The organism is Stenotrophomonas sp. PS02298 (assembly GCF_029959445.1).
Lineage (GTDB): Bacteria > Pseudomonadota > Gammaproteobacteria > Xanthomonadales > Xanthomonadaceae > Stenotrophomonas.
In genome coordinates, this window is the sequence record NZ_JASCOR010000016.1 from 1 (window position 1) to 45,900 (window position 45,900).

General features: G+C 64.8%; 49 protein-coding genes and 2 pseudogenes. 39 read left to right on the forward strand and 12 right to left on the reverse strand.

Features of this window, described 5'->3' with window-relative positions; genetic code table 11:
• From QMX78_RS04290 to QMX78_RS04305, 4 genes are all read left to right on the forward strand, one after another.
• On the forward strand, nucleotides 1–182 hold a 182-nt coding region (locus tag QMX78_RS04290; protein WP_282266888.1), incomplete at its 5' end, for a hypothetical protein.
• Between the two features lie 36 nt (nucleotides 183–218).
• A complete protein-coding gene (locus tag QMX78_RS04295; protein ID WP_019396530.1) occupies nucleotides 219–1,043 on the forward strand; it encodes a DUF932 domain-containing protein in 825 nt (274 codons plus the stop codon).
• Between the two features lie 78 nt (nucleotides 1,044–1,121).
• Nucleotides 1,122–3,167: a ParB/RepB/Spo0J family partition protein gene (locus QMX78_RS04300; RefSeq protein ID WP_019396531.1), complete on the forward strand. Its 2,046-nt coding sequence runs from the start codon at nucleotides 1,122–1,124 to the stop codon at nucleotides 3,165–3,167.
• A 62-nt stretch (nucleotides 3,168–3,229) separates the two neighbouring features.
• Nucleotides 3,230–3,439 carry a hypothetical protein gene (locus QMX78_RS04305; RefSeq protein ID WP_025986880.1) on the forward strand — a complete coding sequence of 70 codons (210 nt, stop codon included), beginning with the start codon at nucleotides 3,230–3,232 and terminating at the stop codon, nucleotides 3,437–3,439.
• A gap of 173 nt (nucleotides 3,440–3,612) precedes the next feature.
• Here the strand turns inward: QMX78_RS04305 and QMX78_RS04310 are convergent.
• The 8 genes and pseudogenes from QMX78_RS04310 to QMX78_RS04345 all read right to left on the reverse strand — a co-directional run.
• Nucleotides 3,613–4,038, reverse strand: a pseudogene (locus tag QMX78_RS04310) (N-acetyltransferase); the annotation flags it as partial.
• 5 nt (nucleotides 4,039–4,043) lie between these two features.
• Complete coding sequence (chrA, locus tag QMX78_RS04315; RefSeq protein ID WP_019396533.1) at nucleotides 4,044–5,273, reverse strand: chromate efflux transporter; 1,230 nt, start codon at nucleotides 5,271–5,273, stop codon at nucleotides 4,044–4,046.
• Complete coding sequence (locus QMX78_RS04320) at nucleotides 5,270–5,572, reverse strand: PadR family transcriptional regulator (RefSeq protein ID WP_003107234.1); 303 nt, start codon at nucleotides 5,570–5,572, stop codon at nucleotides 5,270–5,272. The genes chrA and QMX78_RS04320 overlap by 4 nt, the downstream gene beginning before the upstream one ends.
• A 99-nt stretch (nucleotides 5,573–5,671) precedes the next feature.
• On the reverse strand, nucleotides 5,672–6,094 hold the full coding sequence (gene arsC / locus QMX78_RS04325) for an arsenate reductase (glutaredoxin) (RefSeq protein ID WP_019396534.1): 423 nt from the start codon (nucleotides 6,092–6,094) through the stop codon (nucleotides 5,672–5,674).
• 17 nt (nucleotides 6,095–6,111) lie between these two features.
• On the reverse strand, nucleotides 6,112–7,197 hold the full coding sequence (gene arsB / locus QMX78_RS04330; protein WP_025986881.1) for an ACR3 family arsenite efflux transporter: 1,086 nt from the start codon (nucleotides 7,195–7,197) through the stop codon (nucleotides 6,112–6,114).
• 10 nt (nucleotides 7,198–7,207) lie between these two features.
• Nucleotides 7,208–7,705: an arsenate reductase ArsC gene (locus QMX78_RS04335; RefSeq protein ID WP_013721777.1), complete on the reverse strand. Its 498-nt coding sequence runs from the start codon at nucleotides 7,703–7,705 to the stop codon at nucleotides 7,208–7,210.
• Nucleotides 7,706–7,717: 12 nt separating this feature from the next.
• Nucleotides 7,718–8,188 (reverse strand): ArsI/CadI family heavy metal resistance metalloenzyme, encoded by a 471-nt coding sequence (locus QMX78_RS04340; RefSeq protein WP_003107243.1) that lies wholly within the window; start codon nucleotides 8,186–8,188, stop codon nucleotides 7,718–7,720.
• A gap of 13 nt (nucleotides 8,189–8,201) precedes the next feature.
• The gene (locus tag QMX78_RS04345) at nucleotides 8,202–8,531 is read right to left on the reverse strand and encodes a helix-turn-helix domain-containing protein (RefSeq protein WP_003116799.1); all 330 of its coding nucleotides are present in this window, start codon (nucleotides 8,529–8,531) and stop codon (nucleotides 8,202–8,204) included.
• Between the two features lie 785 nt (nucleotides 8,532–9,316).
• On the opposite strand from QMX78_RS04345, the gene QMX78_RS04350 reads away from it, so the two are divergent.
• The gene (locus tag QMX78_RS04350; RefSeq protein WP_019396536.1) at nucleotides 9,317–9,631 is read left to right on the forward strand and encodes a DUF736 domain-containing protein; all 315 of its coding nucleotides are present in this window, start codon (nucleotides 9,317–9,319) and stop codon (nucleotides 9,629–9,631) included.
• Nucleotides 9,632–9,694: 63 nt separating this feature from the next.
• Here the strand turns inward: QMX78_RS04350 and QMX78_RS04355 are convergent, their stop codons facing one another.
• Nucleotides 9,695–9,982, reverse strand: coding sequence for a helix-turn-helix transcriptional regulator (locus QMX78_RS04355; RefSeq protein WP_033864733.1), 288 nt, complete (start codon nucleotides 9,980–9,982; stop codon nucleotides 9,695–9,697).
• Between the two features lie 242 nt (nucleotides 9,983–10,224).
• On the opposite strand from QMX78_RS04355, the gene QMX78_RS04360 reads away from it, so the two are divergent.
• The 12 genes from QMX78_RS04360 to QMX78_RS04415 all read left to right on the forward strand — a co-directional run bounded on the left by QMX78_RS04360 (nucleotide 10,225) and on the right by QMX78_RS04415 (nucleotide 21,288).
• Nucleotides 10,225–10,575 carry a DUF2958 domain-containing protein gene (locus tag QMX78_RS04360; protein WP_019396538.1) on the forward strand — a complete coding sequence of 117 codons (351 nt, stop codon included), beginning with the start codon at nucleotides 10,225–10,227 and terminating at the stop codon, nucleotides 10,573–10,575.
• A 308-nt stretch (nucleotides 10,576–10,883) separates the two neighbouring features.
• Nucleotides 10,884–11,639, forward strand: a complete 756-nt coding sequence (locus tag QMX78_RS04365; protein ID WP_019396539.1) for a DUF2285 domain-containing protein — start codon at nucleotides 10,884–10,886, stop codon at nucleotides 11,637–11,639.
• A 110-nt stretch (nucleotides 11,640–11,749) separates the two neighbouring features.
• On the forward strand, nucleotides 11,750–12,031 hold the full coding sequence (locus QMX78_RS04370) for a helix-turn-helix domain-containing protein (protein ID WP_013721771.1): 282 nt from the start codon (nucleotides 11,750–11,752) through the stop codon (nucleotides 12,029–12,031).
• 26 nt (nucleotides 12,032–12,057) lie between these two features.
• A complete protein-coding gene (locus QMX78_RS04375; RefSeq protein WP_282266918.1) occupies nucleotides 12,058–12,915 on the forward strand; it encodes a replication initiator protein A in 858 nt (285 codons plus the stop codon).
• 253 nt (nucleotides 12,916–13,168) lie between these two features.
• Nucleotides 13,169–13,807, forward strand: coding sequence for a ParA family partition ATPase (gene parA, locus QMX78_RS04380; RefSeq protein WP_121428825.1), 639 nt, complete (start codon nucleotides 13,169–13,171; stop codon nucleotides 13,805–13,807).
• Nucleotides 13,804–14,076, forward strand: a complete 273-nt coding sequence (locus QMX78_RS04385) for a chromosome partitioning protein ParB (RefSeq protein ID WP_121428838.1) — start codon at nucleotides 13,804–13,806, stop codon at nucleotides 14,074–14,076. The genes parA and QMX78_RS04385 overlap by 4 nt, the downstream gene beginning before the upstream one ends.
• Nucleotides 14,073–14,606 (forward strand): DUF2840 domain-containing protein, encoded by a 534-nt coding sequence (locus QMX78_RS04390; RefSeq protein ID WP_121428823.1) that lies wholly within the window; start codon nucleotides 14,073–14,075, stop codon nucleotides 14,604–14,606. The genes QMX78_RS04385 and QMX78_RS04390 overlap by 4 nt, the downstream gene beginning before the upstream one ends.
• Nucleotides 14,603–15,199: a S26 family signal peptidase gene (locus QMX78_RS04395; RefSeq protein ID WP_115272150.1), complete on the forward strand. Its 597-nt coding sequence runs from the start codon at nucleotides 14,603–14,605 to the stop codon at nucleotides 15,197–15,199. The genes QMX78_RS04390 and QMX78_RS04395 overlap by 4 nt, the downstream gene beginning before the upstream one ends.
• A 448-nt stretch (nucleotides 15,200–15,647) precedes the next feature.
• A complete protein-coding gene (locus tag QMX78_RS04400; protein WP_123787496.1) occupies nucleotides 15,648–17,633 on the forward strand; it encodes a relaxase/mobilization nuclease and DUF3363 domain-containing protein in 1,986 nt (661 codons plus the stop codon).
• Nucleotides 17,634–17,848: 215 nt separating this feature from the next.
• Entirely contained in the window at nucleotides 17,849–19,192 is a 1,344-nt protein-coding gene (locus tag QMX78_RS04405; RefSeq protein ID WP_123787497.1) for a ferric reductase-like transmembrane domain-containing protein, read from the forward strand.
• A gap of 14 nt (nucleotides 19,193–19,206) precedes the next feature.
• On the forward strand, nucleotides 19,207–19,872 hold the full coding sequence (locus tag QMX78_RS04410) for a response regulator transcription factor (protein ID WP_012204578.1): 666 nt from the start codon (nucleotides 19,207–19,209) through the stop codon (nucleotides 19,870–19,872).
• 60 nt (nucleotides 19,873–19,932) lie between these two features.
• Nucleotides 19,933–21,288: a histidine kinase dimerization/phospho-acceptor domain-containing protein gene (locus tag QMX78_RS04415; RefSeq protein ID WP_238922727.1), complete on the forward strand. Its 1,356-nt coding sequence runs from the start codon at nucleotides 19,933–19,935 to the stop codon at nucleotides 21,286–21,288.
• A gap of 13 nt (nucleotides 21,289–21,301) precedes the next feature.
• On the opposite strand, the gene QMX78_RS04420 is transcribed toward QMX78_RS04415, so the two are convergent.
• Nucleotides 21,302–22,009, reverse strand: coding sequence for a VIT family protein (locus tag QMX78_RS04420; RefSeq protein WP_123787498.1), 708 nt, complete (start codon nucleotides 22,007–22,009; stop codon nucleotides 21,302–21,304).
• Between the two features lie 41 nt (nucleotides 22,010–22,050).
• Nucleotides 22,051–22,602: a cytochrome b gene (locus QMX78_RS04425; protein ID WP_123787499.1), complete on the reverse strand. Its 552-nt coding sequence runs from the start codon at nucleotides 22,600–22,602 to the stop codon at nucleotides 22,051–22,053.
• A 310-nt stretch (nucleotides 22,603–22,912) separates the two neighbouring features.
• Here QMX78_RS04425 and QMX78_RS04430 point away from each other — a divergent pair, with 310 nt between their 5' ends.
• From QMX78_RS04430 to QMX78_RS04535, 22 genes and pseudogenes are all read left to right on the forward strand, one after another.
• Nucleotides 22,913–24,136 (forward strand): efflux RND transporter periplasmic adaptor subunit, encoded by a 1,224-nt coding sequence (locus QMX78_RS04430; protein WP_123787500.1) that lies wholly within the window; start codon nucleotides 22,913–22,915, stop codon nucleotides 24,134–24,136.
• 13 nt (nucleotides 24,137–24,149) lie between these two features.
• A complete protein-coding gene (locus QMX78_RS04435; RefSeq protein ID WP_235105032.1) occupies nucleotides 24,150–27,245 on the forward strand; it encodes a CusA/CzcA family heavy metal efflux RND transporter in 3,096 nt (1,031 codons plus the stop codon).
• Complete coding sequence (locus QMX78_RS04440) at nucleotides 27,242–27,562, forward strand: DUF3240 family protein (RefSeq protein ID WP_003056157.1); 321 nt, start codon at nucleotides 27,242–27,244, stop codon at nucleotides 27,560–27,562. Before QMX78_RS04435 ends, QMX78_RS04440 begins: the two co-directional genes overlap by 4 nt.
• Nucleotides 27,559–28,857 carry a TolC family protein gene (locus tag QMX78_RS04445; protein ID WP_235105033.1) on the forward strand — a complete coding sequence of 433 codons (1,299 nt, stop codon included), beginning with the start codon at nucleotides 27,559–27,561 and terminating at the stop codon, nucleotides 28,855–28,857. Before QMX78_RS04440 ends, QMX78_RS04445 begins: the two co-directional genes overlap by 4 nt.
• Nucleotides 28,844–29,626: a phosphatase PAP2 family protein gene (locus QMX78_RS04450; protein ID WP_043376327.1), complete on the forward strand. Its 783-nt coding sequence runs from the start codon at nucleotides 28,844–28,846 to the stop codon at nucleotides 29,624–29,626. Before QMX78_RS04445 ends, QMX78_RS04450 begins: the two co-directional genes overlap by 14 nt.
• 26 nt (nucleotides 29,627–29,652) lie before the next feature.
• Nucleotides 29,653–31,296 (forward strand): annotated as a pseudogene (locus tag QMX78_RS04455) (phosphoethanolamine--lipid A transferase).
• Between the two features lie 48 nt (nucleotides 31,297–31,344).
• Nucleotides 31,345–31,731 carry a diacylglycerol kinase gene (locus QMX78_RS04460; RefSeq protein WP_235105035.1) on the forward strand — a complete coding sequence of 129 codons (387 nt, stop codon included), beginning with the start codon at nucleotides 31,345–31,347 and terminating at the stop codon, nucleotides 31,729–31,731.
• 42 nt (nucleotides 31,732–31,773) lie between these two features.
• Nucleotides 31,774–32,688, forward strand: a complete 915-nt coding sequence (locus QMX78_RS04465) for a LysR substrate-binding domain-containing protein (protein ID WP_282266959.1) — start codon at nucleotides 31,774–31,776, stop codon at nucleotides 32,686–32,688.
• A 26-nt stretch (nucleotides 32,689–32,714) separates the two neighbouring features.
• On the forward strand, nucleotides 32,715–32,939 hold the full coding sequence (locus QMX78_RS04470) for an EexN family lipoprotein (RefSeq protein WP_123787502.1): 225 nt from the start codon (nucleotides 32,715–32,717) through the stop codon (nucleotides 32,937–32,939).
• 217 nt (nucleotides 32,940–33,156) lie between these two features.
• The gene (locus tag QMX78_RS04475) at nucleotides 33,157–35,160 is read left to right on the forward strand and encodes a conjugal transfer protein TraG (RefSeq protein ID WP_282266963.1); all 2,004 of its coding nucleotides are present in this window, start codon (nucleotides 33,157–33,159) and stop codon (nucleotides 35,158–35,160) included.
• Entirely contained in the window at nucleotides 35,157–35,621 is a 465-nt protein-coding gene (locus QMX78_RS04480) for a CopG family transcriptional regulator (RefSeq protein ID WP_123787504.1), read from the forward strand. Before QMX78_RS04475 ends, QMX78_RS04480 begins: the two co-directional genes overlap by 4 nt.
• Nucleotides 35,618–36,634 (forward strand): P-type conjugative transfer ATPase TrbB, encoded by a 1,017-nt coding sequence (gene trbB / locus QMX78_RS04485; RefSeq protein ID WP_235105038.1) that lies wholly within the window; start codon nucleotides 35,618–35,620, stop codon nucleotides 36,632–36,634. Before QMX78_RS04480 ends, trbB begins: the two co-directional genes overlap by 4 nt.
• Nucleotides 36,631–37,023: a TrbC/VirB2 family protein gene (locus tag QMX78_RS04490; RefSeq protein ID WP_123787506.1), complete on the forward strand. Its 393-nt coding sequence runs from the start codon at nucleotides 36,631–36,633 to the stop codon at nucleotides 37,021–37,023. Before trbB ends, QMX78_RS04490 begins: the two co-directional genes overlap by 4 nt.
• Nucleotides 37,020–37,292: a VirB3 family type IV secretion system protein gene (locus QMX78_RS04495; RefSeq protein ID WP_123787507.1), complete on the forward strand. Its 273-nt coding sequence runs from the start codon at nucleotides 37,020–37,022 to the stop codon at nucleotides 37,290–37,292. The genes QMX78_RS04490 and QMX78_RS04495 overlap by 4 nt, the downstream gene beginning before the upstream one ends.
• A gap of 12 nt (nucleotides 37,293–37,304) precedes the next feature.
• Nucleotides 37,305–39,776, forward strand: coding sequence for a conjugal transfer protein TrbE (trbE, locus tag QMX78_RS04500; protein ID WP_033955072.1), 2,472 nt, complete (start codon nucleotides 37,305–37,307; stop codon nucleotides 39,774–39,776).
• On the forward strand, nucleotides 39,773–40,498 hold the full coding sequence (trbJ, locus tag QMX78_RS04505; protein ID WP_033955075.1) for a P-type conjugative transfer protein TrbJ: 726 nt from the start codon (nucleotides 39,773–39,775) through the stop codon (nucleotides 40,496–40,498). The genes trbE and trbJ overlap by 4 nt, the downstream gene beginning before the upstream one ends.
• 11 nt (nucleotides 40,499–40,509) lie before the next feature.
• Complete coding sequence (locus QMX78_RS04510; protein ID WP_025986883.1) at nucleotides 40,510–40,809, forward strand: hypothetical protein; 300 nt, start codon at nucleotides 40,510–40,512, stop codon at nucleotides 40,807–40,809.
• On the forward strand, nucleotides 40,806–42,164 hold the full coding sequence (trbL, locus tag QMX78_RS04515) for a P-type conjugative transfer protein TrbL (RefSeq protein WP_019396558.1): 1,359 nt from the start codon (nucleotides 40,806–40,808) through the stop codon (nucleotides 42,162–42,164). The genes QMX78_RS04510 and trbL overlap by 4 nt, the downstream gene beginning before the upstream one ends.
• Nucleotides 42,165–42,176: 12 nt before the next feature.
• The gene (gene trbF, locus QMX78_RS04520; protein ID WP_019396559.1) at nucleotides 42,177–42,881 is read left to right on the forward strand and encodes a conjugal transfer protein TrbF; all 705 of its coding nucleotides are present in this window, start codon (nucleotides 42,177–42,179) and stop codon (nucleotides 42,879–42,881) included.
• Nucleotides 42,878–43,879: a P-type conjugative transfer protein TrbG gene (gene trbG, locus QMX78_RS04525; protein WP_282266981.1), complete on the forward strand. Its 1,002-nt coding sequence runs from the start codon at nucleotides 42,878–42,880 to the stop codon at nucleotides 43,877–43,879. The genes trbF and trbG overlap by 4 nt, the downstream gene beginning before the upstream one ends.
• Nucleotides 43,880–43,881: 2 nt before the next feature.
• A complete protein-coding gene (locus QMX78_RS04530) occupies nucleotides 43,882–45,144 on the forward strand; it encodes a TrbI/VirB10 family protein (RefSeq protein WP_019396561.1) in 1,263 nt (420 codons plus the stop codon).
• Entirely contained in the window at nucleotides 45,141–45,386 is a 246-nt protein-coding gene (locus tag QMX78_RS04535; protein WP_019396562.1) for a DUF2274 domain-containing protein, read from the forward strand. Before QMX78_RS04530 ends, QMX78_RS04535 begins: the two co-directional genes overlap by 4 nt.
• A 305-nt stretch (nucleotides 45,387–45,691) precedes the next feature.
• Here QMX78_RS04535 and QMX78_RS04540 read toward each other — a convergent pair.
• Nucleotides 45,692–45,900: hypothetical protein (locus QMX78_RS04540; protein WP_282266986.1), on the reverse strand; the 209-nt coding region annotated here is incomplete at its 5' end.

Sequence of the window (45,900 nt, forward strand, 5' to 3'; positions counted from 1 at the left end):
CTGCGGGCCGCACCAACCCTGCGCTTGCCTCCTTGACGGCACCCGTTCGCGCGCTCCTGACCGTCGCGGGCGATGAACTCAGGAAAGACGGTGGCAACAGGGCCAACCGGGTTCCTCGTGCCGACCGCACCGAACAGCCGAAAGGCTGGGCTCCGAATCTTGGAATCCGGTGTGCGGTGTGAACAGCAAACCCTCTTTTCTTTGTCAGGAGAAATGCCATGCAACTTGCATCCCGCTTCGCTTCCCGTTCCCCGGTGCTGCGTTCGGAACGTCCCTTGTCCGATGACCAAATCCGGGCCGTGGCCCCGTCCATCTTCGCCGAGGCACCGCACGAAAGCCGTTCCGAGCGGTACAGCTACATCCCCACCGCCACCGTGCTGCAAGAACTGCGCGGGGAAGGCTTCGAGCCTTTCATGGTGACGCAGACCCGCGTGCGCCACGACGACCGCCGCGACTACACCAAGCACATGATCCGGCTGCGCCACGCGAGCCAGATCAACGGCCGCGAGGCCAACGAAATCATTCTGCTGAACTCCCATGACGGCACCAGCAGCTACCAGATGCTGGCCGGGATGTTCCGCTTCGTTTGCAGCAATGGCCTTGTCTGCGGCGACACCGTGGCGGACGTGCGCGTACCCCACAAGGGCGACGTAGCCGGGCACGTCATCGAAGGCGCTTACGAAGTCCTGCACGGCTTCGACCGGGCGCAGGAATCGCGCGATGCCATGCGCGCCATCACGCTGGACGCCGGGGAATCGGAAGTGTTCGCCCGCGCTGCGCTCGCGTTGAAGTACGACGAGGACAAGCCCGCGCCCATCACGGAATCGCAAATCCTGATGCCGCGCCGCCATGACGACGACCGCCGCGACCTGTGGAGCGTGTTCAACCGCACGCAGGAGAACTTGACCAAAGGTGGTCTGTCCGCCCGCGCCGCGAATGGCCGCCGCCAGACCACCCGGCCCGTGCAGGGCATCGACCAAAGCGTGCGCCTGAATCGCGCCCTGTGGCTGCTGGCCGATGGCCTGCGCCAGTTGAAAGCCTGAATCCCCACGCGGCAGGGGCAGGCAGCAGCCCTTGCCGCTTTTCTCGCTGCTGCATCCCAACCGCTAGGAGAAATCACCATGAACGCCGTACTCAAAACCGAAACCATCGCCATCGAAGCCGCCGCACCGCTGGAAGTGGCCGACCCCGCCAAGAACCTGATCTTGGTTCCCCTCTCGCAGTTGCTGCCGCGCCGTTCCAAGCGCAACGTGCGGACGACCCCGCGCCAGTCCATCCCCGAACTGGCCGCGAGCATTGCCCGCATCGGGCTGCTGCAAAACCTGATCGTCATCCTCGCCGCCGATGGCGAGCAATACGAAGTCGTCGCAGGCGACCGCCGCCTGACCGCCTTGAAGCTGCTGGCGAAGAAGAAGCGCATCCCCGCCGACTACGAAGTGCCGTGCCTGCTGGTGGCCGATGCGTCCGCCCGCACCGTCAGCCTCGCGGAGAACTTGCAGCGCGAGAACATGCACCCCGCCGACCAGTTCGCGGCCTTCGCCGCGCTGGTCAAGGAAGGCCGACCCATCGAGGACATTGCCGCCGACTTCGGCGTGTCCCCGCTGGTGGTGCAGCGCCGCTTGAAGCTGGCGAACGTCTCGCCGCGCCTGATGGCCGATTACCGGGCCGGTGGCGTGACGCTGGAACAGTTGATGGCCTTGACCATCACCGACGACCACGCTGCGCAGGAAGCCGCGTTCTATGGTGCGCCGGAATGGCAACGCAGCCCGTCCAAGCTGCGCGAGCGCCTGACCGAACGCGAAATCGACGCCACGCACGCGCTGGTGCGTTTCGTCGGGCTGGACACCTACCGGCAAGCAGGCGGCGGCATCCGCCGCGACCTGTTCGCAGAAGGCGATGCCGGAACCTACCTCACCGATACCGGAGTGCTGGAAACGCTGGTGCGCGCCAAGCTGGAAACGCTGACCGAGGACGTGCGCGCCGAGGGCTGGGCATGGGTGGAGGCCGTGCCGCATCTTGCCTACGAGGAACGGCAGGCTTTCCAGAACGCCCCACGCCATCGCCGCGAGCCGACCACCCGCGAGGCCCGCCGCATCGCCTCGCTGGAAACCCGCCTCGAAAAGATCGACGCCGAACTGGAAGACGCCTGCCAAGGTGAAAACAGCGAGGACGAGGCCAAGGCTGAGAAGCTGGAACAGCGGCGCGATCAGGTGGTCGGGGAACTGCAAGACGCGGAGGACGCCTTACAAGGCTATGCGCCCGAGGTGCGCGACGTGGCCGGTGCCATCGTCACCATCGACCGCAACGGCGAGGCCGTCATTCATCGCGGCCTGCTGCGCGAAGCCGAAGCCAAGGCGCTGCGCACGCTCGACAAGCTACGGCGCGGTTTCGGCAGCACCGACAGTGAAGCCGCCAACAACGAGCGCGAGGACGACGACGCGCCCAAGGCCGTGAGCCTGTCCGACCGGCTGGCGCATCGGTTGAGCGCCCACCGCACGGCCGCGCTGCAAATCGAAATGGCCCGGCATCCGCAAGTCGCGCTGGCCGCGCTGGTGCATTGCATGGTGCAGACCGTCTTGCAGCCCGACGCCTGCGGCGATGGCCTGCCGCTGGGCGTGCGCCTCACGGCGCAAGATCGGCTGGAAGGCATGGCCCCGGACTGGCCGGAATCGCCCGCCGCCGTGGCGCTGCGCGAACTGCAACAGGTGGCCGGTGAAGCCTTGCCGGAGGACAGCGCCGAATTGTTCGCCGCGCTGCTGGCGAAGTCGCAAAACGAACTGGTCAAGCTGCTGGCCGTATGCGTCGCTTCCACGGTGGACGTGGTGACGCCCCGCGCCATGACGCACCAGCCCGGCGAGGAACTGGCGCAGGCCGTGGGCCTGGATATGGCCGCATGGTGGAAGCCGACCGCAGAAGGCTACTTCAAGCATGTTTCCAAGGCCGCGATTCTGGATGTCGTGGGCGAGTACGCACCCGAGCAGGTCAACCGGCTGGCGAAGCTCAAGAAGGCCGACATTGCCAGCGAAGCGGAACGGCTGGCCGATGGCACGGGCTGGATGCCCGCCATCTTCAAGGCCGCAGGCGCGCAGGACGCCGTGCAGGAGGCCGACCCAGAGCAGGATGCCGACGCTGTGGCGGATGAACCTGCCGAGGCGCTGGCCGCTTGACCCGCGCCAATGGCAAGCGCCCCGACTCCGACCGGGGCGCTTCGCTGGAAGGGGAACCACCCATAACCCACACTACGACCAGCCGCCCACGCATGGCGGCGACCTATGCCCCCGGCACGGTACGCACCCGCCGCTGGCATGATGAAGGCGACGTGCGCGGCTATCGTCCGCCTGCGGGCTGGACGGCCCGCACCGACCTCACCGACATTCACCCCATCGCGGGCCGCGCCTTGTCGTGTGCCATGTGGTGGATCATCGAAACGAAGGAATAACCGCGATCAGCACCGCACTCAGGGCGTTCCGTCCTGTGCGCGGTGAATGCGCATCCGGGCGCAGCAGTGGCCGCACCCGGTATTCAAGGCCAACAGCCGAATCAGAACGCCGCCGCCTTCGCGCTGGCTCAGGCGGCGGCGTTGAACTAGCCGGGCGGCACGCCCGGCAGTTACAGGCCCGCATGGGCCTGGAAACCAAAGCGCGCGTAATACGCGGGATCTCCCAGCAGAACGCAGCCTGCGGCCCGCATAGCCCGCAGTTCGGTCAGTGCCTGTTCCATCAAGCGCGAACCAATGCCTTGCCCCTGCCTTGGCGGCATGACTGAAATCGGCCTCAAACCATACCAGCCCTCGGCCTTCCGGCCTTGGGCGTCGGAGATCGTGACGGGGGACAGTGCGACGTAGCCGATGATCTGTCCACGTTCCTCGGCCACGATGGAAAGCGTCAGTTCCCGGGCTACACGCAAGGCACGCACGATGAACTGCTCGGTATGGCTGGTGTGCGGCGCATCGGCGAAGGCGGCGGTCGTGACCGCTTCGATGGCGGCAATGTCGTCGGCGGTTTCGTGTCGGAGCTGGATGGTCAGGGTGTGCCACATGAGATTCAGACGCCCATCGCCATGACCCAGCCCACCAGCCCGGCTAACAGCACCACGAGCGCCGGCGGCACGCGCCCCACCGTCAGCAGTCCGAACGAGAGCAGCGCCAGCCCAAAATCCGCCTTGCTGTGGATGGCACTCGTCCATACCGGGTCATAGAGGGCGGACACCAGAATACCGACCACGCCGGCGTTGATGCCGGCCATGGCCGTCTGGATGCCCGCGCGGTGGCGCAGCCCTTCCCAGAACGGCAGTGCACCGACCAGCATGAAAAAAGCGGGGAGGAAGATCGTGCCCAGGAGTGCCAGCCCGCCGATCCAGCCATGCAGCGGTCCGTGGGCGACCGCGCCGAGGTAGGCCGAGAAAGTGAACAGCGGCCCCGGCACGGCCTGCGCCGCACCGTAGCCGGCCAGGAAGTCGGCATTGCTCACGACGCCGCTGGGCACCACCGAGGCCTGCAGCAGCGGCAGCACAACGTGTCCACCGCCGAAGACCAGTGCACCGGAGCGGTACACTCCTTCCAGCAGGGCTATCGTGGACGAGTCCGTGGCTGCCGCCCACAGGGGCAGCCCGACGAGCGGTGCGGCAAACAGCAGCAGCGCCACGATGCCCAGCTTGCGCGAGACGGGGTAGCTGTGGGCGTGGCCGTCGCCGGGTTGCGCGATCTTCAATGTCCACCAGCCCAGCAGCCCTGCCACCGCGATGGCGGCAAGCTGTCCCGCGGCCGAGGGCAGGACCATGGTCAGCAGCGCCGCCAGAATGGCCAGCGCGGCGCGCGGCCGGTCCGGGCACAACGACTTGGCCATCCCCCAGACCGCTTGCGCCACGATGGCCACGGCGACGACCTTGAGCCCGTGCACCCAGCCGGACTGGGCCAGCCCCTGGTACTCGGCGATGCCAAAGGCGAACAGGATCAGCGCAATCGCCGATGGCAAGGTGAATCCGGCCCAGGCCGCCAGCAGCCCCAGCCAGCCCGCTCGGCCCAGCCCCAGCGCCATACCGACCTGGCTGCTGGCCGGCCCCGGCAGGAACTGGCACAGGGCGACCAGATCGGAGTAGCTGCGGTCATCCAGCCAGCGGCGACGCTCGACGAACTCCGAGCGGAAATAGCCCAGATGCGCGATCGGCCCGCCGAAGGAGGTCAGCCCCAGCTTGAGGAAGGCGCCGAAGACTTCGACGGGTGAGCCGCGCGCGGCAGCGGCCTCATGCTGCAAGGTGTTGGTGGAATCTGTCATTTGTGCATCGCCTCCCCGGTGAACTCCCGGATGCGGTCCTTGGCCAGCGCCAAGCCTTCCTTGCCCTTGGGCGTGATCGTGTAGAGCTTGCGCACGGTGCGCCCCTCACGCTCCTGGCGGGAGACGAGGTAGCCGTCGCGCTCCATCTTGTGCAGCATCGGGTACAGCGTTCCGGGGGAGAGGCGGTAGCCGTGGTGGGCCAGCTCGTCGATCATCCATTGCCCGTAGATCTCCTGCTCGGCTGCGTGGTGCAGCACATGCAGGCGGATCAGCCCCGACAGCAGGTCGTGGTGCTCCATGGCGCGTGGAGTAGGTTTCTCTTTCATATCGAATATCGATAACGAAATTCGATAATACCAGCCTCACTTCAGATTGCCTGCCGCTTGTGCGGGAGGTCTTCAGACCCTGCGACCCTCCGCATCCACCACGGCTTCGCCGTCTTCCTTGCGGAACGCGCCGCGCTGCGGCTGCGGCAGGATGTCCAGCACGGCCTCCGAAGGCCGGCACAGGCGCGTGCCCAGCGGCGTGACCACAATGGGCCGGTTGATGAGGATGGGATGCTGGAGCATGAAGCCGATCAACTGGTCATCGCCCCACTGCGGGTCGCCCAGGCCCAGTTCGGCATAGGGCGTGCCTTTCTCGCGCAGCACGGCGCGCGCCGATACGCCCATTGCGGCGATCAGCACCATCAGCGTCGCCCGATCGGGCGGGGTCTTCAGGTACTCGATGACCGTGGGCTCCTCGCCGCTGTTGCGGATCAGGGCCAGCACGTTGCGCGAGGTGCCGCAGTCGGGATTGTGGTAGATCGTGACGGTGCTCATGGGAGTGACCTGGTTGGTTATCGGGTGGCGGAGTTCGGGCCGCATTCGTACCAGCCGCGCGAGCGGTTGACCACGCGCACGACCAGCAGCATCACGGGTACCTCGATCAGCACGCCGACCACGGTGGCCAACGCCGCGCCGGACTGGAAGCCGAACAGGCTGATGGCGGCGGCCACGGCCAGCTCGAAGAAGTTGGAGGCACCAATCAGCGCCGAGGGACAGGCAATGTTGTGCTGCTCGCCCAGCCGGCGGTTGAGCCAGTAGGCCAACCCGGAGTTGAAGAACACCTGGATCAGGATCGGCACCGCCAACATGGCGATCACCAGCGGCTGGCGGATGATGGCCTCGCCCTGGAAGGCGAACAGCAGCACCAGCGTGAGCAGCAGCGCCGCGATCGACAGAGGGCCGATGCGCTCCAGCGCCCGGTCGAAGGCGGCTTGGCCCTTGCTCAGCAACGCGCGGCGCCAGAGCTGGGCCAGGATGACCGGAATCACGATGTACAGACCGACCGATACCAGTAATGTGTCCCACGGCACCGTAATGGACGATAAGCCCAGTAGCAGGCCCACGATTGGGGCGAAGGCGAAGACCATGATGGTGTCGTTCAGCGCCACCTGCGACAGCGTGAACACAGGATCGCCCCCGGTCAGCCGGCTCCAGACGAACACCATTGCCGTGCAGGGTGCGGCGGCCAGCAGGATCAGGCCCGCGACATAGCTGTCGAGCTGGTCGGAGGGCAGCCACTGCGCGAAGACCTGGCGGATGAAGATCCAGGCGAGTAGCGCCATCGAGAAGGGTTTGACGGCCCAGTTGACGAACAGCGTCACGCCGATGCCGCGCCAATGCTGCTTGACTTGGCCCAGCGCGCCGAAGTCCACCTTGAGCAGCATGGGAATGATCATCACCCAGATCAGCAGGCCCACCGGCAGGTTGACCTGCGCGATCTCCATGCGGCCGATGGCATGGAACACGCCGGGCGCGAACTGGCCGAGCGCGATACCGGCGACGATGCACAGCAGTACCCACACGCTCAGGTAGCGCTCGAAGACGCTCATGGTGGGGGCGGCCGGCACGCGGCTGGCCGTTTGGGTTCCAACACTCATCGCGCAGACCTCACTTCGTGCCGATGCTGCGCAGCTCGTGCTGCAGCGACATGGCATCCAGGCGTTGCATCGGCAGCGACAGGAATAGCTCGATGCGCCGGCGCAAGGTCAGCGCCGCATCCGTGAATGCCTTGCGCTTCTGTTCGTCGGTGCCCTCGACGGCTGCGGGATCAGGCACACCCCAATGCGCCGACATCGGGCGTCCCGGCCACACGGGGCAGACCTCGCCGGCGGCGTTGTCGCAGACCGTGAAGATGAAATCCAGCTCCGGCGCACCGGGCGCCGCGAACTCGTCCCAGTTCTTGCTGCGGTAGCCGGCGGTCGGCATGTGCAGCCGCTCCAGCGTGGCGAGCGCCAGTGGGTGGACTTCGCCCTTGGGGTGGCTGCCCGCCGAGTAGGCGCGGAAGCGCCCCTGGCCCAATTCATTGAGGATGCCTTCGGCCAGGATGGAGCGGGCCGAGTTACCCGTGCAGATGAACAGGGCGTTGTAGGTCTTGTCGGTGGTCATGGGTATCTCACATCAGCAGCAGGAGGAAGCCGGCTTCACCGCAACGCCCACCGGCTTGCCGCGCACCGGGGTACAGCACGCTGCGGCGGAAGTCGCTGCAGGCGCCGCTTCGTTAAAGACCGGAATATTGCCCAGCGTGTGGAAGTGCTCCCAGGCCACGCCCTGCGGATCGGTGATCCAGTGCTTCTCGCTGCGCGCGTAGCAGCAGGTCGTGGTGCCCTCGTCCAGCAGCGTCATGTCGGCCGCCTCGGCGCGGGCCTTCAGCACCGCCAATTCCTCGGCATCGTCGGTCTGGATACCCAGGTGGTCGATGCCCGGCTTGTTGCCACGTGTGGAGATGGCGAAGTTGACCGGCGGGTCTTCGAGCATCCATTTGGCGTAGTCGCCTTCGACGCGCGCGGGCTGCGCGGCGAACAGTTGGGAATAGAAGCCGATGCTGCGGTTCAGGTCATCGACGTGCAGGTGGACGTGAAAGCGCTTCATGGGGGTGATCCTTTCAGCAGGAAGTACAGGCAGAGGAGGATTCGGTGACCTCGCACGCGCCGCCCTGGCAGCAGTGCTCGGTCAGATAGCCGAGCAGCCCATTCATCTGGGTGAAGTCGGCGCGGTAGATCAGGTTGCGGCCCTGCTGCTCGATGGTGACCAGGCCGGCATGGGCCAGTTCTTTCAGGTGGAAGGACAGGGAGTTGCGGGCCACGTCGAGCTGGTCGGCGAGGACGCTGGGTGTCAGCCCTTCGGGGCCGGCGACCACCAGGGCGCGGAACACGCGCAGCCGCTGGGTATGGGCCAGGGCGCCGAGGGCGGAAATGGCTTGGGTCTCGTTCATGATTCGATAATACAACATTTATTGAATCATTGGCAAAACGCTTCAATTGAATGGAGCCTGCGCGCTTGCGAGGCTTGACTTTCAAGACAGTTGCTCACGCCTTCGCGCCTGCGGCGCTGCGCGCTGCGCTTGCCTCCGGGGGAAAACCCTGCGGGCTATCCCCGCCGCGCGCAGCTTGGCGCCCCTCGATGCCGCCGAACCGGCTGCGCCGGATCGGCCCGGCCAGCGCCCCGCCGCGATGTGTGGGACGCTGGCGAACACGCTGGCGCTTGCTGCGGCAGGTTGTACGGATGCGTGCCGTCCTCAACGCTGGCGGTTCCTACCCATCACGTCACGAAGGACGGTTCACGGACAACCGGCCCGGCATCGCTATGGAGCTTCCACGCCACGCCTCAAGACCTGCGCCGCAAGGTGCGGCAGGGGCGTTCTCGCTTGTCGTCGGGTGGTTGACCTGGCCCGCGTCAGGAAGCGAGCCGGAGAAGCCTTCGGGCGGGGATGCCGAGCCGGCCCCATCTCCTTTCGGAGCGGGTCGGCCCAAGGCGTCCTTGTCTCGTTGTGAATCCTGGCGGTGGCGCGGCTGCGCCTCGGGCCTCATGGCTGCATCCGTCCGGCGAGAACAATTTCCCCTGCGCTGCGCGCATTCCTCGCGGGGCAAATTCTTTTCGCCTCCCGGTTCTCCACTACGTTGCGACCGCAAGCGGTGCAGCCAGCCCGTCCCCCGCCGGCCGGATCACAACAAGGACGCGATGGGCGCGACCCTTGTTCAACCGAAAGGAGAAAACATCATGGCCAACATCGGCACCTTTACCGCAGACAAAGACGGCTTCACCGGCACGCTGCGCACCCTGACGCTCAACGCCAAGGTCAAGCTGGTTCCCAACGACAAGGGCAGCAGCGAGAACGCCCCCGACTTCCGCCTCCAGGCCGCAGGCCACGACATCGGCGCAGCATGGAAGAAGACCAGCGAGGCCGGCCGCGAGTACCTGTCCGTGACCCTCGACGATCCTTCGTTCCCGGCAGCGGTCTATGCCCGCCTGATCGAAGGCGAGGACGGCACGCACGACCTGATCTGGTCGCGCAGCAAGCCCCAGGCGGCGTGACCGCTGCGGCGCCCCGCCCATCGTGGCGGGGCGCTGTGCTGCTGGTCGCAGCACATCACCACGTCACGCGCGCGGCTTCAACATCGACTCCAGCTCCCGACGCACCTGCGCCAGCAGCTCGTCGGCCTTGTGCGGGCTATCGCCCGCATAGGCCAGCGTTAGCAGTGTGAGCGGGTGGATATCCATCACCTCGCACAGCTCGGCCAGCTTGTTCAGGGTCGGGCTCTTCAGGTCACGCTCCAGCGAACTCATGTAGGTACGGCTGGACACGTCGGAGAACGCTTCCTGGCTTAAGCCGCGCGCTTTCCTGACCGTCTTTAATGCCGCCGCCAATGAGTTCTTCGCTGTCATCCGATGGATTCCCCAAAATCCAAGATGACAGTCGATTGCGCCCTATAGGGCTACAATCTATAGTGTTCATTTGGTGCTGTTCTACTTCTCTGTGCCTTTACGGAAATCCGCATCAGCGGGTTTCAGCAAAGCCACGAAACCGCATCCGCGCTTGCGCACGAAGGCGTAAATCCGGTTTGGCGGTTCTGCGCTTCAACGTGAAACCGCATCCGTGCATCATTGGATTTGTGGGATTGCCGACCATGCCCCAGCCACTCGCCACCGCCCCGGAGCTCGCGCAGCTGCTCGCCAACGGCGAGGCCCGCGCTGCTGGCAAAGTCATTGACCCGGTGCCCGTGGTACGGCTCTTCACGCCGGACGCTCACGTGACCTGGCTGCTGGCCGCGCTCGATCCCGCCGATGGCGACACGGCCTGGGGCCTCATTGACCTGGGGATCGGGATGCCGGCGCAAGGCACCGTCAAGCTGTCCGAGCTGGCCGGCATCGTCGGGCCGCACCAGCAGCCCGTTATGCGCGACCTCTACTTCCGTCCCACAGGCACGCTGTCGGAATACACCCGCCTGGCCGAGCGCGACGGAGCAATCCCGGACTGAATACGTCCGACTGTGACTTTTTCAGTCTGGTGTCATACCGGGCAGGTCTCAATCAGCATTCTTGCGGCGCAGCCGCACCAGTCTGATTCAAATAGACATGATGCCCGACGCGGGCTGCGGCAGGCTGGTCTGTACGGCGCCCCATTTCGGGGCGTTGCCGCCGCAGCATTGAGACGAATACCGCAACGCATCGGAGTCAATCGGTCTTGACAGCCCAACTATCTTCTCTCCTCATGAAGTTCTGATGATGGCGATGTAGCGCGTAGCCCTGCCGTGGCGGCCTGTCCTGTTCGCAGGGAGGTTGCGTCATGGTCGATCCCCATCACGCCGCACGTTGGTATCCAACGGCGGCATACCTCTACGTCTTGTGGCTGGATGCGCTGGCGCTGGCTTGGGAATACCTGCGCCGGCATCCCGACTACCGGCTCGACTGGCTGCGCCGTCATTGCCGTTCGTCGTCTTCGCAAACAGCGCAACGCTGGGGCCTGCGCCTGCTGGAAGACCCGGCGCTCGATGCGCGCGACGCGCATCCGGCCTGGCAGCCCGGCCACGCTGCCGTGGTTCAGCTCTATCCGGATGACGATCCGCCAGCGAACGCCGTACCTTTCGAGTTCTGGCGTATTCCCGGCCACAAGCAACTGATCCACGACGGCAAGCGACTGTCGCTGATCGCGCACAACCCTGGCCGCAGCCGGCGCCTGGCGTTCGCGCCAGGCCTGCACGACGGCATGGCGTTCGCCTATGCCGTGCGCGCAGGCGCTGCGCCGCCGGCCGGTTTCGCGACTGATATGGCGCAGGCCGTACCCGCCGGGATGGCATCGCCCAGGCCAACATCTGCCGTACTGCAGGAATTACACACTTTGCAGGCGCTCGACGCGGCCCTGGCAGGCGCGTCCTCGCGCGAGATAGCCGAAGGATTGTTCGGCGTGGATGCCGTCGCCGCCAATTGGCACACCGACAGCGCCTTGCGCGCCCGCGTGCGGCGGCTGGTGCGCCGTGGCGATGCGCTCATGCGCGGCGGCTATCGACGCCTGGCGCAGCTTCCGCCGCTGCCGTCGCAGTAGGGGGACGTTTCGCGTCCCCCACAGATCGTCCCTTCGCGGAAAGCCTCGCTTTTCTGAAAGTGCCTCTATCCGGCCGCGTGGTGTGGTCGGGCTTGATGGAGGTTCATCCCATGCGACCTGCTCCCTTGCGGCCTGCCGCCGCTGTCTCGACCGCTGCCGCGCAGCCCCAACGCTACCTGACCAACGACGAAGCCGCCGAGTACCTGCGCCTGTCGCCGCGCACGCTGGAAAAGCAGCGCGTGATCGGTGGCGGCCCGCGCTTTCGCAAGTTCGGCCGGCGCGTCATGTACGCCGTGGCCGACCTCGATGCCTGGGCCGCCGACCGCAGTTTCGAGACGACCTCCGATCCCGAATACGCCGAGCACCACTCGGCCGACAGCCGTGCGCGCTGATCGGCGGCGCGCGGCAGGCCATCGCCATGTCCAGCACCGTGCTGCCGTCCCGGCAGCGGCCGTTGCAGGAGCGCGAACAGCTCGACCTGTTCCGCGCCTTGCCCGGCGACATGGCACCGCGCGACAGCCAGGATTTGATGGCCTATCCGTTCTTCTCGCTCGGCAAGTCCAAGCGGGTCAAGCCCATCGACTTCCGCGCGGGCAACGTCACGATTCGCGTGGAAGGCACGCAGGAACACGGCATCGCCACGATTTGGGATGCCGACGTGCTGATATGGGCGGCCTCGCAGATCGTGGAGGCGAAGGACGCGGGCCTGCGGCCTTCGCGGCTGATGCACGCCACGCCCTACGAGATCCTGCGCTTCATCGGGCGCGGCAAGTCGCTGCGCGACTACCAGCGCCTCAAGGCCGCGCTGGATCGCCTGCAATCGACCACCGTGGCCACGTCCATCCGCGAGACGACCGGGCGGCGCCTGCATCGTTTCTCGTGGATCAACGAATGGAAGGAACTTGCCGATGCCAGCGGCACGCCGCTGGGCATCGAGCTGATCCTGCCCGACTGGTTCTATGCGGGCGTGCTCGATGCCGCCCTGGTGTTGACCATCGACCCGGCGTATTTCCGGCTGACCGGTGGCATCGAGCGGTGGTTGTACCGACTGGTGCGCAAGCACGGCGGCAAGCAGGAATACGGCTGGCAATTCGACTTCCGCTACCTGCATCAGAAATCTGGCAGCACCGCGAAGCCCTACGACTTCGCCTGCGACCTGCGCGCGCTCGTCGCGCGGCAGTCGCTGCCCGGCTACGTCTTGGGCATCGAGCGGATGCCGGACAACGGCATGGAGCTGCTGACATTCCGGCCCGTGCCGCCGACGGCACGGGGATAACTCTGGGAGAGCCTGTGGATGGAGTCGTGCTATCAGGCGTGCGGGGTATCGTGCTATCGGGCGTGGGACTATCGTGCTATCAGGCGTGCCGATCGGCCGCAAACCCGTGCCAGCACTGGGTTTCCTCGCCCTCTAACTTCCCTAACTTAATTTCTCTAACTTTTAGTAGGGAAACGCCGCTGCGGTGGACAACCACCACGCGGCCACAAACGCAGCAGCCAAGGCCCGGTTTTCCAGCATGGAGGGCCAGGCCATGATCGTCGCACTGCTCAATCAGAAAGGCGGCGTGGGCAAGACCACGCTCGCGACGCACATCGCCGGTGAGCTGGCGATGTGCGGCCAGCACGTCGTGCTGCTGGACGCCGACCCGCAGGGTTCATCGCTGGACTGGACGCAGCGCAGAAGCCAACAAGGCTTGCCACGGCTGTTCAGCGCCGTGGGCCTTGCACGCGAAACGCTGCATCAGGAAGCGCCAGAACTCGCCAGGCGGGCCGATCACGTCGTCATCGACGGCCCGCCCAGGATCGCCGCCTTGGCGCGCTCCGCGCTGCTGGCGGCCGAGCGCGTGTTGATCCCGGTGCAGCCCAGCCCCTACGACCTGTGGGCCAGCGCCGAGATGGTGGCGCTGATCCGCGAGGCACAGGTGTTTCGGCCTGCGCTGCGCGCGGCCTTCGTCATCAACCGGCGCGTCAGCACCACCGTGATCGGGCGCGAAGCGCGCCAGGCGCTGGCCGACCAGCCGCTTCCTGCGCTGCGCTCGGAAGTGCATCAGCGCATCGTGTTCGCCGACAGCGTGGCCGCTGGCCGGCTTGCACGCGAGACAGCGCCGGACAGCGCCGCCGCGCGTGAAATCACCGCGCTGGTCGATGAACTGCTGCGGTGGCCGACATGACAGCGAAGCCACCGATACGCGCCAAGCGCGTCGGCATCGGCGCGCGTCCGCCCGCGAATCCGCACGCCGAGGCGTGGATTCGCCAGGGCGACGCCGACGCGCTGGGCAAGGGCGACCTCTACACCGCCCGCCTGACCCTCGACATCACGCCCGCGCTGCGGGCGCGCATCAAGGTGTCGGCCTTCACGCAAGGCGTGACTGTGGCCGACCTGCTGCGCGGCCTACTGGAGCGCGAGTTTCTGGAGCACCGCAAGGAGAGCACGCCATGACTGCATCCGCTTCGCCTGCCGCTGGCGCGGCCACGGCTGCGCTCGCAGCACCTTCCGGTCAGCCTGCCAGCGCACCGCTGACGCGCGTGGCGCTGGCTTACATCGAACCGCGTTTCAAGCTCTATCTGCGCTTCGGTGAACCCACACGCACCCTCCAACTCGACCGTTGGCGGCGCTGCGCGGTGTTCACGCCGGGCGCCGTGTTCTGCCGCATCCGCTGGCAGGCCAATGACTACGGCACCGTGCGCTGGCAGCTCATGGTGATGCAGGCTTGCACGCCGTTGGACGCGGCGCAGCGCATCCCCGGCGTGCAGCCGGGCGCGCGCCTGCTGCTGCACGCCGAGGGCGAGAACGCAGTGCGCGCCGTGCTGGAGCGCATCGACGCCATCGAGGCGCTGGGTATCGCGCCTGCCGCTGCCTCGCCCGTGTACTGGCGCACGCTCGCCAACCGGCTCGCTGCGCGCCTGCCGCTGCCCGAATACAACGCCGAGCGGCACGCCGCCTGGCTCATCGGGAGGGCCCTGCCATGACCGCCGTTTCGACTGCCGGCACCGCGCCGCGTCCTCGCTCGCCCCGCGCACGTTTGCGCGCTCGCATCGTGCTGGCAGGCCTGTCCGCCTGCGGCCTCGCTGCGCTGGCCTGGGCGTCCTTCGTGCATCCGCTGCCGCGCCTGATCTACAACCCGTCCGACAGTGTTTCGGTCGGCTGGTATCGCGTTGATCCGCTGGGCCACGGCACCGGCTCGCTGCCACGTCCTTTGTCTGTGGGCAGCATCGTCCTGACCACGCTGCCGCCAGATGCCGCTGCGCTGGCTGCGCAGCGCGGCTACCTGCCGGCGCGCGTGCCGCTGCTCAAGCGTGTGGGCGCCGTCGCGCCGCAGGAAGTGTGCATCGCGGGCGGCATCGTCCGCATCGACGGCGTGCCTTCGGCCGCCGTGCTGCCTGCTGACCACTGGGGCCGGCCGCTGCCATCCTGGCAGCAATGCCGCCGCCTCGAACCCGGCGAACTGTTCCTGCTCAGTGTGACCAACCCGGCGTCGTTCGACAGCCGGTATTTCGGGCCGGTCAGCGCATCCGCCGTGATCGGCATTGCGCATTCGGTCTGGTTGGAGTCTCGCCCATGATGGCCGCCGACTCGCTGCACGTTGCCGTGCATCTTGTCGTGCCATCGGGCGTATCGTTCTGCTGGCCGTCGCCGTGTCGTCGCGCGTGCAGTGCGAGCGCATACGCGCAGCACTTCGCGCAGCCTTCCTATGTGCAGGCGTCTTGCCTCGAACGCCCCCGGCCTGTGGCCCTCATTGCCGTGGTTCGCGCGTTCGCCGGCGCGCTGGCTGCTCACGCAGCAGCGCCGCCGGGCCGCCGCTGCCCGGAGCGTCAGCGAGGGGCAAAGGCGGAAGGCAAGACAAAAGGACGCGGCACCGGGCCGCGTCGAAAGCCAGTCTGCACGTGGGGTTGGCGCAGCACGGAGCGGCTTCGCCGCCGTGCCGTTTGTGGCGCGAGGCCCGCGCCAATGCAGGCATGTCCGCGTGCTTCGCACGACCGGACACGCCAGAGCTTGCAGAGGGCACAGCCATGACCGACCGCCGCGACGACGATTTCCGCATCCGCCCCAGCGCCCCGAAGAATCGCGGCCAGGGCTTTGTCTCCAAGGTGCTCAAGCAGGCAGGCAAGGCCAGCGGCGGCAAGTCCTCGGTGCGCCGTCCTGGGACGGCTGGCGGCACCGGGAGGGGCACCGGCCAGCGGCCCGGTTCGCGCCTGGGGCGCGGCCACACGGCGGCGCGCTTCGCGGGGGCGAAGCTCACGCCCATGTCGCGGCGCGTGACCATCAAGACGCTGCTGGTCAACCAGCGCCAGGCCAGCCCGCAGTCGCTCGCCAAGCACCTGCGCTACATCGAGCGCGATGGCGTGGGCCGCGATGGCGAGCCGGGCCAAGCCTACGGGCCGCAGACCGATGCCGCCGACCTCGACGCCTTCAAGGAACGCTGCGCCGACGACCGACACCATTTCCGCTTCATCCTCTCGCCCGAGGATGGCGCCGAGCTGGAAGACCTGCGCACCTACACGCGGCACCTCATGGGCCGCATGGAAGCCGACCTGGGCACGGGCCTCGATTGGGTGGCCGTCAACCACTGGAACACCGACAACCCGCACACGCACATAGTCGTGCGCGGGCGCGACGACACCGGCAAAGACCTCATCATTGCGGGCGACTACATCGCCGATGGCTTCCGCCATCGCGCCGCCGAGCTGGCGACCGAATGGCTGGGGCCGCGCACCGAGCTGGAGATCCAGCAGACCTTGCAGCGCGAGGTGGAGCAGGAGCGGTGGACGAGCCTGGATCGCACCCTGCAACGCGAGGCCGGCGACGACGGCCGAGTGCAGATCGAACGCTTCAACGAACCGAGACTGCAACGCCAGCGCCTGTTGCTGGTTGGCCGGCTGCAACGCTTGCAGCGCCTGGGCCTGGCCGACGAAATGCAGCCCGGCACCTGGGCCGTCCACGCCGACGCGGAAAAGACCCTGCGCACCCTGGGCGAGCGTGGCGACATCATCCGCACCATGCAGCGGGCCATGCGCGGCGAGCCGCGCGAGCTGGCAGTGTTCGAGCCGGGCGACGATGGCCGAACCATTCTCGGCCGCGTAGCCGCGAAGGGGCTGGCCGACGAGCTGCGCGACCGGGGCTATCTGGTCATCGACGGCGTGGACGGCAAGGCCCACTACGTCGCGCTCAATGCCCGCGACGAGCTGGCGAACTATCCGACCGGCGCCGTGGTGGCGGTGAAGGGATCGGCCGACGTGCGTGCGGCCGACAAGAACATCACCGCACTGGCGAGCGGTGGCCTGTACCGCACCGACCATCATCTGGCCGTCGCGCAGGGGCAGACAGTGCCGGGCCGTGATCCGCAGGAAGTCGTCGCGGTCCACGTCCGCCGGCTGGAAGCCCTGCGCCGCGCCGGCATCGTGGAGCGCGTGGCCGAGGGACTTTGGAAGGTGCCGGACGACCTGGCCGAACAGGGCCGCCGCTACGACGCGCAGCGTCTGGGCGGCGTGGCGGTGGAACTGAAATCGCACCTGCCCATCGAGCGGCAGGCCCGCGTGATTGGGGCCACTTGGCTCGACCAGCAATTGATCGGCGGCGGCTCGGGCCTGGGCGACCTCGGCTTTGGCAGCGAGGCCAAACAGGCGATGCAGCAGCGCGCCGACTTCCTGGCCGAACAGGGATTGGCCGAGCGGCGCGGCCAGCGCGTGATCCTGGCGCGCAACCTGCTGGGCACACTGCGCAACCGGGAACTGGCGCAGGTCGCCAAAGACATTGCGGCCGAAACTGGCTTGGAGCATCGACCCGTGTCCGATGGGCAGCGCGTGGCCGGCATCTACCGGCGCTCCGTCATGCTTGCCAGCGGGCGCTACGCGATGCTCGATGACGGCATGGGGTTCAGCCTGGTGCCGTGGAAACCGGTGATCGAGCAGCGAATGGGGCAGCAGCTTGCCGGGACGGTGCGCGGCGGCGCGGTGTCATGGGAGATTGGGCGGCATCGGGGGCCAACCATTTCTTGAGTCAAGGTAATGCCACAAGCCGGTGGGAAAAATTAGATCCTATTTATTGATGGTTGATCAATCCAAAGCATTACCAAAGGTTGGGATTCCAGAATTAAAATTTTCTGTAATTTCGGATACATGGCCACATTCAAAGGCACGCTATCGCGTATCTGGATTGATGGTTTCAGACCAATACCGCATGCGCCTTCCGCAGAATTTAGGGCAAATCCACGATGAAGAGAATAATTTGGACGTTCTGGTTTTTTGCGCTGGCATTGAGCGCTCTATGGCTTTTTACCGATACGCTCTGGCCTGCACAGTCCAACTACTTCGCCCTGCGAACGGTATGGATTCAATACAGCGGCGTACTGGCCATCGGCACGATGTCCGTGGCGATGGTGCTGGCCACGCGCCCTGCGTGGCTGGAGCCCAGCTTGAACGGACTGGACAAGATGTACCGCCTGCACAAGTGGCTCGGCATCGCCGCTCTGGCCGCTGCAACAATACACTGGCTGTGGGCGCAGGGTACTAAGTGGGCCGTAGGCTGGGGCTGGCTGACGCGCCCGGCGCGCAAGCCCCGCGCAGCGGCTGATTCAATGGGCTCCATTGAATCGGCGCTGCGTGGCTGGCGCGGACTGGCCGAGGACTTGGGCGAATGGGCCTTCTACGCCGTCGCGGTGCTACTGGTACTGGCTTTGGTCAAGCGCTTTCCATACCGGCTGTTCGCCAAGACGCACCACTGGATGGCAGCGATCTACTTGGTGCTGGCCTTCCACACCTTGGTGCTGGTTCAGTTCTCCTACTGGGCGCAGCCCGTGGGCTGGGCTTTGGCTATGCTGCTGGCGAGCGGCACGGTATCGGCGGTGTGGGTGCTGCTGGGCCGGGTCGGTGCGCAGCGCACCACGCACGGTGTCATCGAATCGCTGCAGACCTACCCTGCGCTGAACGTGCTGGAAACCACCCTGCGAATGGACCCGGCCTGGCCCGGCCACCGGCCCGGACAGTTTGCCTTCGCCATGTCCAACCCGAAAGAAGGCCCGCATCCCTACACGCTGGCCTCAGCCTGGGTGCCGGAAGACCGGCGCATCACCTTCATCACCAAGGCGCTGGGCGACCACACCCGCCGGCTGCCGGAACGCCTGCAAGTTGGCGACCGGGTGACGGTCGAGGGGCCTTACGGCTGCTTCACTTTCGACGACGGGCGTGCCCGCCAGATCTGGATCGGTGCTGGCATCGGCATCACGCCGTTCATCGCGCGCATGAAGTTCCTGGCGCAGCACGAGGGCCAAGACGCACGTCCCATCGATTTGTTTCATCCGACGAGCGACGTTGATCCGCAGGCCATCGAGAAACTGAGCGCCGACAGCGAGGCGGCCGGCGTTGCGCTACACCTGTTCATCGACAAGAAGGACGGTCGCCTGACAGGTGAGCGCCTGCGTGCCATGGTTCCCGGTTGGAAAGACGCCAGCGTCTGGTTCTGCGGCCCCACGGCCTTCGGCAGCGCGTTGCGCGCCGACCTGCTGGCCCAGGGGTTGGAGCCGGAAGCCTTCCACCAAGAGCTTTTCGAGATGCGCTGAATGGAAGAAAGCATATGCGCGTATTGATCGTGGAAGACTCGCAAACGCTGGCCGAAGCCCTGAGCCAGAGCCTTCAGTCGGAAGGCTATGCCTGCGATACAGCAGCCGATGGCGTGTCCGCGCTGAAGTTTCTTGCCAGCTACCGGTACGACGCCATCATTCTGGACTTGATGCTGCCCCGGCTGGACGGCTTTGGCGTGTTGCGCGCATTGAGCCGGGAGGCCCATGCCGCTCCGGTATTGGTGCTCTCCGCGCGCGAACTGCTTGACGACCGGGTGCGGGCCTTGGATGCGGGTGCCGATGACTACCTGACAAAACCCTTCGAGCTGGCCGAACTGCTGGCTCGCCTGCGGGCGCTGGTGCGGCGTCCGCCGCAACGGGACGTTCCAGTTCTGCGCCACGGCGATCTGGAGGTCGATCCGCGCTCGCGCACCGCGAGGTTCAAGGGCATTGATCTTGGGCTCACGCCGAAGGAATATGGACTGCTCGACTTGCTGCTGCGTCGGCGCGGCGCCACGCTGTCGCGCCCGCAGATTTTTGAACATTTGTACGACAGCCGCAGCGATGCATCGGACAAGGTGGTGGAGGTGATCGTCAGCACCTTGCGAACCAAGCTCGCCCAGTGCGGCCTGGATGAACTGATCGTGACACGACGTGGCTTCGGCTACATACTGCCCTGAACGATGGTACGTCCCGATTCCGAAGCCCTCTCTGATGCGAGTCAAGGCAGATCCTGGTCCTTGCAGCGGCGGCTGGCTGCCAGCCTGGTGATCTGCATTGGAGGAACCTTCGCCATCCTGTTTCCCGTCCTCGACTACTGGATCGACCACGAAATCTACCGACGGATGGATACCACCCTGATGCAACGATCAGCGGCGGTGGGGCGCGTGCTGCAGGAGTTGGATGCGAGAAAGCTCGAAAGCCTCATGCCGGAATACGAGCCTGGCGGGCATACCGAGTTCTTCACGGTCTTCGATTCGCAGACCCACCGGACCTTGCTGCGTTCGCCCAGCAGTGCTGGGGCCGAGCTGGCGCTTGGACCGGTGGAGCAAGGCACCCCACGCTACTACGACGTGATACTCCCGGACGGCCACGCGGGCCGCGCGCTGGCGACGCGCGTGCCGGTAAGAGGTGAGGAATCTCGATTGCTGGTTGTGGCAACAGAACGTCGGGATTGGGATCAAACCGAACGGCGCATCCACTTCACGCTCCTGGGCGGTATCGTGCTGGCGACGCTCCTGGCCACAGGCCTGGCGCTGCTCATGGTTCGGCGCATCGTGGTCATGCTGGAGCGCGTTGGCGTGCAACTGGCCGACCTGCGTTCGGATCGGCCGATTGCGCGGATCGGAGCGGACTTTCCACGCGAACTGCGGCCGTTTGCCGAAGCCTTCAATCAGGGCTTGCATCACCTGTATGCGGCCATTGCCCGCGAGCGCCGCTTCTCCCGCGACGTGGCCCACGAGTTGCGCACGCCCTTGGCAGAAATCCGCATCAGCGCAGAAAGCGCTTTGATCGATGCCGACCCGACCCGAATCCAGCGCGCCCTGAATGCAACGATCCAGGCCAGTTCACGCATGCAGCGCAGTGTGGACACTCTGCTGTTGTTGGCGCGGCTTGAATCCGGCCAACACACACTTGCGCTTGATCCTCTGGATCTAACAGCTTTGCTGCAAGAGTTGCTGGCGGGATTCAACGTCCAGCAAATGGCACCCAAGTCACCTATCCGTGTGACTTTGCCTGAATCGGCATGGGTGCAAAGCGATCAGGGCGTGATCGAACGCATCGTCTCCAACCTCTTGCGCAATGCCATCGAATACGCGCCCGAAGGCGACGACATTCAATGTAGGCTGGAGCGCGCGGCTTCCGGCTGGATGTTGACCATCGTCAACACAGCTCCCAATTTGCAGGCATCCGATCTGGATCAATTCGGACTTCGCTTCTGGCGCAAGGATTCCGAAGGTGGCACGGCGCACCACGCCGGGCTGGGACTTGCACTGGCCCTGGCGCTCGCGCATGCCATAGACCTGCCGCTGGCGTTCTCACTGGACAACGGTCGGCTGTCCGCGCGGCTTGGCCCTTGGCCACCGCTGCTCTGAGATTGACGCAGATCTACACCGCAGTGCCGAACATGGCTCCCACGCCCGCTGTCACCGCCATGGCAAATGTGCCCCAGAACGCGACGCGCAGCGCACTTTTGAAGAGCGGCGTACCACCCACGGCAGCGGCCGCAGCGCCGAGAAGGGCCAGGAAGACAATCGCCGTCGCGACGATCCAATAGAGCAGGCTCTGCTCCGGCGCCAACAGAACCACGGCCAGCGGCATGGCCGCACCCATCGCGAAGCTCCCAGCGGACGCCATGGCGGCTTGCAGCGGGCGAGCGCTCAAGGTTTCAGAAATGCCCAATTCATCGCGCGCGTGCGCGCCCAGCGCATCATGCGCCATCAATTGCGTGGCGACCTGATCCGCGAGTCGATGATCCAGGCCACGCCGGACATAGATGGCCGTTAGTTCCCGATGCTCTGCTTCCGGACTGTTTTCCAGTTCATCACGTTCCCGCGCCAAATCCGCCTTCTCCGTATCAGCTTGTGAATAGACCGACACGAACTCGCCTGCAGCCATGGACATGGCACCGGCTACCAACCCCGCGATGGCCGTGGTCATGATGCTGGCATGGCTTGCATGGGCAGCAGCCACGCCTGCAACCAGGCTGGCCGTGGAAATGATGCCGTCATTGGCACCCAGAACAGCGGCGCGCAGCCATCCGATATGTTCAGTGCGGTGACTTTCAGGGTGGGCGCGGTGGTGAAATTTGGTCATTGGAGATTCGAATCCATATAAAGCAGCCTGAGGCCAGTAGGTCAGGGGCGACGACCGGGAAGCATGCGAACCAGTGTGTTGTCACGCATGACGTAGTGGTGCAACAGCGCCGCCATCGCATGCGATCCGATCAAGACATAGCCCAATGTCGCCAGCGCCTCATGGACATCCTTGAGTTGGCGCGACAAAGCAACGTCGGTGCCGATCAGAGAGGGAATGGGCAAGCCAAACAGAACAACCGGCTTGCCCGCCGCACTCAAGGTGAGCCATCCGAGCAGCGGCATGGCGAGCATGAAGCTGTAGAGCGCATAGTGCATGACATCGGCGAGCGTGGCCTGCCAGCGTGGCATGGGTGGTTGGATCGCGGGCTTCACGCCCGCCTGGATGCGCACCCCGATACGGATCACGACGATAACCAGAACGCTGAGGCCCAGCAGGTAGTGCAAGGACTTCATGGCGTCTCTCAAGGCTCCCTTGGGTGCCAGTCCGCGCAGCTCCATGCTCGCATAGACCGCGATGATGAGAAGCACGGTCAGCCAATGCAGTCCTATGACCAAAGGACTGAAGCGGTATTCGGAATTCCTGACATTCATGGTGTATGGCTCCGATGTTTGAGGTAGCAAAGGCGCACCGCTGGCATATCAGAGCAAGTTACTGAAAAATCAGTTTATCGATTGCTTGCTGCTCAAAGCAGGCGTTTCGCCGAAATACATCGTACTGAGCAAATTTCGCTTTCTCCAAAGCTTTCTCAAAGCTTCACCGAAGAACATGAGCCGATCTTTTACAAGAGATCGACCGCATGTTTCGCCTCATTAACCTCGCGCACCGCTTCATATGCGACGGATTTTCAATCCGCGCTGTGTGCTCGCTACTCTGCTCTACGTCGTTTGGAGCAGCACAAGCATGAGCTTCCCGACCTTGAAAGCGGCGGGTGCCTCCAGCCGAACCAAGACTCTGGCCCTGTCCGCTATCAGCGTGGCGGTTCTGGTTGCCGCAGGGTACGGCTGGTGGGCCTGGACAACGCCGCGGACAACCGTAGCCGATAAAGACGCGAGCGAGGCTGTCGCCCAACCGAGCGCTGGCGGCGTTCAGCTCAACGCTGCTCAGCTTCGCGCGCAGGGTGTGGAAACCGCGCTCGTCAAAGACACCGCAGTGATACCGCTGGATGGCTTGCCCGCGCAGACCGTAGCGCCGCTCTCGGCCAGCGCGCACGTCGTAGCGCCCTATGGCGGTGTGGTGACGCGTGTTTTGGTCGATGAAGGCGCTGCGGTGCGTCAAGGACAAGCTCTGGCGCACATCCAGAGCAAGGACGTTCTGGCGGCGCAGGCCGATCTGGCGCGTGCCCGCACCGAAGCGGCGGTGGCCGCGGCGCAGGCCCGGCGCGATGCCTCGCTCTTGGCCGAGGGCATCATCCCAGCCACGCGCAACGAGCAAACCCAAGCGCGCGCGGCGGTTGCGCAAAGTACGTTGCAAGAGACCAATGGCGCCCTCGCACGGCTTCGACCCGTTAGCGGTGGGCAGGCGGGCGAGTATGAATTGCTGGCGCCTTTGTCCGGGCGGGTGATGCGTCGTCACCTGAGCCTCGGGCAGGCGGTCGCGCCGCTCGACATCGCCTTCCTGGTGGCTGAGCCTGGCCCGCTGGATGTCAGCGTCACGGTTCCGCTGCGGTGGCGCTCGGATCTCCGCCCGGGCTTGGAAGTGCGTCTTCCCGATGGCACGATCGCTCGGGTGACGGCCGTTGGTGGCGACACTGACCTCAGTAGTCAGAGCCTGCGGGTACGTGCCCGCGTCGATGCAGATCAGGCAGGGGCAGACCGCTATGCGGCCGGGCAGCAGATCAGTGTCGCGCTGTTGCTGCCAGCACCGCATGGCACCTTGAGCGTGCCATCGTCCGCACTGCTGCCAGCGGGCAGCGCCCACGTGCTCTACGTTGCTGAGCCGTCATCGCAAGACAAGCAAGGCGACCTACGCGTCCGCGCTGTTCCGGTGCAACTGCTGGGGCAAGACGAATCAGAGGCGTCAAGCGCCGTGCGTGCCGTCTCGCCAGACACTGCGCCGCTTGCGGCAAGCATGCAGGTCGTCGTGCGCGGCACGGCACTGCTCAAATCCATGATTCCATTGCAATGAGGGGCGACCACGCATGTTGTCCCGTCTGATTGAATTTTCCCTGCGCCAACGTGCGCTGGTGCTACTCGGCGTGCTGGCTTTGGCAGGTGCGGGCTTGGCAGCCTTCCTGCAACTGCCGATCGATGCCTATCCGGATATTTCCCCCACGCAGGTCAAGCTGATCATCAAGGCCCCCGGCATGACGCCCGAAGAGGTGGAGTCGCGCGTGATCACGCCGCTGGAGATGGAGTTGCTCGGCGTGCCGCAGGGCGTGATGCTGCGCTCCACGGCCAAGTATGCCATCGCCGACATCACGCTGGACTTCGCCGAAGGCAGTGACATCTACTGGGCGCGTCAGCAGGTGGCCGAGCGCTATGGCGGCGTTTCGGGCAGCCTACCCGAAGGCGTCAGCGGCGGACTAGCGCCGATTTCGACACCACTGTCGGACGTGTTCATGTTCACCATCGAAGGCGGTGGCCTCACGCTGAGCGAGCGCCGCGCTCTGCTGGACTGGACGCTGCGCCCGGCCCTGCGCACGCTGGCCGGTGTTGCCGATGTCAACGTGCTGGGTGGAGAAGCCAAGAGCTTTGCCGTGGTGCCGGATCGCGCACGGCTTTCCGCTGCGGGCCTCAGCTTCTCTGATGTCATCACGGCAATCGGCCGCAACAACCGCAATGACGGTGCGGGCCGCCTGGATGCAGGCGAAGACACGCTGATCGTGCGCGCCGAAGGCGCGATCCACACTTTGGACGATTTATCCCGTCTGATCCTGCGCGCGGGGGCCAATGGTACGGCCCCAGTTCGCCTGGGCGACGTGGCCCAGGTGCGCATCGAAGGCGTGACGCGCTATGGCGCCGTCACCCGGGACGGCGCGGGCGAAGCGGTGGAAGGCATCGTGGTGGCGCTGCGCGGGGCCGATGCCTCGGCGCTGGTCAAAGCCATTCGAGCCCGGCTGGACGAGGTGACTCCCAGCCTGCCGCCCGGCGTCAAGGTGGTGCCATTCTATGACCGCAGCACGTTGATCGAGCGCGCTGTGGGCACGGTGGAAAGCGCCTTGCTGGAAGCCACGGTACTGGTCGTTATCCTGCTGCTTCTGTTCCTCGGCGAGCTTCGCGCCGCGCTGGTTGTGGCGGTGATGGTGCCTTTGGCGGCACTGGGCACCTTCCTTCTGATGCGTCTGGTCGGCATGAGCGCCAACCTGATGAGCTTGGGGGGCCTCGCGATCGCCATCGGCATGCTGGTGGACGCTGCCGTAGTGGTGGTGGAAAACGCCGTCAGTCGGCTCGACCCGCACGCGCCCAGTGCGCACCAGCCGCGCCTGCACCGCATATTCGCCGCGGCGCGCGAGGTCGCCATGCCTGTGGCCTCGGGCATCCTCATCATCTGTCTGACCTTCATGCCCCTGCTCACGCTGCAAGGGTTGGAAGGCAAACTGTTTGTGCCGGTGGCGCTGACCATCGTGTTCGCCCTGGGCGTCTCGCTGCTGCTGTCGCTCACGCTGGTGCCGGTGCTGGCCTCGCTGCTGCTCAAGGAACACGCGCACACCGAGCCGTGGGTGATGCGCTGGGCCACGCGCCTGTACCAACCGCTGCTGGAGGCTGCGCTTCACCACCCGCTACGCGCATCGGCGGTCGCCATCGCGGCCCTGACATTGGGTGTGGTGGCCTACCTCGGCACGGGCAAGGCGTTCATGCCGACGATGGACGAGGGCGATATCCTGCTGCAACTGCAAAAGCCGCCGTCCATTGGGTTGCAGCGCTCGCTGGAGATTGACCTGGCGGTGCAGAAGGCCATCGGTGCGGCGGTGCCCGAGGTGCGGCACAGCATCGGGCGGGTGGGCTCGGACGAGCTGGGGCTCGACCCGATGGGCCTGAACGAAACCGACCTGTTCATGCAGCTCGCACCGCGCAAGGATTGGCATGCAGCCGACAAGGACGCGTTGAGTGCCGAGATACGCAAGGTGATGGATGCCTTCCCCGGCCTGGAATTCGGCTTTACCCAGCCCATCGAGATGCGCATCTCGGAAATGCTCACCGGCAGCCGGGGCGACGTGGCCGTCAAGCTGTTCGGCCCTGATCTGCAAACGCTGGGCGATCTGGCGCAGCGCATGGCCGCTCGCATCGAGAAAGTGCCCGGTGCGCGCGACGTGCTCACCCAGGCCAGCGACAGCGTGGAATACCTGCAGGTGAAGGTGGATGCGCAGGCGGCCGGTCGCGCCGGACTGGCCGTGACGCAGGTTCAGGACGAGCTGCGTGCGCAGCTCGAAGGCGTGCCGGCCGGGCTGGTGATCGAGCCGGACAGGCGCACGCCCATCGTGGTGCGCGGGGATGCCCGGCTGCGCGGATCGGCCGAGCGGTTCAAGGACTTGCAGCTCGCCCGTGGCGATCAGGGCGAGATCCCCCTAGCCTCGCTGGCGCGCATCGCCACCACCGATGGCCCCGTGCTGGTGCGGCGCGAGAACGGTTCGCGCTTCGCGCTGATCCAGTCCAGCGTGAGCGGGCGCGATCTGGTCGGCTTCGTAGATGAAGCGCGCGAAGCCGTGGCGCTCGACGTGCCGCTGCCGCCCGGCTACCGCGTCGAATGGGGCGGGCAATTTGAGAACCAGCAACGTGCAGCGGCCCGCCTAGGCATGGTAGTGCCGGTGGCCCTGGGGCTGATTTTCTTCGTGCTGTTCATGACCTTCGGCTCGGTGCGGCAGGCCGCGCTCATCCTCGGCAACGTGCCGTTTGCCATGGTCGGCGGCGTGGCGGCGCTGTGGTTGTCGGGGCAGTACCTGTCGGTGCCTGCTTCGGTCGGCTTCATCGCGCTGCTGGGCATCGCCGTGCTCAACGGATTGGTGCTGGTGACGCACTTCAACCACCTGCATGCGCTAGGCCTGCCCATGGAACAGGTGGTGCGCGAAGGTTCGCTGCGACGGCTGCGCCCCGTGCTGATGACGGCTTCCATCACCGCCTTTGGCCTGGTGCCCCTGCTGCTGGCCAGTGGCCCTGGCTCTGAGATCCAGCGCCCACTCGCCATCGTGGTGATTGGCGGACTGGTCAGTTCCACGGCGCTGACCCTGGTCCTGCTGCCGGTGCTGTACCGGCGATTCGGCCAGGCCATCTCCTCACAACAAGGAGTCCACGCATGAACGGATTGAAAGAAGCGCAACTGGTGCGCCTGAATCTGGTGTTTCCACCCACGCTCGAAGACGCCGTCACCGATGCCCTGATGGCCGACCCGGTGCTGCCAGGGTTCACCCTGTTGCACGCCGAAGGGCATACCGGCGACTTCGCGCGCGCGTCCATTCGCGAGAAGGTTCGCGGCCGTGTGGATCGGCGCGTCATCTGGGTGTTGATCGAATACGAACAACTGGAACAGGTCCTGGCGCATCTGCGCCAGCGCATCGCGTCTAGCGATGTCCGCTGGTGGGTGGAGTCGGTGTTGGCAAGTGGAAGACTGGTATGACGAGTAAAAACAAAGGATGCAGCCTGGTACTACCGGCTGGTGCCGTCATGGTGGCTATCGCGGCTTTGACATTTCATCCCGCGCAAGCGCGCGCCGATGATCTTTCGTGGCTGCCTGCGCAGGCGCAAGTCGAAGCGGCGATAAAAATCCAGCCGGTCGTGAATGCCGCAGCCGCTCGCTTGGACGCGGCGGCCGCCACGCAAAGCGCCCTTGAAGCCGGTAGCCACGAATTTGAATTCAGTAGTGGCCTACAACGTCGCAACGTGACCAACGAAGCGCGTCGCTACAACGAATGGGAAATCCAGCTCAGCCGTGCTGTTCGCTTGCCAAACAAGGCGCGTATAGATCGGGACATCGGCAGCCGCACCCGTAGGGTGGCCGATATGCGCCTTGAAGATGCCGAGCACCAAATGGCAAGGCGACTGTTGGAAGTCTGGGCCGGATGGCTGCGCAGTTTCGTCGTAGCCGACGAGATGCAAGCTCAGGAAAAGTTGCTTAGACGTGAGCAGGAAGCAATGGCCCGCCGCGTGGCCCTGGGCGATGCAGCGCAGCGGGACAGCGACGTTCTGCAAGCCGAACGCGCGATGCTTGCAGCCCAGGTTAGCGCTGCGCGCGACGCAGAACGGGCAGCACGACAAACGATGGTGATCGAGTTCCCGGGCATTGAGATTCCCGCGCGGCCATCCACGCTGCCAGATCCCGATCCTTTGCCGGGCGGGGTACAGGAGTGGCTGGCGCGAATTGTGCGACAAAGCGTCGAAATCGGCATTGCCGATGGAGAGGCAGCGCGCCTTGCCAAGGTGGCCGAGCGAGCTCGCGCCAACCGCACGCCCGACCCCACAGTCGGGGTACGGATGATGTCTGAACGCGGTGGGACGGAACGTGTCATTGGCGTTGTCCTGACGGTGCCATTTGGCACTGACTATCGCAGTGCAATGGCTGCCACGGAAAGCGCCAACGCAGCTGCCGCAGAGGCAGAGGCGCTCGGCGTGCGGCGCGCGGTGGAGCAAAGTGCGTGGGTAGCCGCGCAGGCAGCTGAAAGTAAGCGCACGCAGTGGCAGTCATTCGCGCAGGCGCTGGCCGCGCAGACCACGGCCAGCAACCGCACGCGGCGAGCTTGGGAACTGGGAGAGGCCCCCTTGGCCGAATACCTCTTGACGTTGCGAAACCTGCGCCAGACACGCCTCGGTGAGGCACAGGCTCGCATCGATGCGCTGCAAGCGTCAGCACTGGTGCGTATCGATGCGCATGCGCTGTGGCATTCGAAGGAGGCACATGCCGATGCCCCTCAATGAATCCCGACTACTGGGCAACGCCCCACTATCCAACGCACCATTCGCACCTCGATTCTTAATCACTCATTTAGCGCTACCAGCGGGTGCGGCGCTGATCATCAGCAGTCTATTGATGGATGGCGGTGGGGACTTCTGGGTCGCCGATCATCTCTATCGCTTGCAGGGCAGCCGATGGGCTTTGCGGGATGCCTGGCTAACCAGCAACCTGCTGCATCGTGGTGGGAAGAATCTTTCCACCTTCCTGGCAATTGCGGTTGCAGCAACGTGCATCTGGGCTTGGAGAAAAAAACGTAGCAACAAATGCTCGGCATACCTACGCTGGCCGCTACTGTATCTTTTTTGTGCGTACTTGATCGGGGCACTGACGGTTTCGGCGCTGAAATCGTTCACTAACATGGATTGCCCCTGGAACTTGGTGCGCTATGGCGGAGCGCGAGTGTTTGTGGGCCTGTTTGAAACACGCCCGCCCGGTATGCCGCGCGGTGTGTGCTTTCCCGCAGGGCATGCAAGTGCCGGATATGCATGGGTCAGCCTATATTTCTTTACCTTGATGGTTCGTCCTGCCTGGCGTTGGATGGCCTTGGCTGCAAGTTTGATGATAGGTGCCATCTTTGGATGGACCCAGCAGGTGCGCGGAGCCCACTTCCTTTCCCATGACTTGTGGACGCTCCTGATTTGTTGGGTCGTTGCCTTGGGTCTTTTCATGGTCTGGCAACGCTGGTTTGTTGATGGCTCAGGCGATGTCTATTCATCGGGGTTCCAAGCATGAGAACTTTCAAACAGGCTCTCGGTCTGATGCCGCGATTCAGAACTGCAAACCTCAAGGACCTAAGCCATTGGCGACCACAATGCAGCGTCGAGTGGCTGATCTTGATGACCAGTATTTTCTTTGCACTAGCCTGCAATGGTCTATTTTGGAGTAGCGCCTTAGGCGTCCAGTCCAGCTTACGCATGGGTACATCCGTACTGCTGTTTCTGGTGGGCATTCACAGTCTGCTGTTGAGTTTGGTTGTGTGGCGCTGGAATGCCAAGGTTTTACTTGCGGTGCTTTTTGTTGCCTCTGCCCTCGCAACACATTACATGCGCAGCTTTCATATCTACCTCGATTCGAGCATGTTGCGCAATGTTCTAGCCACAGACTTCAAGGAAAGTCGCGAGCTACTGACGCCTGCATTGATTGCTCCACTAAGCCTACTGGCAGTAGTTCCGATTATTTTTCTTTGGCGAATCCGATTGCTCGGGCGTACTTGGCTGAAAGCAACCGTGTGGCGTATGGGATTGATGCTGCTTTCGACACTGATGATTTCGGGCGGTGTCATGCTGTCATTTCAGGACATGTCCGCACTGATGAGAAATCATCGCTAAGTGCGATACTTGATTACACCGGGAAACTATCTGGTGGGTTTGCCGAAGGCACTGACAGGTTCCTCTATCACGCAGTCCGCCGAAAAAATACCCATTGGAGCTGATGCCGTTGCAACAGTCAGGCCCGAAGGCAGTCGGCCACGTTTATTAGTCTTTGTCGTAGGCGAGACGGCTCGCGCCCAAAACTGGGGATTGAACGGCTATGCACGCGAAACAACGCCTCAATTGACTCAGATGGGTGTGATCAATTTCTCCGACGTGCACTCCTGTGGAACTAATACCGAGGTTTCTGTGCCTTGCATGTTCTCGTCCTTTGGTCGCCGAAACTACGATGAAGACAAGATTCGCTCACACCAATCCTTACTGCATGTTCTGGAGCGCGCCGGTATTACCACATTATGGAGAGATAACCAGTCAGGTTGCAAAGGGGTGTGCGATGGTCTCGAATATCAAAGCCTAGGGAATGCACAAAGTCCCTCTTTATGCGTTGATGGTCGGTGTTTCGATGAGATTTTGCTTGAAGACTTACCAGCTCAGGCTCGCAAAAATCCCGGTGATCGTGTGATTTTTTTGCACCAGCTTGGAAATCATGGCCCCAGCTACTTTCAACGATACCCAGCAGCGTATCGAAAATTCATCCCAACATGCGACACACCGGAAATGGGGAAATGCACCCGCGAACAGATTGTGAATAGCTACGACAACGCTATTCTCTACACAGATCATTTCCTAACCCAAGTCATTAAAAAATTGCAGGGCCTTTCCGACTACGACACAGCTATGATATTCGTCTCGGATCACGGCGAATCCCTGGGCGAGAAGGGACTTTTTCTGCACGGCATGCCTTATGCGATTGCTCCACAAGAGCAGACTCGTGTTCCTTTGGTTATGTGGTTCTCTTCAACGTTTACTCAAAGTCGAGGGCTGAATATTGGCTGTTTGAGTGAGCGAGCCCGCTCTTATGCGAATCACGACGCATTGTTTTCGTCTGTCTTGGGGCTAATGCAGGTTAAAACAAGTGAGTACGATAGGAATTTCGATTTTTTCTTTGGCTGTGATGATAAGAATATATAAGAGTTGTTCTCATGAAAGATAAAAAACACACAATCCCAGCTGAGTCGCATGCCCGCATTCGAAAATAAACAAAAATCTCGCCGAGGAATATTGAGAATTTGGCATGCGTCCCATTACTCAATTCAGGGATTGCGCGCTGGATGGAATGAGCCGGCTTTTAGACTTGAGTCAGTATTTTCCTTTGTGTTGGTCCCATTGGCCTTCTGGTTGGGGCAGGGATGGGTCGAAGTCGCTCTTCTCTCAGGAAGTATCCTTATTTTGATGATTGTGGAGCTACTCAATACTGCTGTGGAATCGGCGATTGATCGTATTGGCCCTCAATGGCATGAGCTATCAAAGCGTGCAAAGGACATGGGAAGCGCTGCCGTGCTGTTAGCCACTTTGCTGACCGGGGGGGTTTGGCTGTCAGCACTCTGGCAAAGGCTGATTAATTAGCCGCGCAAATGAAATTAGACGAATTAAAGTGGAGTGAGCACAATGGAGCTTCGACATCTTCGCTGCTTTCTCATCGTTGCGGAGGAACTTCATTTCGCTCGCGCCGCTGAACGACTACATATCGACCAATCTCCACTTTCACGCACTATCAAAGAATTAGAAGAGGAACTTGGTGCTCGTTTATTCATTCGTACTACCCGAAGCACTCAACTAACCCGTGCCGGGCGACAGCTTTTGGAGCATGTCCCGCGCATTTTTACCGCATTGAATCAGGCCCGTGATGGCGTCAAGTCTGCCGCCAACGGATTTTGCGGCCAGTTGCGCATTGCCTTGTCTGACGGTGTAACTCCCTCACGCTTGCCAACTTTACTGGCGCAATGCCGTGAAGAGGACCCCGAAGTTGAGATACGTCTGTTCGAGGTGCCGCTCGGGCAACAGATCAAGGGTTTGCATGAAGATCTGTATGACGCAGGTTTTTCAATGGCCGAAGACGGAGGCGATGGCATCTTGGTCACGCCCGCCTGGGAGGACGAGTTGATGGTTGCGGTGCCAACTCGCCATTCTCTGCTCGCCCATAAGCGCGTTCCGTTGGAGGAAGTACTACGTCATCCGTTGGTGCTCGGCGACCCAGCAGTATGCGAAGGCCATGCACGGCAAGTCGATCGTTTTCTCCGCAAGCTCGATCAGGAGCCATTGATAGTCCAGCGCGTGGCGACCTTTGACGTGATGATGACATTGGTTTCCGCCGGTTTGGCTTTGGGCCTAGCAGGCGCAGCGCATATAGCTTCTTGTCGAGAGTCAGGCATCGTGGGTCGCCCCTTGGCAGGCAAGCCGCCAATGCTGACAACCTATCTGTTGCGCCGTGATGCCGCACCTTTCGAGATGTTGAACCGATTCATTGAACGAGTCGCCTTTCTTGAGGCAAGGGGTAATCTGAACCTGGCCGAAGATTCCTGACTTACTCGACGAAAGGACTGGGAACCATGAACAAAGTGCTGCTGATAATGGTCATCACCCTAACGGCATGTGGTCAATCTCGACCCTCGGAAACCGTGGACTTCCTTGTGGCCCACCCCGACCGCATCAAGGAACTCCAGCGCCAATGCAAGGAGGATCGCGCAAGGGTCGGCGATGAACTCTGCGTGCGCGCGGCCGAGGCCGCCAATCGGCGCTTCTTCGGTGATCGGCCGGAGCAAAAGACGAAGTAGCGTCCGCCGCTGTTGCTTCGCTACGACGAAGCTCTCGCTACTACCTCCATACGCCGCAACGCGCCCGCGCTCGCGGCGTTTTTATTGTCTTCGCCATTGCAAGAAATCTGGCTTTTTTGGCCTAAATCACAGCCATAACGGCCTTTGACCGGCCTGTACGCACGCCTTGATCCTCAGTGCTGCGGCACCTCCGTGTGCCGTGATCGGAGGCGAGGTTATGCAAGGGACGAACGTGCTGTTCGGTCAGATCGCCGTGGTATTCGGCATCGTGATCGCCGGTGTGTGGAGCGCCACACAATGGACGGCAGCGGCCCTGGGCTATCAGCTACGCCTTGGCTCGCCGTGGTTCGATTTTCTAGGCACGCCGGTCTATCACCCGTGGCGACTGTTCGAGTGGTGGTTCTTCTTCGATGCCTACGTGCCCCGCGTGTTCGACATCGGCGGCGCTATTGCGGGCGGCAGTGGTCTCGCCGCCGTGCTGGTGGCGATTGGCATGTCGATCTGGCGCTCGCGGCAATCGCGCCTGGTCACGACTTACGGCTCGGCCCGCTGGGCGAACGCGGATGACATTCGCAAGGCTGGCCTCACGCAGCCGGCCGGCGTGTTCCTGGGCCAGCACGACCGTCAGTACCTGCGGCATGAAGGCCCGGAACACGTCCTGACCTTCGCACCCACGCGCAGCGGTAAAGGCGTTGGCCTGGTGGTGCCGACGCTGCTGTCCTGGCCCGCGTCCGCCGTGATCCACGACATCAAGGGCGAAAACTGGCAGATCACCGCCGGCTGGCGTTCGCGCTTCTCGCATTGCCTGCTGTTCAACCCGACCGATGCGAAGTCGGCCGCCTACAACCCGCTGCTGGAGGTGCGACGCGGCGCGCATGAGGTGCGCGACGTGCAGAACATCGCGGACATTCTGGTCGATCCCGAAGGCGCGCTGGAGAAGCGCAACCATTGGGAAAAGACCTCGCACGCGCTGCTGGTCGGGGCCATCCTGCATGTGCTCTACGCGGGCGAAGACAAGACGCTGCGCGGCGTCGCCAACTTCCTCTCCGACCCGGCCAGCCCGTTCGAGCTGACCTTGCACCGGATGATGACCACGCCGCACCTCGGCGATGGGCCGCATCCGGTCGTCGCATCGGCGGCGCGTGAAGTGCTCAACAAGAGCGACAACGAACGCTCGGGCGTGCTGTCCACGGCCATGTCGTTCCTCGGCCTGTACCGCGATCCCACGGTAGCCGAAGTCACCTCGCGCTGCGACTGGCGCATCGCTGACCTGATCGCGGCCGAGCATCCGGTGTCGCTGTATCTGGTGGTGCCGCCCTCAGACATATCGCGGACGAAGCCGCTCATTCGCCTGATCCTCAACCAGATCGGGCGGCGCCTGACCGAATCGCTCGATGGCTCCGACGGCATCGAGCGCCGCCACAAGCTGCTGCTGATGCTTGACGAGTTCCCGGCGCTGGGGCGCCTGGACTTCTTCGAGACGGCGCTGGCCTTCATGGCCGGCTACGGCATCCGCAGTTTTCTCATCGCCCAAAGCCTGAACCAGATCGACAAGGCGTATGGGCAAAACCATTCCATCCTCGATAACTGCCACGTCCGCGTGACGTTCGCCACGAACGACGAACGCACGGCCAAGCGTATTTCCGAAACGCTCGGCACCGCCACCGAGCTGCGCGCGCAGCGCAACTATGCGGGCCACCGGCTCGCGCCGTGGCTGAGCCATCTCATGGTGTCGCGTCAAGAGACGGCCCGCCCGCTGCTGACGCCGGGCGAAGTCATGCAGCTTCCGCCCGACGAGGCGGTGGTGATGGTGTCCAGCGTGGCGCCGATCAAGGCGAAGAAGCTGCGCTACTACGCGGACGCCAATTTCAAGCGGCGCGTGCTGCCGTCGCCCACGCTGACGGACGGACAGTACGCCGACGCGCCGCCGCTGCGCCCTGACGACTGGAGCGGGATGGCGATTCCTGCCGTGCCCGCCGCGCTTGCGGCCGATACCGCCGAAGGCTTCGGCGCCGCAACCGACGACGGCGGCCCGCGCCGTCAGCCCGAACTCTCGCAAACCGTCGCCTACGACCCCGAGCTGGCCGCGCCCGCAGCCGACCTCGGGCTGCTCGATGACGACGACGACCTGCCGCTTCCCCTTCCTCGCCAGCTCGATCCGGCCATGCAGCGCACGGCCCGGCTGGCTTCCCTCGACCCCAACGACGGAATCGAGCTATGAGCCACTACCGCCTGAACCTCTTTATCCAGCCCGAGCACGCCCAGCGGCTCGATGAACTGGCCGCCAAAAAAGGCGTGTCCAAGTCCAGCATTGTCGCTGCCGCCTTGGCGTCCTGGCTGTCGCCGGACGCGGCCGACCAGCGCGAGGCGGCCATCGCCAAGCGGCTGGATCGCCTGTCGCGGCAGGCCGAGCGCCTGGAGCGCGACCAGAACATCGCCATCGAGACATTGGCGCTGTTCGTTCGCTACTACCTGACCGTCAGCACACCGGTGCCCGAGGCGCACCAAGACGCGGCCCGTGCCCAGGGCAAGGCGCGCTTCGAGCAGTTCGTCGAACAACTCGGGCGCCACCTGCTGCGCGGGCGCAGCCTGGTACGTGACGTGGTGGAAGAACTGCATCCCGACCCGATGCGGATGGAGGACGCGGCGGCAGCCGCGCAAGCGCAGGAGCGCGCGTCATGAGCGCCACATCGCTCGACCGCCGCATCCAGATGCTGCGCACGGCGATGGGGCCGCTGATCGCCACTGCGCTCGAAGACCCGGACGTGGTGGAAATCATGCTCAACCCCGATCGCACCCTTTGGGTGGATCGGCTGTCGTCGGGCCGCGCGCCGATGGGCGTGGAGCTGTCCGAAGCGGACGGCGAGCGAATCATCCGCCTCGTGGCCGCCCACGTCGGCGCGGAAGTGCATCGCGGCCAGCCGCTGCTGTCGGCAGAGCTGCCCGAAACGGGCGAACGCTTCGAGGGCATCTTGCCGCCTGCCGCGCCGGGGCCGGCCTTCGCGCTGCGCAAGCGTGCCATCGGTGTGATCCCGCTGGAGCGGTATGTCATCGACCGGGTGATGACCGCCGCGCAGGCAGCCTTTCTCGTTCGCGCCGTGCGCGAGCGCAAGAACATCCTCATCGCCGGCGCTACCAGCAGCGGCAAGACCACGCTTGCTAATGCCTTGCTGGCGGAAATCGCCGCCACCGGCGACCGCGTGCTGGTGCTCGAAGACACGGTGGAACTGCAATGCTCGGCCCGCGACCACGTTCCGCTGCGCACGCGCGCGGGCGTGGTGTCCATGACCGAGCTGGTGCGCTCGTCCATGCGCCTGCGGCCGGATCGCGTCGTCGTCGGCGAGGTGCGCGGCCCCGAGGCGCTGGATCTCATCAAGGTGTGGGGCACGGGCCACCCCGGCGGCATTGCCACGATCCACGCGGGTTCCGCACTGGGTGCGCTGCTGCGCATGGAGCAACTAATTCTCGAAGTGGCGGTGAACCCGCCCCGTGCACTGATCGCCGAGGCCGTGGACGTGGTGATCCACATCGCCGGGCGCGGGCACAAGCGCCGCATCGAGAGCATCGCCCGCGTCGTCGGCTTCGACGGCGTGGGCTACCAACTGGCGGACGCGCTGGACGCGCCGTTTCCCGAGCTGCCTTCGCAGTCCGACCTTTCTTCCCCGTCCCTCAACCACTCTGGAGAACTGCCATGACGCAGATGCACATTCCTGCTTTCCGTGTTTCCGTAAATCCGCCCTCGCGGCTGCCGAGGCTGGCCCGGCTGCACAGCCTGGCCCGCCCTGCGGGGCAAGGGCTGCTGCTGTCCGCGCTGCTGTTGTTCCTGGCCGGCACCGCGCAGGCCGCTGGTTCCTCAATGCCGTGGGAAGGCCCCTTGCAGTCGATCTTGGAGTCGATCCAAGGGCCGGTGGCGCGCATCGTGGCAGTCATCATCATCATCGCCACGGGCCTCGCTCTCGCGTTCGGCGACACGTCGGGCGGCTTCCGCAAGCTGATTCAGATCGTGTTCGGCTTGAGCATCGCGTTCGCCGCGTCCTCGTTCTTCCTGTCGTTCTTCAGCTTCTCCGGCGGGGCTGTCGTATGAGCGCCCCGGATAGCTTCGCGGCGGGGTTCGAGGTGCCTTTGCACCGCTCGCTCACCGAGCCGATCTTGCTGGGCGGTGCGCCGCGCACCGTGGCGATTGCCAACGGCACGCTGGCTGCCGCTGTGGGGCTGGGCCTGCAACTCTGGATTCCCGGTGCCGTGCTCTGGATCGTCGGCCACTCGCTGGCGGTGTGGGGAGCGCGCGTCGATCCGCAGTTCATGCAGGTCTTTGCGCGACACATCAAGCATCGCCCGCTGCTGGACGTGTGAGGGGACGCCGCCATGCTGAACCTCGCCGAATACCGCCAGCGGCCTGCGCTGCTGGCCGACTGGCTGCCCTGGGCCGGGCTGGTCGCGCCGGGCGTCGTCTTGAACAAAGACGGCAGTTTCCAGCGCACGGCCCGGTTTCGCGGGCCTGACCTCAACAGCGCCACGCAAAGCGAGTTGATCGCCACGTCAGCGCGATTGAACAACGCGCTGCGGCGGCTGGGTTCGGGCTGGGCGCTGTTCATCGAAGCCGAGCGCTGCGCTGCCGCCGACTATCCGCACTCGGAGTTCCCCGAGCCGCTTTCGTGGCTGGTGGACGAGGAACGCCGCGCAGCGTTCGAGGAATCGGGCAACCATTTCGAGAGCGGCTATCACCTGACGCTGGTGTACCTGCCGCCCGAGGAATCGCGCGCGCGTGCGGCGGGGATGCTGTACGAGAACCGGCCCACCGAAGGCGTGGATTGGCGTGAGCGCCTGCAAGCCTTCGTCGCGGAGACGGATCGCGTCTTTGACCTGCTCGATGGCGTGATGCCGGAAATCGCATGGCTCGATGACAGCCAGACGCTGACCTACCTGCACGCCACCATCTCGACGCGGCGCTATTCGCTGGCGGTGCCCGAGGTGCCGTTCCACATCGACGCGCTGCTGACCGATTCCGTGATGGTCGGCGGCCTCGCACCGATGCTGGGCGACCAGCACCTGCGCGTGGTGTCGGTGCGGGGCTTCCCGACCTCGACCTGGCCAGGGATTCTGGACGACCTCAACCGCCTGGGCTTTGCGTATCGCTGGAGTACGCGCTTCCTGTGCCTGGACAAAGCCGAGGCGGAAAAAGAACTCACCCGGCTGCGCCGCCAGTGGTTCGCAAAAAGGAAGAACGTCATCGCGCTACTGCGCGAAACGATCTTCCAGCAGGAAAGCCCGCTGGTCGATACCGATGCCAGCAATAAAGCCGCCGACGCGGACGCGGCGTTGCAGGAGCTGGGCAGCGATCAAGTCGCCTTCGGCTACCTCACCGCCACGGTGACGGTGCTCGATGCTGACCCAGCCGCAGCCGACGAGAAGCTGCGCATGGTGGAGCGCGTCATCCAGGGGCGCGGGTTCGTGACCATTCCCGAAACGCTCAACGCCGTGGATGCGTGGCTGTCCTCGCTCCCCGGCAACGCCTACGCCAACGTGCGCCAGCCCATCGTCTCGACGCTGAACCTGGCGCACATGATGCCGGTGTCGGCGGTATGGGCCGGGCCGGAGAAGAATGACCACTTGGGCGGCCCGCCGCTGATCGTCACGCGCACCGATGGCGCGACGCCGTTCCGGCTGGTGACGCACATCGGCGACGTGGGCCACACGCTGGTCGCCGGCCCGACCGGCATGGGCAAGTCGGTCTTGCTCGCCACGCTGGCGATGCAGTTCCGCCGCTATCGCGGCTCGCGCATCTTCGTGTTCGACATGGGGCGTTCCATGCGCGCCACGATCCTCGGGCTGGGCGGCGAGCACTACGACCTGGGCACGGATGGCGAAATCGCCTTCCAGCCGCTCGCCCGCATCGACCGCGAGGGCTACCGCACCTGGGCCGCCGAATGGATCGAAGGCCGCTTGCTGCATGAGGGCGTGGCGGTCGGCCCGGACGAGAAGGCCGCCATATGGTCGGCACTCGGCAGCCTCGCCGGTGCTCCGTTGGAGCAGCGCACGATGACGGGCTTGTCGGTACTGCTGCAATCGAACGCGCTGCGTCAGGCGCTCGCGCCCTATGTGCTCGGCGGCGCGCACGGCAAGCTGCTGGACGCCGACCACGACCGGCTGGGCAACGCCGACGTGCAGGGCTTCGAGATGGAGGAGCTGATGCACAGCAAGGCCGCCGTCATGGCCGTGCTGCATTACCTCTTTGCGCGCTTCGATGAACGCTTCGACGGCGCGCCCACGCTGCTGATCCTCGATGAAGCGTGGCTGTTTCTGGATGACCCGGTGTTCGCGGCCCGCATCCGGCAATGGCTCAAGACGCTGCGCAAGAAGAATGTCTCGGTCATCTTCGCCACCCAGAGCCTGGCCGACATCAAGGATTCGAGCATCGCGCCCGCGATCATCGAAAGCTGCGCCAGCCGCATCTTCCTGCCGAACCCGCAGGCGACCGAGCCGCAGATTCGCACGATCTACGAGGGCTTCGGCCTCAACCGGCGGCAGATCGAAATCGTCGCCACCGCGCAGCCCAAGCGCGACTACTACTACCAATCCCGCCTCGGCAACCGTCTGTTCGACCTCTACCTGGGGCCGGCGACGCTGGCCTTCGCGGGCGCTTCCACGCCGCAAGACCAGCGCGCCATTGATGACGTTCTTGGCCGCGTGCCGCCGGACGCCGGCGCACCCGGCTTCGCGGGCGCCTGGCTGCGCCATCGCGGCCTCGATTGGGCGGCCGACCTGCTGCCCTCGTTTCCCGGCCTTGTGCCGGGTTCCCTCCGTACTACCGACCACCCACAGGAGAGCCTGTCATGAAGAAGCGCCTGATCGCCGCCGCCGTCGCGGCCATGCTTTGCACCGCCACCGCCCATGCGCAATGGGTCGTGATCGACCCCACCAACCTCGTGCAGAACACGCTGACCGCGATCCGCACGCTGGAGCAGATCAACAACCAGATCCAGCAGCTCCAGAACGAAGCGCAGATGCTGATGAACCAGGCGCGCAATCTCGCCAGCCTGCCGTCCAGCGTGGTGGGCCAGTTGCGCGCCAATCTGGCGACGACCGAGCGGCTGATCGCCCAGGCTCGCGGCTTGGCCTACGACATGACGAACCTCGATCGGGAGTTCGCGCGCCTATATCCCGAGCAGTACGCCGCCACCGTCAGCGGTGACCAGATGTACCGCGACACGCAGGAGCGTTGGAAGAACACGCTCAACGGCTTGCAAACCACCATGCAGATGCAGGCGCAGGTGTCGCAGAACCTGGGCGTTGACGAAAGCGTGCTGGCCGACCTCGTGGGCAAGAGCCAATCGGCCGAAGGCGCGTTGCAGGCGATGCAAGCCATGAATCAGTTGCTCGCCTTGCAGGCCAAGCAGTCGATCCAGTCGCAGCGGCTCCAGATCACGCAAGACCGAGCCACCGCACTGGAGCTGGCGCGGCAGGCCGCAGCCACCGAGCGCGGGCGCGAAGTGACGCGGCGCTTCCTGGGCAGCGGCACGCCGTACACGCCGCAGTCCGTCGATTTCTACAACCACTGACGGGTGCGGCCATGAAGAACGCGCCCGTCCTGTTCGCTCTCGCGTCCCTGCTGACCGGCTGCGACCGGCCGCCTTCGGCGGATGCGCTGGCCGCCGACCCGTCCCGGCTGCACGCGCTGCTCGCGCAATGCCGCGCGGGCGAGCACGACGGCGCGTTCTGCGCACACGTGGCCCAAGCCGACCTGCGCCGCTTTCTCTCCGGCAAAGCCGGCCCCGGCGAGTACCAGACGCTCGCCGACCTGCCGCCGATTCCACCCAGCTTCGATGAACCCGCCGATGACAACGGGCCTGGGCAGGAGAACTCGCCATGAATGACGTGACCATCATCGACCGCTTCCTCGATACGTTCTCGCGCTACATCGACTCGGGCTTTGGCCTCCTGCATGGCGAGGTGGCGTTTCTGACCGCCACGCTGATCGTCATCGACATGACGATCGCCGGGCTGTTCTGGGCAATGAGCCATGCCACCGGCCAGGGCGAAGACGTGATCGCCAAGCTGATCCGCAAGGTGCTCTACGTCGGTGCCTTCGCCTACATCATCGGCAACTTCAACTGGCTGGCCGGCATCGTGTTCCGCTCGTTCGCGGGCCTGGGCCTGACGGCCAGCGGCTCGACCTTGAGCATGGAGAACTTCCTGCATCCGGGAAGGCTGGCCAAGATCGGCATCGACGCCGGGGCGCCGATCCTCGACCAGATCGGCGACATGGCGGGCTTTCCCGAGGTGTTCGTGAACATCACGCCCATCGTCGTGATGTTCCTCGCGTGGCTGATCGTCCTGCTGTGCTTCTTCGTGTTGGCGATCCAGCTTTTCATCACGCTGATCGAGTTTAAATTGACGACGCTCGCGGGCTTCGTGCTGGTGCCGTTCGCCCTCTGGAACAAGACCGCGTTCCTCGCCGAAAAGGTGCTGGGCAACGTGGTGTCGTCGGGCATCAAGGTGCTGGTGCTGGCCGTCATCGTGGGCATCGGCTCGGGCTTGTTCGCCGAGTTTCAGGTGCAACCGGCCGAGCCGTCCATCGACCATTCGGTCGTCGTGATGCTGGCCTCGCTGACGCTGCTGGCGCTGGGCATCTTCGGGCCAGGCATAGCGACCGGGCTGGTGTCGGGCGGCCCGCAGCTCGGAGCGGGCGCGATGGCCGGTGCCGCGCTGGGCGCGGCGGGCGCTGCCGTTGCCGTGGGCGCTGCTGCCACGGGCGTCGGGGGCGCTGTCGCTGCCGGCGCACGCATGGCCCCGGCTGCCGCCAAGCTGGCCGGCAGTGGTGCGCGTGCCGCCGCCGGGGTCGCCGGCAGCGCGAAGTCGGCGTTCCAGGCCGGCTCCGCTTCCGCTGGCGGCGGCCTCAAGGGCGCTGCCGCCGGTGTGGGCAATGTCGCCAAGACCGGCGCGCAGGCGGCCGGGCAGAAGGTGGCGCAAGGCGCGCGCTCGATCCGCGAACGTGCTGCCGCAGCGTTCAGCGCAGACGCGCCCGCGTCCGCATCCACAGCGGGGAGCGGTGCCCCCAGCGGCGACGCGCCGCCGTCCACGCCGCAGGAGCAGCCCGCCTGGGCGAAGCGCCTGCACCGACGCCAGCAGCTCACCCATGCCGCCACAACTGCCGCCCACACGCTGCGCGGTGGCGATGGCGGCGGCTCCGGCCAGGGGCCGAGCCTGCGCGATTCTGATTCATAAGGAGAACTGACCATGCGATTCAAGAAGCCGCAGGTGCGCTACGCCGACACGCCGCAGCCTGCCACGCCGTATCAAGCTGCCGGCCAGGTGTGGGACGACCGTATCGGCTCGCCGCGCGTGCAGGCGAAGAACTGGCGGCTGATGGCCTTCGGGTGCCTCACGCTCGCGCTGCTGATGGCCGGCGGCCTGGTGTGGCGCTCGGCGCAGTCCATCGTGACGCCCTACGTGGTGGAAGTGGACAACGCGGGCCAGGTGCGCGCCGTCGGCGAAGCCGCCACGCCGTACCGGCCCAGCGATGCCCAGGTGGCCTATCACCTGGGCCGCTTCATCGAGCTGGTGCGCTCGCTGTCCATCGACCCCATCGTCGTGCGCCAGAACTGGCTCGACGCCTACGACTACACCACCGACAAGGGCGCCGTGGTGCTCAACGACTACGCGCGCACCAACGACCCGTTCGCGCGCATCGGCAAGGAGTCGGTGACGGTGCAGATCACCAGCGTGACACGCGCCAGCGACACGTCTTTCAACGTGCGCTGGACGGAACGGCGCTTCGTCAACGGCGCCGCGGCGGGCACTGAACGCTGGAACGCCGTGATTTCCATCGTGCAGCAGACCCCGCGTACCGAACAGCGCCTGCGCAAGAACCCCCTGGGCATCTACGTCAACGGTCTGTCGTGGAGCCGCGAACTGGATTCTTCCGAAGGAGCCAAGCCATGAATCCGCTTTTCCGTAAATCCGCCTTGCCGTTGATCCTGCTTGCTTCGGCTGTCTTGTTCTCCGGCTGCGCCACGCAGGGCAAGCCGCCGCCGGCCATCTCGCTCGATGAGCCGGTGCAGGCCCAGCCGCTGCCGGAGCCACCCGCGCCGGTGGAAGTGGTCAAGGTGCCCGAGCCGCTGGCGCTGCCGGCGCAGTTGAAGCCATTGCCCGAAGCCGAGGGCGCCAAGCCCGCGCCGGAACCGGCCGACGAAACCGTGCGCGTCTCGCGCGCCAACGCGGAGGCCCGCATCGCGCCCACGCGCGAGGGCTATGTCAATGCGATTCAAGTGTGGCCCTTCACCGATAGCGCGCTGTATCAGGTCTATGCGGCCGTGGGCCGTGTGACCGTGATCGCGCTCCAGCCGGGCGAGGAACTGGTGACGGTGGCCGCAGGCGATACCGTGCGCTGGATCGTGGGCGACACGTCCAGCGGCAGCGGCGATGCGCTGCGCGTCAATGTGATGGTCAAGCCCATCCGCTCGGGCCTCAAGACCAATCTGGTCATCACCACCAGCCGGCGCACCTATCTGCTGGAGCTGACCTCGACCGAAAAGACGTGGATGGCCTCGGTGTCGTGGGAGTACCCGAAGGACAAGATGCTGGCCTTGCAGCGCCAGGCGCAGGCGGCCAGCGCCGCCGCGCCGGTCGATACCGGCTTGTCGCTGGAGAAGATCCGCTTCCGCTACGCGATCAGCGGCAGCAATCCACCGTGGAAGCCGCTGCGCGCCTTCGATGACAGCGAGAAGGTCTATATCCAGTTCCCCGCCGGCATCGCGCAAGGCGAGCTGCCACCGCTGTTCGTGATCGGTGCGCAGGGCGACGGGCAACTGGTGAACTACCGCTTCCGAGCGCCGTACTACATCGTGGATCGCCTCTTTGGCGCGGCAGAGCTGCGCCTGGGTGGTGACAAGGGCGACGTGGTGCGGATCGAGCGCACGGACGGCACGCGGAGGAACTGACCATGAGCCAGGATGACACTCCCGACCTCGCCACGCCGCAGGCGGGCAAGGTCGCGCCCGAGGCGGTGGCGCTGCGCGCCCAGCCGCGCCCGGTCACACGCTTGAACCGGCGCACGTTGGCGATGCTCATGGGTGGCCTATCGGTCGCCGTGCTGGGCGCGACCATCTGGTCATTGCAGCCGCAGCGGCGCGGCGGGAGCGAGCAGACCGAGCTTTACAACGTCGATCGCGTCTCGAAGTCCGAAGGGCTGGACGGCCTGCCGGCCGACTACTCGAAGCTGCCGCCGAAGGTGCCGGAGCTGGGGCCGCCGCTGCCGGGCGACCTTGGCCCGGCCATCGTGAACTCGCAGCAGCCCGTGACGCCGACCTATGCGCCGCCTGGGCATAACCCCGAGGACGCCTTGCGCAAAGAGGCGGACGCGGCGGCGGCCTCGGCGGTGTTCTTCCGCTCGGGCCAGCAGGGCAAGGCCGCAGCGCCTGCCACAGCCCAAGCCGCTGCGGCTGTGCCGGGCAGCGCCTTCGACCCGCTGGCGGCCGGGCCGGCCTCGACGGCGGCACAGCCTGCCGATCCGACCGCCACGCAGAACCGGCAAGACCAGAAGGAGGCGTTCTTGAAAGGCGGTTCTACGGAAACTCGCAATTCCGGCAATCTGCAAATGCCGGCCTCGCCATATCAGGTCATGGCCGGAACAGTGATCGCCGGGGCGCTGGTGACGGGCATCAAGTCGGACTTGCCGGGCGACGTGATCGCCACGGTGACGGAGCCGGTCTATGACTCGGCGACGGGCAAGTTCCTGCTGATCCCGCAGGGGTCGCGCATCCTCGGCAAATACAACAGCCAGGTCAGCTACGGGCAGAGCCGCGTGCAGGTGGTATGGAACCGGATCATCCTGCCCGACACGTCTTCGCTGACCATCGACAACCTTGTGGGCACCGATCCGGCGGGCTATTCCGGCCTTGAAGATGGCGTGGACTACCACTGGGGCCGCATCGTCGCTGGCGCGGCGCTGACGACGCTGCTGGGCGTGGGCGCGGAACTGGCTGCGCCGGAGAACCGGCAGGACGGCAACCGCATCGTGATCGCGGGGCGCGACAGCGCGCAGGACAGTATCAATCAGGTCGGACAGGAGATGACCCGGCGCAATATGAACATCCAGCCGACGTTGACAGAGCGGCCTGGGCTGCCGGTGCGGATCATCGTCAACCGCGACTTGGTGCTGCGGCCTTATCAGCCGATGTTCTTCAACAGGGGAGCGATGCGATGAGCACGGGTAAGAAGCTGCGGCTCGGGCCGCTGCCGAAACTGGAATCCACCAAGATGACCTTCGCGTGCCCGGCCGGCCTGCGGGCCGATCTTGACCGCTACGCGGCGCTGCACGCGCAGACCTACGGCGAAGCGGTCGATGCCATGACGTTGATCCCGCACATGCTGGAGGCATTCATGGCGGGGGATCGGGGATTCAGGAAGGGCACTGCAACACGGAGCGTGCCGTCGAAGCCGACATGATGGCGTCGCCTACCATCCAGCGGCATCCATCCAACGCGCAGCCCCAGGGCTGCGCGTTCTTCGTTCTGGATGCTGGGCTATGATGATGAAACAGGCCCGCTGTTCCTCGACAATCCAGCACGACACCGTGCGATGCGGCTTTCCCTCCCGACGCTCCTATGTGGCTCCTAGCCCACGAGGCAACACTTCTGCGAAGTGGCCTGAAAAAGAGCTAACCTACTGTCCCATATACGGTTTCAAGCCCCGCGTGATTTACACGGAGGACTTGACACCAGAACTTTTTTGTTGCCGAGGAACACCAGCAATTATTGTTGTTTTTGTGGGAGCGGCGTCAGCCGCGAAGCTGATGTACCAGCAGATTGCGAAGTGCGCGGTTCTTCGTTGCTCCCAACATCGCGGCTGATGCCGCTCCCACAAACAAAGCTTGCAGCCTTGTAGGAGCGGCGTAAGCCGCGAAGCTCGTGCATTGTCAGATTGCACAATATTCGATGATTCGTTGCCCCCAGCTTCGCGG

What these genes read in the sequence shown, in the direction of transcription:
- QMX78_RS04320 (WP_003107234.1), bottom strand. Translation starts at nt 5,572, where the DNA reads ATGGAGCACCACGACCTGCTGTCGGGGCTGATCCGCCTGCATGTGCTG.
- QMX78_RS04395 (WP_115272150.1), top strand. Translation starts at nt 14,603, where the DNA reads ATGACCGCCGTTTCGACTGCCGGCACCGCGCCGCGTCCTCGCTCGCCC.
- QMX78_RS04350 (WP_019396536.1), top strand. Translation starts at nt 9,317, where the DNA reads ATGGCCAACATCGGCACCTTTACCGCAGACAAAGACGGCTTCACCGGC.
- trbB (WP_235105038.1), top strand. Translation starts at nt 35,618, where the DNA reads ATGAGCGCCACATCGCTCGACCGCCGCATCCAGATGCTGCGCACGGCG.
- parA (WP_121428825.1), top strand. Translation starts at nt 13,169, where the DNA reads ATGATCGTCGCACTGCTCAATCAGAAAGGCGGCGTGGGCAAGACCACG.
- QMX78_RS04465 (WP_282266959.1), top strand. Translation starts at nt 31,774, where the DNA reads ATGGAGCTTCGACATCTTCGCTGCTTTCTCATCGTTGCGGAGGAACTT.
- trbG (WP_282266981.1), top strand. Translation starts at nt 42,878, where the DNA reads ATGAATCCGCTTTTCCGTAAATCCGCCTTGCCGTTGATCCTGCTTGCT.
- QMX78_RS04460 (WP_235105035.1), top strand. Translation starts at nt 31,345, where the DNA reads ATGCCCGCATTCGAAAATAAACAAAAATCTCGCCGAGGAATATTGAGA.
- QMX78_RS04510 (WP_025986883.1), top strand. Translation starts at nt 40,510, where the DNA reads ATGAAGAACGCGCCCGTCCTGTTCGCTCTCGCGTCCCTGCTGACCGGC.
- QMX78_RS04530 (WP_019396561.1), top strand. Translation starts at nt 43,882, where the DNA reads ATGAGCCAGGATGACACTCCCGACCTCGCCACGCCGCAGGCGGGCAAG.
- QMX78_RS04390 (WP_121428823.1), top strand. Translation starts at nt 14,073, where the DNA reads ATGACTGCATCCGCTTCGCCTGCCGCTGGCGCGGCCACGGCTGCGCTC.
- QMX78_RS04295 (WP_019396530.1), top strand. Translation starts at nt 219, where the DNA reads ATGCAACTTGCATCCCGCTTCGCTTCCCGTTCCCCGGTGCTGCGTTCG.
- QMX78_RS04335 (WP_013721777.1), bottom strand. Translation starts at nt 7,705, where the DNA reads ATGACCACCGACAAGACCTACAACGCCCTGTTCATCTGCACGGGTAAC.
- QMX78_RS04495 (WP_123787507.1), top strand. Translation starts at nt 37,020, where the DNA reads ATGAGCGCCCCGGATAGCTTCGCGGCGGGGTTCGAGGTGCCTTTGCAC.
- arsC (WP_019396534.1), bottom strand. Translation starts at nt 6,094, where the DNA reads ATGAGCACCGTCACGATCTACCACAATCCCGACTGCGGCACCTCGCGC.
- QMX78_RS04430 (WP_123787500.1), top strand. Translation starts at nt 22,913, where the DNA reads ATGAGCTTCCCGACCTTGAAAGCGGCGGGTGCCTCCAGCCGAACCAAG.
- QMX78_RS04365 (WP_019396539.1), top strand. Translation starts at nt 10,884, where the DNA reads ATGGTCGATCCCCATCACGCCGCACGTTGGTATCCAACGGCGGCATAC.
- QMX78_RS04425 (WP_123787499.1), bottom strand. Translation starts at nt 22,602, where the DNA reads ATGAATGTCAGGAATTCCGAATACCGCTTCAGTCCTTTGGTCATAGGA.
- QMX78_RS04475 (WP_282266963.1), top strand. Translation starts at nt 33,157, where the DNA reads ATGCAAGGGACGAACGTGCTGTTCGGTCAGATCGCCGTGGTATTCGGC.
- trbL (WP_019396558.1), top strand. Translation starts at nt 40,806, where the DNA reads ATGAATGACGTGACCATCATCGACCGCTTCCTCGATACGTTCTCGCGC.
- QMX78_RS04340 (WP_003107243.1), bottom strand. Translation starts at nt 8,188, where the DNA reads ATGAAGCGCTTTCACGTCCACCTGCACGTCGATGACCTGAACCGCAGC.
- QMX78_RS04440 (WP_003056157.1), top strand. Translation starts at nt 27,242, where the DNA reads ATGAACGGATTGAAAGAAGCGCAACTGGTGCGCCTGAATCTGGTGTTT.
- trbE (WP_033955072.1), top strand. Translation starts at nt 37,305, where the DNA reads ATGCTGAACCTCGCCGAATACCGCCAGCGGCCTGCGCTGCTGGCCGAC.
- QMX78_RS04420 (WP_123787498.1), bottom strand. Translation starts at nt 22,009, where the DNA reads ATGACCAAATTTCACCACCGCGCCCACCCTGAAAGTCACCGCACTGAA.
- QMX78_RS04360 (WP_019396538.1), top strand. Translation starts at nt 10,225, where the DNA reads ATGCCCCAGCCACTCGCCACCGCCCCGGAGCTCGCGCAGCTGCTCGCC.
- QMX78_RS04480 (WP_123787504.1), top strand. Translation starts at nt 35,157, where the DNA reads ATGAGCCACTACCGCCTGAACCTCTTTATCCAGCCCGAGCACGCCCAG.
- arsB (WP_025986881.1), bottom strand. Translation starts at nt 7,197, where the DNA reads ATGAGTGTTGGAACCCAAACGGCCAGCCGCGTGCCGGCCGCCCCCACC.
- QMX78_RS04450 (WP_043376327.1), top strand. Translation starts at nt 28,844, where the DNA reads ATGCCCCTCAATGAATCCCGACTACTGGGCAACGCCCCACTATCCAAC.
- trbF (WP_019396559.1), top strand. Translation starts at nt 42,177, where the DNA reads ATGCGATTCAAGAAGCCGCAGGTGCGCTACGCCGACACGCCGCAGCCT.
- QMX78_RS04345 (WP_003116799.1), bottom strand. Translation starts at nt 8,531, where the DNA reads ATGAACGAGACCCAAGCCATTTCCGCCCTCGGCGCCCTGGCCCATACC.
- QMX78_RS04400 (WP_123787496.1), top strand. Translation starts at nt 15,648, where the DNA reads ATGACCGACCGCCGCGACGACGATTTCCGCATCCGCCCCAGCGCCCCG.
- QMX78_RS04490 (WP_123787506.1), top strand. Translation starts at nt 36,631, where the DNA reads ATGACGCAGATGCACATTCCTGCTTTCCGTGTTTCCGTAAATCCGCCC.
- QMX78_RS04405 (WP_123787497.1), top strand. Translation starts at nt 17,849, where the DNA reads ATGAAGAGAATAATTTGGACGTTCTGGTTTTTTGCGCTGGCATTGAGC.
- QMX78_RS04375 (WP_282266918.1), top strand. Translation starts at nt 12,058, where the DNA reads ATGTCCAGCACCGTGCTGCCGTCCCGGCAGCGGCCGTTGCAGGAGCGC.
- QMX78_RS04300 (WP_019396531.1), top strand. Translation starts at nt 1,122, where the DNA reads ATGAACGCCGTACTCAAAACCGAAACCATCGCCATCGAAGCCGCCGCA.
- chrA (WP_019396533.1), bottom strand. Translation starts at nt 5,273, where the DNA reads ATGACAGATTCCACCAACACCTTGCAGCATGAGGCCGCTGCCGCGCGC.
- QMX78_RS04535 (WP_019396562.1), top strand. Translation starts at nt 45,141, where the DNA reads ATGAGCACGGGTAAGAAGCTGCGGCTCGGGCCGCTGCCGAAACTGGAA.
- QMX78_RS04470 (WP_123787502.1), top strand. Translation starts at nt 32,715, where the DNA reads ATGAACAAAGTGCTGCTGATAATGGTCATCACCCTAACGGCATGTGGT.
- QMX78_RS04435 (WP_235105032.1), top strand. Translation starts at nt 24,150, where the DNA reads ATGTTGTCCCGTCTGATTGAATTTTCCCTGCGCCAACGTGCGCTGGTG.
- QMX78_RS04355 (WP_033864733.1), bottom strand. Translation starts at nt 9,982, where the DNA reads ATGACAGCGAAGAACTCATTGGCGGCGGCATTAAAGACGGTCAGGAAA.
- QMX78_RS04385 (WP_121428838.1), top strand. Translation starts at nt 13,804, where the DNA reads ATGACAGCGAAGCCACCGATACGCGCCAAGCGCGTCGGCATCGGCGCG.
- trbJ (WP_033955075.1), top strand. Translation starts at nt 39,773, where the DNA reads ATGAAGAAGCGCCTGATCGCCGCCGCCGTCGCGGCCATGCTTTGCACC.
- QMX78_RS04370 (WP_013721771.1), top strand. Translation starts at nt 11,750, where the DNA reads ATGCGACCTGCTCCCTTGCGGCCTGCCGCCGCTGTCTCGACCGCTGCC.
- QMX78_RS04445 (WP_235105033.1), top strand. Translation starts at nt 27,559, where the DNA reads ATGACGAGTAAAAACAAAGGATGCAGCCTGGTACTACCGGCTGGTGCC.
- QMX78_RS04410 (WP_012204578.1), top strand. Translation starts at nt 19,207, where the DNA reads ATGCGCGTATTGATCGTGGAAGACTCGCAAACGCTGGCCGAAGCCCTG.